Genomic DNA, 56463 nt, shown 5'->3' with positions numbered 1-56463 from the left:
TCGGCGCAGTCGGTCACGTCGGGCGGGCCGAAGAGCACGTGGATGTCGGCGATGTCGGGAATGTCGAAGAGCGGATCGACCATGACGTCGGTGTCGCCGAGACGCTCGATCGCGAGCTCGGGCCCGACCGTGGGCGGAACGGCGTCGATCGAGAAGATGAACCGGGCCGCGAGCGCCTCTTCGCCGGGGACGGTGGCGCACGCGAGCACGAACCCGTTCTCGACGGGCAGCGTGACGGGCACCACGACGGGGTCTTCGGCGCCCGCCGAGACCGCGTGACGCGCGGCGCCGGCATACGCCGACGCGTCCGTGCAGCGCGCCGCATCGCCGAGCGCGACGTCGGTGATGACGGCGACCTCGACATCGCTGTCGCTGCGCAGGGCGAGTTCCGGGGTCCGGCCCGCCCCGTCGGCGCCGTCGGGCGCGAAGATGCCGCCTCCCGCGATGTCCCACAGGGTCGACACTTCGAGGGGGCAGGCGCCGCCGAGTGCGAAGTCACCGTCGACGAAGCAGTCTCCGACACCGGCGACGTGCACGCCGTAGCTGGAATCGGGAACGAAGACGGCAGCGTCTCCGTCGATCTCGCACGGCTTGCCGAGGTAGCACGTGTCTCCGCGCTCGACCGGAATCCCCGTGTTCGTCGTGTTGATGAGCGAGACGATCTCGCCGTCGGCGATCAGCGGCGATCCCGACGAGCCGCCCCGCACACCGGGGCAGTCGGTGCGCTGTGCGGCCAGCCACAGCCAGGTGTGCTCGATGACGTCGACCGTGCTGCCCAGCGTGCAGGCACCGCGGCGCAGCACCCATTCGTCGTCGTCGACGTCGTCGGTCGGCGCGGCGATGTTGACGACGTCGCTGCCCACGTCACCTGGCGCGGACGCGATCGGCAGCGGCACGGCCCCTGCCTTCCGCAGATCGCCGAGGGTCGCGTCCAGGCGCACGATCGCGATGTCGGTGCCGCGCATCGAGGCGTATTCGACACGTTCGGCGGCGACGCGCAGCCGATCGGCGTCGGGGGTGTCGGCGGTCTGGAAGAAGGTCGCCTCGCCGAACGCCTCGTCGTCGATGACGGTGCGGTTCGCCGGGTCGCCGTCCAGGCCCGCGCAGTGTCCGTTGGTGATCAGGTATGCCGCGGCGTCGTCGACGCCCGTCTCGATGAGCGAGGCCGTGCACCGCGAGGCGAGCTCGATCGTCACGACGCCGCCGTAGTCGGCGAGCTCAGCCGACGTGACCGGCGCACCGAGAGCTCCGGTCGACGGGGTCGGCGCAGGGCTCTCCCCCGCCGCGCAGCCCGCCAGGAGCAACGCCGTGAGCGCGGTCGTCACCGCGAGAATCCGCTTCATCCCTGCCTCCTCGTCGCAGGCTAATGCATGCCGCGGTACGAGCCCGCGGCATGCATTGCGGGTGGCTCAGAGACGACGTCGCGCGGCAGGAATCGGCGCCCGTCGGCCTTCAGGCGCTCGCGCCGTCGCGGTGCGCGGCGTCCATCTCGGCCGACTGGAGCTGCAGGATCGCGAGCGCTTCGTGAACGGCGCCGATGCTCGTGTCGATGTCGCCGAAGTGGTGCAGGAAGCCGTTCGAGTCCCGGACGGAGACCGTCACGAGCGCACGCCCGTGGCGTGGCAGAGCCTTCGATTTCGTTGAGCGCGCGGGCATGTTCGCGATTCCCCTTCCGTGCTCTGCGAACCTATCGGCCGCGGCGCCGCGAAGCCCGGAAACACGCCGATCGGCGGGGGTCAGAGCTCGACGCCGATGAGCACGGGCTCGGGTTGGAGGATGAGTCCGAACTCGGACTGCACACGCCCCTGGATGAACCGGGCGAGCTGCGCGAGCTCGGCCGCTGTCGCGCCGCCGCGGTTCGTCAGGGCGAGCGCGTGCTTGCTCGACAGCGCGGCGCGGGACGGGCCGATGCGGAAGCCCTTGCCGAGCCCCGCATTCTCGATGAGCCAGGCGGCGCTGACCTTGACGGCGGACTCGTGCGCCGTCGGCGGCGGCACATACCCGTCGAACGAGGCGAGCGGGATGACCAGCACCGACTCCCGTTCGGGGGCGACCTCCCAGCGCGGGCATTCCGGGGGCAGGGTGCGCGCGAACGACGCCGACACGATCGCGTTCTGGAAGAACGAGCCGGCACTGCGGGTGTCGGGGTCCGCCTCGTCGAGCACCATTCCCTTGCGGGCACGAGTGGCCAGCACGTGGTCGCGGATCCAGGCCGACGACACCGCCTGCCCCTCGTCGAGCCCGAGCGCCGTGCGCAGCTGCGCACCCGCGATGGGGCGTTCCGTCGACCCCACCTCGGCGAGCTCCAGTGTCACCGCCAGGATGACGGCCGATCGGGCGGGCACGGAGCCGTAGTGCTGCTTCAGCACCGACGTGCGGAAGCCGAGTCCGAGCTCGGGCGCGGCGACCGTGCGCACCTCGCCGTCGGCCTCGTCGATCAGATCGACTTCGACGAGCGTCTGGACGATCTCCTGACCGTACGCGCCGATGTTCTGCACGGGGGCAGCGCCCACCGTGCCGGGAATCCCCGCCATCGCCTCGATGCCGGCGAGTCCGTGCGCGACGGCGTAGGCGACGAGGGCATCCCAATCGTGCCCGGCCTGCACCCGCAGCCGGACGTGCCCCGGTCGAGGCGACGGCAGCTGCTCGATGCCCTGCGTGAGCACGCGCACGACGGTGCCTTCGATGGGCTCGTCGCCGACGAACAGGTTCGACCCGCCGCCGAGCACGAGCCACGGCTCGTCGTTCGCCCACAGTCCGCGCAGGGCCGACACGAGCTCGTCGGTCGTGCGGGCGTCGATCATGCGTTCCGGCGCACCGCCGGTGCGCAGCGTCGTCAGCTGCGCCAGGGCGATGGGGGTGATGTCGGGCATCGTGTCAGGCCAGGCGCACGCGCACCTGCGCCTTGCCCAGGACGGTGGTCTCGCCGTGCGTCACGGTGAGGTCGATGCGTGCCGTCTCGTCGTCGACGGCGCCGACCTTCGCGACGATCGTGAGATCGGCGCCCGTGTCGGGGTCGACGACGACGGGGCGCGTGAAGCGCACGCCGTAGTCGAGGATGCGGCCGGGATCCCCGAGCCAGCCCGTGACCGTCTGCACCGCGACACCCATCGTGAGCATGCCGTGTGCGAGCACGCCCGGAAGACCCACCGAGGCAGCCACGTCGTCGCGGTAGTGGATGGGGTTGAAGTCGCCGGAGGCCCCCGCGTAGCGCACGAGCGACTCCCGCGTGAGATGTACGGAGCGCTCTGCGACGACGTCGCCCACGGACAGCGCGGTCATGCGTCCGCCCCCACCAGGAGCACGGACGTCGCCGTGACGACGTGGTCGCCGTCGGCATCCGTGATGGTCGCGTCGCTGGTGACCATCGCGTTCGCACCGAGTGTGCGGATGCCGGTGATCGCGAGCTGCGCCGTGAGCTCATCGCCCGCGACGATGGGGCGCGAGTAGGCGAATCGCTGCTCGGCGTGCAGGACGCGCGAGAGCTCGATGCCGGAGTCGGGCTCGGCGAGCAGCTGCTGCAGTGTGAGGTCCTGCACGACCATGGCGAACGTGGGGGGCGCGATGACGTCGGCGTAGCCGAGAGCCCGCGCGGCGGCCGGGTCGACGTAGGCTGCGTCGTCGGCGAAGACGGCACGAGCGAATTCGCGCACCTTCTCACGGCCCACGAGATACGGGGTGGTCGGCGGGAACTCTCGGCCGACGAGCTCGGGGTTCACTGGCACCGTCACATCCTATCGAGCGGCAGGCTCAGCGCCGGCGCCCGCGGATCGCCTTGAGCGCCATCTGCACGGCGATGACGATCAGGAAGGCGGCGAAGAGGATGTTGCCGACGAGCGGATCGATGACCGTCGCGAGCCAGGCGCCCAGTGCCGTCGTCGTGCACGCCGCGCCGCCCACCAGCAGCGCCGCGATGAGGTCGACGTTCGAGCGACGGATGTTGCCGATCGTGCCGGACAACGCCGTCGGGATCATCATGAGCAGCGACGTGCCCTTGGCGACGAGGTCGCTCGCCCCGAACAGCAGCATGAGCACCGGCACGACGACGACCCCGCCGCCGACACCCAGCAGGCCCGCGAGCACGCCCGTGATGAGGCCGAGCAGAATGAGGCCGAGCACGCTGACGACCGTGAGGGGCAGACCCGCATCGCGCGAGGGGATGACGAGGAAGAGCCCGACGACGACGATCGCGAGGAAGCCGACGAAGCCCCAGCGCAGCACCGTCACCGGCATCCGCGGCAGCAGCCACGTGCCGATCTGGGCCCCGACGACGGCTCCGGCGGCGAGGATGAGCGCGGGGATCCACGCGACCGAATCGGTCAGCGCGTACGACACGACGCCCACGGCCGCCGTGGGCACGATCGCGCCGAGCGACGTGCCCGCCGCGAGTCGCTGGTCGAACCCGAGGCCCAGCACGAGGAGCGGGACGATGACGGTGCCGCCGCCGACCCCGAACAGACCCGACAGAAGCCCCGCCGCCAGACCGATGCCGAGACAGGTCAGGACGTAGCGCAGGTCACGTGGCCGAGCCGCGGCATCCCGCGTCATCCGAACCGGAATCCGATCCCGGCACCGGCCGGAAGAGCCGTCGCGTTGCCCAGGAAGAGCAGCGGGATCGCGACCGCGAAGGCGATCACGACGGCCAGCAGAAGCACGCCCAGCACCGCCCACACGATCCACAGGCCCGAGCGGCGGGTTCCGGTCGCGGCGGTGAACGCGCCCGGGGTGTCGCCGTCGCGGTCGTCGACGAGCTCGGCGAGCTCGGGAGGCAGGTCGTCGGCGTCTGCGTCGGACCGCTCGGGCTCGGGAGTCGCCACGTGCGGGGTCCAGGTCGAGCCGTCCCACCAGCGCAGCGCGCCGTGTCCGTCGTCGTACCAGCCAGGAGGCCTCGAGGTCATCCGGCAACGATACCCTTGCGGCACTTCGCGTCCTCCGCAAGGGGCTGACGATCCCCGCGCCGAGTGCTTAGCGTGGCGGCATGAGAGACGTCACGATCTTCGCGCCGGTGCCGATCCTCACCGTCACGGTCGAGGGACAGTCCGACGGCCCCGAGGTGCACATCCACGCCGGCGGCCAGGGCGTCTGGCAGGCACGGATGCTGCGGCGTCTGGGCGTGGACGTCACGATGTGCTGCGTCCTGTCGGGCGAGACGGGCACCGTGCTGCGCCACCTGCTCGAAGACGAGGGCATCTCGGTCGCCGCCGTCGAGCGGTCGGGTCGCGGTGCGGCGTACCTGCACGACCGCAGAGACGGCGAGCGCACGGTCGTCGCGCAGGAGGACGGCGATCCGCTCGGACGCCACGAGCTCGACGAGCTCTACGGTGTCGTTCTGCGCGAGGCGCTCGGAGAGCGGTCGCGGCTGGTCATCCTGAGCGGGCCGGCCGGTGAAGAAGCACTGCCGCCCGAGACCTATCGCCGCCTCGCCGCCGACCTGCGCGCGGGCGGTGCGACCGTCGTCGTCGATCTCGCGGGTGATCGACTCGAGGCCGCGCTCGAGGGCGGCGTCGACGTGCTGAAGGTCAGTCACGAGGAGCTGCGCGACGACGGGCTCATCGACGAAGCGAGCCCGCACGAGATCATGGCGGCGATGCGGCGTCTGCGCGATACCGGGGCGGCGACGGTCATCGTGACTCGTGCCGAGGAACCCGCGCTGTTCCTCGACGCCGGCGGCTTCCTCGAGATCCGGCCGCCGCAGTTCGAGATCGCCGACACGCACGGCGCGGGCGACTCGCTGACGGCGGGAACCGTCGCGGGCATCGCGCGCGGCGAGGCACCCCGCGACGCGGTCATCCTCGGCGCCGCGGCCGGCGCGCTCAACGTGACGCGGCACGGTCTGGGAACGGGAGACCCCGACGCGATCATCGAACTGCGCCAGGACGTGGTCGTCACACCGCTCGCCGACGACGCGGCGGCGGGCATCGATCAGCCGGTGACGGGCCGGGTGAGCCCGGACGGTCTGGCGGCTCTCGCCGAACCGGCCGACGGCGACGCGGAGGAGGACTGATGCGCGCGCTCGTGACGAACGACGACGGGATCGACGCCCCGGGGCTGCACGTGCTCGCTGCGGCCGCCCGCGACGCCGGATTCGCGGTGACGATCGCGGCGCCGGCGGGCCAGTCCAGCGGCGCGAGCGCGTCGATCATGGCGGAGGAGGCCGACGGCAGGATCGCGGTGGAACGCCGGACGATTCCCGGCCTCGACGAGGTGCCGGCCTTCGCGGTGCACGGCGGGCCGGGGCTCATCGCCCTCATCGCGGCGCGCGGTGCCTTCGGAGACCCCTCCGATCTGGTTCTGTCGGGCGTCAACCACGGCGCGAACGTGGGGCGCGCGATCCTGCACTCCGGCACGGTCGGGGCCGCGCTGACCGGTGGCTTGAACGGTGCGTGGGGGGTTGCGGTGTCGCTGGACGTGGGCATGCGCCCGACCGAGTACCACTGGGACACGGCGGCACACGCCGCGCTCGCCATCGTCCCGCAGATCATCGAGCGGCCGCGCGGCACGGTCGTCAACCTCAACGCACCCAACACCGCCACCACGCGCGGCGTCATCGAGGCCAGTCTGGCCCCGTTCGGCATCGTGCAGACCACGATGTCCGAGCGGCACGAGCATCACGTGCGGCTCGCGGTGGAGGATCTGCCGTCGACGCCGGAAGCGGGCACGGATGCCGCGTTCCTCGCCGACGGCTGGGTCACGGTCACGGGGCTCGATCCCGTGTCCCACGTCCCCCTGGGGCTCGAGGTCGACGCGGGCCGTGGTTAGGCGACGTTGGGCCGCGCGTGGAACGGCCTGCGGTGCGGGATAGGCGCCGGTTTGGTCGAGGGGTGATGCTCCTCTGCGGTGAACAGCGCCGATGCGGCATCGATGATGGCCTCCGGGGAGTCGAACATCCGGATGCCGTGCGTTCCCGCGACCCACACCACCTCGTAGTGGCCCGACGCGACCCGCTCGACGTACGCGATGAGTTCGCCCGCCCGGCGGTTATGCAGTCGCCATGCTCCCGTCCCTGAGGGGACGAAGTCGAAGACCGGACCGGTGGCCATGATCGCGCTCCTGCTCTCCCGCCGACGCACGACGGGTCACCCTGAGCGTCGCCCGGCGAACCGGGTACGGCCAGGGGGTTGCGTGGAAGGGACTCCGGCGCTACCGGCCGGGAGCCGGCCCGCCGATAGCGCCGGCTCCCGCCTTCCGCAACCGGGTCGACGGTCCAGCCGAAGGCGGCGAGGCTGAGATCGGAAAGGAGCACGACATGAACAGCACTCCGGATGCACCCCAGGAGGACTTCCAGCCTCTCGGCGATCGCGACAGCTCGATCGAGGCGGATCCCGCGGAAGACCCCGCGCAGGCCGAATGGGACGGCACGACCGGCATCGACGCCGAACGCCCCGTCGATGACACCGAGATCCCGGCATCCGATCTTCCGGATGCCGCGGCGCAGCCCGAGACGCAGGGCACCGACCCCGTCGCCGCCGAGCTCGGCGAGGAGGGGCAGGGCGACCTCGCGCCCGAGGACCTGTGACTCAGGCGATGCGGGAGTCGCCGGGCGGTGACACCCGCATCCACCGGAAGCCGTAGGGCTCGAGGGCGAACTCGACCCGTCCCCGGTCATCGATCTCGAGCTGCTCGGGCCCGTGCAGGTCGAGCAGGACCGTCCCCTCGTCGACCTCGCCGACCTCGACCGTCACCCGCACGGGCACGGCGGTGAAGTTGTGCAGGGCGATCATGCGCCCGACCTCGGCCGTCACGGCGTGCACCATGACACCCTCGCCGTCATGGTCGAGGAACTCGAGCTCCCCCCAGCCCAGTTCGACGCACGCGCGGTACCGCGCGATGAGCTTCCGCACGAACATCAGCAGCGAGTCGTCGTCGTTGCGCTGCCGGCGCACGTTGACGTGCGCGGGCGCGTAGCCGTCGCCCGGCTGCGGGGAGGTGAGCCGGCTCGGCGCGGCATCCGAGAATCCACCGTTCTTGCCGTCGGTCCACTGCATGGGCGTGCGCACCGATCCGCGGCCCGGCACGTCGGGGTTCTCGCCCATGCCGATCTCTTCGCCGTAGAAGAGCACGGGGGTGCCCGGCAGCGAGAACATCAGGCTGTAGACCATCCGGATGCGGCGCGGATCCCCCGAGAGCATGGGCGGAAGCCGCCGCGTGATCCCGCGACCGTACACGCGCTGGGCCGGATCCGGCGCGAGCGCGTCGAACACCTCGTCACGCTCGGCCTCGGTGAGCTTGTCGAGGGTGAGCTCGTCGTGATTGCGCACGAAGTTGGCCCATCCCGTCTCGGTCGGGATCGCGGGGCGCGACGAGAGCGCCTCGATGAGCGGCGCGGGGTCGTCCCGCACGAGCGAGAGGTACAGCGCCTGCATCGAGACGAAGTCGAACTGCAGATCGAGTTCGCCGCCATGCTCGCCGCCGAAGAAGCGCACCTGTTCCTCGAATGGCAGATTCACCTCGCCGAGCAGTGCGGCATCGCCGGAACGGCGCTGCAGGAACCGTTTCAGGTCGCGCAGGAACCCGTGCGGATCGCCGAGGTCTGCGTCTGCCGGCACCTCGAGGAGGTGCGGGACGGCGTCCAGCCGGAAGCCCGAGACCCCCAGGGCCAGCCAGAATCCCATGGTCTTGGCGATTTCGTCCCGCACGCGCGGATTGGCGATGTTGAGGTCGGGCTGGTGCCGGTAGAACACGTGCTGGAAGTACTGCTCGGTGCGCTCGTCGTACTCCCAGACGCTCGCCTCTTCGCCGGGGAAGACCGTCTCCTGCTTCTGCGCGGGCGGTTCGTCGCGCCAGATGTAGAAGTCGCGATACGGCGAGGAGCGGCTGCGTCGCGCCGCGACGAACCAGGGATGGCGATCGGAAGTGTGGTTGACGACGAGATCGACGATGACGCGGATGCCGCGGTCGTGAGCCGTGCGCAGAACCTCGACGAAATCGCCGTGATTGCCCAGGCTCGGGTCGATGCCGTACAGGTCGCTGACGTCGTAGCCGTCGTCGCGGCCGGGCGTCGGATAGAACGGCATGAGCCACAGGCACGTGATGCCGAGGTCGGCGAGGTAGTCGATGCGCTGCGCGAGGCCCGCGAAGTCGCCCGTCCCGTCGCCGTTGCCGTCCATGAACGTCTCGACGTCGAGGCAGTAGACGACGGCGTGCTTCCACCACAGGTCGCTGGTGTCGGTGATCTTCATGCGAGCCTCCGCAGTGCCGGCAGCAGGTCGTTTTCGGCCCGGGAGAGAAAGCGCTCCTGGTCCTTTCCGACCCCGTGCAGATAGACGCGATCGAAGCCGAGTGCGGCCAGATGCGCGATGCGCGCCGCGAGTTCCGCCGCGTCGTCGGCGATCAGCACGCCCGCGTGCAGGTCGTCGTCGCTCGGGTCGGCCGCGAGCGCGTCGAAGTCCTCGGGCTGCTCGATGTCCCACAGCGAGGCGTCGATGACGCAATGGCGCCACTGGTCGCGCGCGACGGCGAGCGCTTCGGTCGTGGACTCCTCGAGCGAGACGTGCACCTGCAGGATGCGCGGGCCGGTGCCCCCGGCATCCGCGTACGCGGCGAGCACGCGCTCGAGCACCGCCGGCGCCTGTGCGACGGTCGCGAGGCCGTCGGCCCACCCCGCGACCCATCCGGCCGTCTCTGCGCTGACGGCGGCGCCGAGCAGGGGCGGGGGCACGGCGGGCCGTGACCACAGCCGAGCGCGATGCACGTCGATGACCCCCGTCCGCGTCACCTCTTCGCCCGTCAGCAGGCGCCGGATGACATCGACGGATGCCGCGAGCCGTTCTTCGCGCTGCGCCTTCGGCGGCCACGGGTCGCCCGTGACGTGCTCATTGACGGCTTCACCGCTGCCCAGAGCGGCCCAGAACCGGCCGGGGAACATCTCCTCGAGCGTCGCGATGGCTTGCGCTGCGATCACCGGGTGATATCGCTGGCCGGGTGCCGTCACGACGCCGAGCGAGAATCCCGTCGATGCCAGGGCGGCGCCGAGCCAGCTGAAGGCGTGTCCGGATTCACCCTGCGCGAGCCCCCACGGTGCCACGTGGTCCGAGCACATCGCGCCGTCGAAGCCCGCCGATTCGGCTCGGGCGACGGCGCGCAACAGCGCACTCGGCGCGAGCTGCTCGTGAGACGCGTGGTACCCGATGAAGGCCATGCGGAGAGTCTCGTCGGGGCGCAGGCACGCGACAAGGCCTTGCGCAGCATCCGTTCACCGGGTTACACCCGGCGCCGCACACGGCGCAAGGGCCCTCCGGCCGAGCACGAGCGGCGTCATGCTGAGCATGCGAACGGAGGGCGTGCGGTGCGCGGAAGGACCGGGACGGCGATCGCCATGTGCATCGGCGCGGTACTGGTGCTCGCCGGCTGCGGCCTGCACGTACCCGCAGACCCGAACGGCACGACGGCGCGTGTCGAAGGGTCGGTGCTGCGGGCCGGGGCGGTACCCGAACCGGGGCTCGTCGAGGTCGTGCGCGATGAGCCGGCGGGCCCGCTCGTAGACATGGTGGACGATTTTGCGCGGGAGCACGACGCATCCGTCGACTGGACGGTCGGAGGCGAGGAGATGCTCGTGACGCTGCTCGAAGAGGGTGAGCTGGATCTCGTGGTCGGCGGGATCACAGCGCAGACTCCCTGGGCCGACCGTGCGGCGGTCACCCGCGGATACCCGCAGCTCGACGGGGGCGACGGTCGCGAGATCGTCATGCTCGTCCCGCTCGGTGAGAACCGCTTCCTCTCCGAAGTGGAGATGTTCCTCGACGAAGAGGTGGCGGAGTGAGCCCGGTCGGCCGCACCGATCTTCCTGCCGAGCAGCGGGAGGCGCTGAAGAAGGCGATCACGTGGGAGTGGATCACGATCGCCTACACCGTCGGGACGATCACACTCGTGGCGTTCGTCGTCGGCAATTCCCAGGCGATGAAGACGGCGTGGATCGAGGACATGCTCTCGCTCATCCCGCAGATCGCGTTCCTCATCGCGCTGCTGTTCATCCGTCGGGACCCCTCCCCCTCGCATCCCTTCGGCTTCCACCGCGCCATGGTGATCGGCCATCTCGTCGCCGGGGTCGCCCTCTTCGCCGTCGGCGGCAACCTCGCCCTCGAATCGGTCACGGGGCTCGAGGCGGCGGCGCATCCCACGATCGGAACGGTCAACCTCTTCGGGTACACGATCTGGCAGGGCTGGCTCATGGTCGCGGTCATGGCGCTCATCGTGCCAGGCCCGTTCATCTACGGACGCGCGAAGCTGCGCATCGCGCCGACGCTGCACAGCAAGCTGCTCTATGCCGACGCCGACATGGCCAAGGCCGACTGGCACACCAACGCCGCATCCATCATCGGCGTGCTCGGCATCGGCGTCGGCCTGTGGTGGCTCGACGGTGTCGCCGCCCTGTTCATCTCGCTCGGCATCGTGCTCGACGGTTTCCGGAACACGCGTGCCGCCGTGCGCGATCTCGTCGACGAGAGCGCCCGCACCTTCGACAGCGGCCAGACGCATCCGCTCTTCGCGCAGATCCTCGCGACGATGCGCCGGCAGCCGTGGGTGCGTGACGCGGGAGTGCGGATGCGCGACCTCGGGCATGTCTTCCACGCCGAGGTCTTCTTCGTGCCGTCGGGGCGCCGCCCCGTCGGCACGGACGTCCTCCGCACCGCGGCTGAGCAGATCGCGCAGCTCGACTGGAAGCTGCAGGACGTCGTCGTGATCCCCGTCGATCGGATCCCCGATGAGGCGATGACGGAACGCGAAATCAGCGCAGCGGATTGAACGGCGCGATCGCCTGGTCGACCCGGCCCGTGACGATCTGCTCGGCGAGGAGCTTGCCGGTCGCCGGGCCCAGGACGATGCCCCACATGCCGTGACCACCGGCGACGTAGACGCCGGGTGCGCGGGTGGCGCCCACGAGCGGCAGCCCGTCGGGGGTGACCGGGCGAGAGCCGACCCATTCGTCGTGACGGTCGTCGAGATCCATGCCGGTGAACAGGGCGCGCGACTGGTTGACGATGGCCTGGATGCGGCGGGGCTGAGGAGCCTCGTCGGGGCGGCGGAACTCCATCGTGCCGGCGATGCGGAAGCGCCCCTGATACGGCGTGCAGGCGATGCGCTGGAATGGCATGTAGACGGGGTAATCGATCGGCTCGTCGGTGTCGACCGTGAACGAGTACCCGCGGCCGGCCTGCACGCGCACCTTGACGCCGAGCGGGCGAGCGAGCTGCGGCATCCATGCGCCGGTCGCGACGACCACGGAATCGGCCTCGAACTGTTCGCCGCCGGCGAGCGTGACCGAGGGGCGGCCCGTGGAGCCGACCGCCGTGACCGTCGCGTCGGTGCGGATCACGCCGCCGCGGGCGCGGACGGCCTCGGCGAGCGCTTCGACGTAGGGTCCGGGCTCGAGGAAGCGCTGCCCGTCGAGACGGTAGGCGACGGTGACGGCGTCGGAGAGCTGCGGCACGAGTGAGCGCGGATCGGTGAGCCGCTCGAACGGCACGTCCTGACCATGCCGGATGACACCCTCGACCTCGCGCAGGAAGCCCTTCGAGTGCGGTTCGTCGGTGAAGCCGATGACGAACGGCCCCTTCTTCGTCCAGGCGTCCACGCCGCCCTCGGCGAGTTCGTCGAAGCCGGCGAGGGCGATCTTGTCGATGGGCGTGAGCGCCGCCATCGTGCGGTTCCACGCGCGCATCGAGCCGTGCGAGGCGAAGCGGGCCAGGAAGGACCACAGGGCGACATCGGCGCGGAAGGGAACGTGCAGTGCCGCATCGGGGTCGAGCAGAGCTTTCGGTCCGTACGTCCACAGGCTCGGGTCGGCCAGCGGGATGGTCTTGCCGGGGGTCAGCCAGCCGGCATTGCCCCACGACGAACCCGCCGCGACGCCCGCGCGATCGAGCACCGTGACCTCGACGCCGTGCTCCTGCAGGTGCCACGCGGTCGCGAGACCGACCATTCCTGCACCGATGACGATCGAACGCGCCACAATACCTCCTCGGTCATGGGCTTCCTGCCGTCAAGTATGCAGAATCGGATGCTGCACCTCAGTGATCGTGCAGATTCTTTGCCTGGGAGGTGGCCATAAGGAAGAATCACTCTTGACAGAGGGGGTAGGCCGATGCGGACAGAGGAATCTTCGCGCGCATTCGAGGTCGACGACATCGACCTCGCGATCCTCCGCGAGCTCGAACGCAACGGCCGGGTCTCGAACAGCGAACTCGCGGCACGCGTCGGCATCGCCGAATCGACCTGCCACAAGCGCGTGCGCCGGCTCGTGGCATCCCGTGCGATCCGCGGCGTGCACGCCGATGTCGACCCCGCCGCCGCGGGTCTCGACCTCGAGGCGCTCATCGGCATCCGGCTGCACGCGCACGCGCGCGGCGACCTGCGGCGGTTCCAGACCTACCTCGAGCGGCTGCCCGCGACGCGGCACGTCTACTTCGTCGCGGGCGACCTCGACTTCCTGCTGCACGTCGCCGTGCGCGACGCCGCGGCGATGCGCGAGCTCGTGAGCGACACCCTGAGCCTGCGCGAAGAGGTGGCCGCGACGAACACGAGCCTCATCTTCGATCACGCCGGCGGACGGCGTTGACCCCGGCGCCAAGCGCGCCCGTGCGCGATATGGTCGGCGGGAGCCCCTCGCCTGAAGGAGTCCACATGCTCGATGTCGCCGCCGTCCGAGAGCAGTTCCCCTCGCTCGCCTCGGGCATCGCCCACTTCGACGGGCCCGGCGGAACGCAGACCCCGGCCGTCGTCGGCGAAGCCGTCGCGCGCACGCTGACGGGGCCCCTGTCGAACCGGGGCACCGGGATCCTGAGCGAGCAGAACGCCGAGGACGCCGTGACCGCGTTCCGGCACGCGCTCGCCGACCTGCTCGGTGCCGCTCCTGAAGGCATCGTCTACGGGCGCAGCGCGACGCAGCTCACCTACGACTTCTCCCGCCACCTCGCCAAGGCGTGGGAGCCGGGCCACGAGATCGTCGTGACCGAGCTGGACCACGACTCCAACGTGCGGCCGTGGATACAGGCCGCCGCGCGAGCGGGGGTGACGGTGAGGTGGCTCGAGCTCGATCCCGCGACGGGCGACCTGCGCCTCGACGACCTCGACGAGCTTGTGAACGAACGCACCCGCCTGGTCGCGGTCACGGCCGCGTCGAATCTGATCGGCACCAAGCCGCAGGTCGCGCGCATCGCGCAGCGGGCGCACGAGGTCGGCGCTCTCGTCTACGTCGACGGTGTGCACTACGCCGCGCACAGCCTCGTCGACGTGCAGGCGCTCGGAGCCGATCTCTTCGTCTGCTCGCCGTACAAGTTCTTCGGCCCGCACTGCGCCGCCCTCGCGGCATCCCCCGATCTGCTGGATCAGCTGAGCCCCGACAAGCTGCTGCCGTCGCCCGACACGGTGCCCGAGCGCTTCGAGTTCGGCACGCTGCCGTACGAACTCATGTCGGGCGCGACGGCGGCGGTCGACTTCATCGCCGGCCTGGCACCGGCGGGAGGGAGCCGGCGCGAGCGCCTCGTCGCGGCGGCGGACCTCACCCACGAGCACGAACTCCGGCTGCGCCATCGGATCGAAGACGCGCTCGCGGCGCACGGCGACCGCCTCGTCGTGCACTCGGTCGCCGAGGACCGCACACCGACGCTGTTCTTCACGTTCGCCGATCGGGATGCCGCCGCGGCCGGCCGGTTCCTGGCGGCGCGCGACATCGCGGCACCGGCCGGCACCTTCTATGCGCACGAGCCCTTCCGCGCGCTCGCGACGGGCACGGATGCGGGCGTGCGGGTCGGCTTGGCACCGTACAACGACGACGCCGAGATCGATCGGCTCATCGAGGCGCTCGACGACTTCCTGCGCTGATCGCACACGCGCTGCTCTGGAGGATCCGACGCGGACGCGCGAGGCTGAACTCATGGACCGGCTGACGCTCGACACGCTCCTGCCCCTGGAACATCGCGGATGGGATGCACTCTGCGCTTCTCGCGGAGGCACGTTCTACGGCGAGCAGATGACCGAGGATGCCGTCATGGTCCTGGTGAACGGGATGATCCTCGACCGCGCGACGGTGGCCGAGTCGTTGAACGAATCGCCGCCGTGGGCGGCCTACGTCCTCTCTGACGCGCGAGTCATTCCGACCGGCGTCGCATCAGCCGCCCTCGTCTATCGGGCACGCGCTGAGCGCGATGGCGAGTCGTTCACCGCCCTCATGACGAGCCACTACTACGTCATCGACGACGAGGTCAGGCTGGCGCTGTACCAGCAGACGACGATCACGCACGATGACCCGTCGCCGTCGACACCGTGAATCCGGTCCGCGTCATCGTGGCTAGCGTGGGAGCGTGACTTCGACGCCGCGCTACCCGAGCACGATCGCGACGCCGATCGAGCACGAGCTCATCGTCAAGAAGTCGCGCTTCCTCGCTCATGCCTTTCCTGTCCCCTCGCCCGGGGATGCCGAAGAGCTCATCGCCGCGACGCGCAAGCGGTATTGGGACGCGAACCACAACTGCCTCGCGCTCGTCACGGGGCTCTCCGGCGAGCACGCGCGTTCCTCGGACGATGGGGAGCCGTCGGGGACTGCCGGCGCACCGATGCTCGATGTTCTGCGCAGACGCGACCTCACCGATGTCCTGGTGATCGTCACCCGCTATTTCGGCGGCGTGAAGCTCGGCGCGGGCGGACTCGTACGCGCGTATTCCTCGGCGACCTCGGAGGCACTCGATCGAGTTCGGCTGGTGCGGCGCGAGGTCTTGACTCAGGCGACGCTCGCCGTCGGTCATGCGGACGCGGGCCGCATCGACCATCTGCTTCGCGAATGGGCGTCACGACATCGTGCGAGTCTCGGCGAATCGAGCTACGCCGAGCAGACGACGTTCGAGGTGTGGCTGGCGCCGCACCTCGTCGGCACCTTCACGGCCGATATCGCCGCCGCGACGGGCGGTGCACTCGTCCCGGTCTATGGGGCGCAGCGCATCGTCGACGTGGCGGCGTGAAGGGAACGGAGCCGGGTCGGCTAGCATCCGGGAATGACGAATCCGACCCCCATCGACGATGTCCCGATCGGCGGTGAGTCGATCCGCCTGGGGCAGTTCCTGAAGTTCGCCGGGCTCCTCGACTCCGGCGGAGATGTGAAAGAGGCCATCATCGACGGCTACGTGATGGTGAACGACGAGGTCGACCGCCGCCGCGGACGGCAGCTGCAGCTCGGCGACATCGTCAGCTTCGGAGGCCGCAGGGTCCGCGTCTGTCCGTGAGGATGCCGGGGATGATCATTCCCGCGTGTCGTCGGGGGTCAGCGCTTCGTCCCGTATCCGGTCATGCAAAAAGCCCCGGAACAAGCCGGGGCCTTCATTGCGTAGCGGGAGAGAGATTCGAACTCTCGACCTCACGATTATGAGGAACCTACGGGCAGAGCGGTTCGCGGAGGTTGACGGCAACTGTCCCGGAAAATCGCGGTTTCGCAACAACTTCGGCGCTTGTTGAGGGCCACTGGGAGCGCCGATAACGACTCAGGTGTGGGCAAAATGTGGGCACGCTTTCAAGTCCTCGGAAGGGGCCTCGTCGACGTGCGCGCGACGGAGGGATTTGAACTCCACCGATCGAACGGTGATGGGTGGTGGTTCAGGTAGATTTCCGCGGAATCACGCGGGTTCGAGAGCACGACGACGCATCCTCAACCTTCGCGCGCAGTCGTGGTTCTCGACGACGCACTCGAGATCACCACGGAACTCCCACACGGGCCTGGACACAGCAGCTCACTTCCAGGCTGACCCTACCGGGCAAACGTGATCAGATGTCGCCTACTCGTGCAGCAGTCCCTAGATCCCGTCGAGGGGGCATGCTTGCCATTCCTGCATATCGCCGATGACCTTGTCGGTCACCGCCGACACCAAGTCCCGCTACACCTCGCTGCCATAAAGGTCGGAGAGATGCTTGGCGATATCGCCGGTGGTCATGCCGCTCTCATACCACGAGATCACCGCGTCATCGAACCCGGCGATCCGGCGCTGATGCTTCGGCAGCACCACCGGGCTGAACGTCCCAGCCCAATCCCGCGGCACCTGGATGGTGACCTCGTCGATCTCGGTCCGCACCATTTTCGGCGTCGACCCGTTCCGCGAGTTCGGCGCCTGCTTCCCCGCACGGGTGGTGTTCGGTTTCGGTGGGGACCAGCAGATGTAGTGCGAGGGCGTTGCGCCGTGACCCCTATCAATCGCAAGAATCGGCTTTTGACCAACAGCGCTGCGCGAATCGAATGCGGACCTGTTGCGGTTCCTGCACCGGCGGATCGGGCGCGGGCGGATGATGCCGCCGGCCTCTTCGGTGAGACGCTACTGGTCGCGTGGCGGCGGGTCGAGGATCTGCCGGAAGATGCGTCCGAGGCCCGGATTTGGCTATGCGGTATGGCACAGGGGCGCTGCTGAATCACTCGCGGGGTCAGCGCCGGATCATGCTAGATCTCTCCGAGAGCCAGCCCGAGCTGCAGGTAAAGTTCGGTGACGATCGCGCTATTCACTCGGTACGCGGGGATATCTCCCCGTTTACGGATCCCCTTCGAGGGGTTGGCTAGCAGCACACCGGCGCTTTCGAATTCCGCGAGGTAGCTGCTGACCGTTGCCACAGTGATGCCGAGGCCGTCAGCGATGCGTTGTCTGGTGCTGTTGGGATTCGCGCGCAAGAACCGAATGATTCCGACCTTGGCTTCATTGCCGAGCAGCGACAGTGGCAGCACCGCAGTGTCGTCGTCTGTCGGGCGCGCGATCTTTGGCATGCACGCATTCTCGCAGGCCCGGCGCGAACACACGCGACGGGGTTTAGAATTTAACTAGACACTCATCTACTGGCGAGTTAAACTCTTCACCCATGGAGCATCGGAGCGTCACCTCGGCAACACCTGTCGACCGGACGCTCCGCGTGTCCCCCGAACGACCTACAGACAGCCTCCGCCACGCGCGAGTATCGTTCGAGCACCAAGCGAGCCGGGCCCCAATTGCCGCTCGCTCTTCGCTCGCGCACGCCGTTCGGAACGGTTCGATCGATCCTTTTCGAGCAGGTCGTTTCGTGTCTATGATGCACGGACGGCGAGGCATGTTCGTTGTCGGACTGGGTTTGCTCGTCGTCCTGAGTGTTCAGGAGGGGCAGCGATGATGGCATCCCAGCGATCGAGTCGGCGCGGCCTGGTGTGGGCTGTGGTGGGCGGCGGCGTCCTGCTGGTCGGCATCGTTGCGATCATCGTCGCGTCCTTGCTGTCTCGCCAGACCCCTGGACCGGCCCCGTCCCCCGATACGACGCCTGGCACATCACAGCCGTCCACCTCTTCGAGTTCGCCGCCCGATGTCGACGCCGTCGTGGATGCGAGCGTGGCGGAGTTCGGCTGGGTTCCCGAACCCATCACGTCAGACCCGAACGTGTACATCAGGGCAGCTCTCGCAGCCGCGTCGACCTTTGACACGACGAAAGCTGAACGCCCTGACTGGCTCTCCCACCTGGATTCTTGGTTCACCCCGGACACCCGTTATGCCACGGACGCCGACCGGCAGATCGAGCTTGACGCAGCCCGGCTGGAACTTCGCCAAGGTGTTGTCTTACCCGAGCAGGAGTGGGATCTCCTCGCGGCCAGCGATGGACGTGTGAAGGCCGATCCCGTCGGCGACATCGTGTTCGTCGACGTGTCGGACGACGATTCCGGGGATATGTCGATCGGGACGATGGATGTCCTGTTGACGTATACGCAGGACGATGGGACCGGCACGGAGGTTGAGTTCGAGGAGACCGTGCGGGTGAGTGTGCAGGTTCTCTGCGGTCCCGCCTCGGTTCCGACACCCAATACCGATCAACGGGCAGGGGACTGCAAGGTCGTCCGGTATTTCACGGAGCCGTTGGAGCCCTGACATGGGAGCCCCGGTCGCCGCGATCGCAGCCCTCGCCAAGACGAGGACTGGACAGCGAATCGCGATCGGAACGCTCATCCTCCTCCTGCTGGTGAGCGCGTTCTTCGCGACCCCGTGGATCGCGATCCCGTTCGCCCTCGCCGGGCAATCGATCGCGACCACTCCCCCACGGCCCGGTGGCGGCCCCGCCGTCGCCGGCGACTGGGCCTACCCCCTCGCCGGTTCCTACACGAAGGGCCGCGGGTACGGGCATAACCCGGTCCGCGGGTGCAGCTACTGCTCCGTGAACCATCAGGGGTATGACATGGCCCAAGGATGCGGGTCCACGATCTACGCCGCCGGCCCCGGAACCGTGATCACCGCCGGGGTCTACTTCGGGTACGGGAACACCGTCCGCATCGACCACGGCGACTCCCTCATCACCCTTTACGGCCACATGACCACCGGCTCCCTCCGCGTCACGACCGGACAATCCGTGACGGCGGGGACTGCGGTGGGTGCGGAGGGCAATACGGGGAAGTCGTTCGGCTGCCACTTGCATTTCGAGGTCACTCATCAGGGTCGTTCGATCGATCCGCAACCGTTCATGGCCGCGCGCGGTCTTCCCCTCGTCTAGTCCTAGCGAAGGAGCAAACCCATGTCCCTCTCCCACTCCTGGCCGTTGGGTGTTGATGTTCCCGATATCCAGCCCGATTTCAGCGCCCCCTTCTTCGGCGGCCTCCAAGTCCTCGTCTCCTACCTCCTCGCGGCGGCGCTGATTGTGGTGCTGGCAATGTTGATCATCGCCGGTGCCGCGTTGGCGTTCCGCGGGCTGGCATCTGACCGGGTGCGGACATGGGCGGGCGAGAACATCCTGTGGATCTTCATCGCCGCCGCCGTCCTGGGAGCCGCATCCGGCCTGTTCCAGTGGTTCGTGAACTTCGACTTCGGATTCTGATGCGCACCCCCGCCGCCCTCCTCGCCGGAACAGCCCTCGGACTGTTCCTCGCGCTCGGCGCGGCACTCCCCGCCACCGCTTCAGCAACCACGGCTTCGGCGAAAGTGGTCGCGGCGGCAAACCCCATCGAAGGCGAACCCTGGTCCGCTCCGGCTCAGCCCGTCACCTGCACCAACACGAGCGGGCAGATCTCCTGCACCCCCACGGATCCCGCGTCGGTCACGGCACTGCACTGCTTTGCGGGAGTTCTCGCGGCTGGTACGCGCAGCACCGTATGCACGACCTATTCCGGTCACGTCGAAGCGCTCCGCAACGACGGCGGGAAGCCGCTTCTTGTGGAATACGGCTGCAGTCTCGGCGACGTGGTCTGTGTGACGTTCGAGAACGCGGGCCGGGGGATGGCGCTGTCGGCGACGACGATGATGTTCGCTGTTGCCGACAACATGCGGTTCGACACCTCGTCACTGTTGTGGTCAGCGGCGGTTGAGGAATGGTCGTTCTGGCAGTGGGCGATCCTCGTGATCCTCATGGGGGCGATGGTGTGGGCGATCGCTGCCGCGATCGTCTCCGGCGACCGTGAGCAACTCGTCGGGGCGCTCGTGCGCACATTCATCGCGATCCCCGCCGTACCCCTGACCTTGTGGGTGACCGGGCACCTGTTGAACGCGATCGATGACCTGACCTGGTACATCCTCAACCGTGAAGGCCCCGGCAGTCTGTTCGCGACCCTGCAGGGGGTGATGTGGGCGGGCGGGCAGGCGAACTACTTCTTCGCATTCGTGATCCACGGGCTGCTAATGATCGGGATGCTGCTACTGATGCTCGTGTTCACCTTCCGCAACATCGTCCTGGCCGCCCTGATCGCCGTCGGCCCGATCGCCTGGATGGTGTTCCCCATCCGCGGCATCGGTCCCCAATGGGTGGTCCGATACGCATCCGCAGTCATTGTGCTTCTCCTCACGGGCCCGTTGACGATCGGGTTCGTCACGTTGATCATCAACGGGCTATCGACGGTGAAGACGATCTGGGACCCGCAGTCCTGGCCCCTCCTGTTCGGGCTCGTGCTCGTCGCGTTCGCCCCGTTCGCGATCTTCGGCCTCTTCTCCTTCGTCGGCGCAGCCGCCGCCGACGGCATCGGCTCGAGCGCCGCTTCTCACGCCGGGAGGATCACCACCAGCGGCGCCCGCACCGCCGTCAGCATCCCGACCCGGCTGGGTGCGTCGCCTGCGAGCACCCTCGGTTCCCGCGGCTCCGTCGCCCTCCCCACCAGCACCCGTGCCGGCACCGGCGGCCCCGTGAAAGGCCCCGGCGCCCCGAGCTCCCGCCCCGCGACATCCCGGACGGCCGGCCGCGGCTCCCCCGCTGCGGCGTCATCACCGACGACAACGTCCACCCCGCCGCCGGGCGCGAAGCCGACACCGCAGGCGTCGACCCCGTCGCCGCAGAACGGTGCGGGAGTTCCACGGCCGGCGGTGTCACCGAATGGAAGGACGTCGTGATGAGTGCGGCGATGGATCAGTCACGTCCGGTGCGGTTGCCGCGCCGATCCCGACAGGGGGTGGTGATGGGCATGGACGGGTGGCAGCTGGCCTTTGTCGCCGCCGCCGCCCTTATCCTCCTCATCGGCATCAACCGGTTCGGCCCACCCGGACTCCTCTACGCCGCCCCCCTCTACCTCGCGTTCGGGATCACCGCGCTGACGAGCATTCACGGGATCTCCACACCCCGGATGGCGGGCCTGTGGGTGATGAAGCAGGTCCGGCAGGCGGCCGGGGCAACGACACAGTCGTTCCGCCCCGAGCGTGTGCAGCTTTCGGGGACGTTGAATCTGCCGGGGGTGCGGGCGTCGATCCAGTTGTGGGAGGTGGAGGGGATGGCGTGCGTGTACAACCCGCACGACCGGACCGTGTCCGTCACCGCCGAACTGGAGGTGCAGGGGTTTTTGATGCACGACACCCCGGAACGGTTCGACCTCGCCCAACAGTGGTCCACCGTCCTCGCCTCGTTCACGCAACGCCCCGGGGTGAAACGCGTCACCCTGCAAGAACGCACCCTTCCCACCACGATCCGTCCCGCCCGTGACCATTACGACACGGTGCGGCTGCGCCGAAACCTGGACCAGGGGTCAGTGGTGGCGGTGAATTACCGGGAGGTGATGGACGGGTCGGAGCGGTTCGCAGTCTCGCACCGCAACTACCTCACCTTCACCCTGGACCTGGTCGCCCTCGGCGCCCAACTGAAATCCCTCGGCGGCGGCAAAACCGCCATCACCTCGCTTGCCTACATTGAAGCCGGAAACCTCGCTGACGCCCTGCACGCCGCCCGCGTCCGCGTCCGCAAATGGCTCACACCGCGGGATGTCGCAGCACTGGGACGGGTGGCGTTTGATCCGGAGTTCGCCGGCACAGTGCAAAACCGGGACGAGGCGCAGTCGGGGGTGGACCCGGTGGCAATCGGGCCAATGTTCCTAGATGAACCGAAGGGGAACAACGGGATCGTGGTCACCGATTCCGGAGTGCACTGCACGATGTGGATTCATGAGTGGCCCCGCTCGGACGCCCCCGTCGGGTTCGTGTCCCCGATCGTATTCGCCCGCCACCCGCACACCGGCGACGCGGTCACCCACATCCTCTCCCTCGTCCTCACCCCCGTCCCCGTCTCCAAAGCACTCCGCCGCATCCGGGATGAGAAGAAAGTGTGGCGGGGAAACGAGAAGCTGCGTGCGAAGCGCGGCGCGGACGGGTCGGCTGCGGACCTTGCCGACTGGGAAGCACTCGGCAAGCAGGAGCAGGAGATCGTCGCAGGTCACGGTGAGTACCGGTACGGGGCATACCTCACCGTCACCGCTCCCACGGAGGAGGAGTTGGATCAGGCGATCGCGGGGATGCGCAACGCGTTGTCGCGGGCGGGGATGGAAGCGCAGATCCTGTACTGCCAGCAAGCCGAAGCGCTCATGGTCAACGCGCTGCCTATCGGACTGGGCATGAAATGACTCGCCGCACCGTCACCTTCACCCCCGGCAACCTCACCCGCCGTGAACGTAAAACCCTGCGCCGCGAACTCGCCGCGCTCAGCAGGGAAGAGCAACCACCCCGGTCCACGCGCAGGGATCGGTCGCTGCCGGACCCGGCCGTTCGGGGTCCGTTCGGGCCGGGGTTGATCGAGGGCGGGTACTGGAATCTCGCCTCCCCGGCGTTGCCGCCGCATCAGGCAACGTCGCAGCATCTGGCGGGGATCTACCCGTTCGTCGCCGACGCCGGCCTCGGCCACCGCGGTCCCATCGTCGGGGTCGACCTCAACGCGGACGCCCTCTGGCATTTCTCCCCCTGGGAGGCCTACACCGATACCTCCGATCGGGGCACGTTTTCGACCAACATCCTCGCGCTCGGTGCGTACCGGTCCGGGAAATCCGCCACCATCAAGACCCTCACCACGAGGTCGATCGCGTTCGGCCACCAAGTCGTCGTCCCCTCTGATCCGAAAGGGGAGTGGGTGACCGTCGCCGAAGCCATCCCCGGAGGGAAGGTGATCCGCCTCGGCGGTGGCACCGGTGCCCGCCTGAACCCGCTGGATCGGGGGCCCAGGCGGACGGGTGCGTCGGATGAGCAGCACGAGCAGATGGTCACCCAGCGGCGCATCGGCACCCTCATCGCCCTGGTCGAGATGACCCTCGCAGGCCGGCTCACCGCTGTCGAGCATGCTGCCATCCACGACGCCCTCGCCCGTTGCGTCACCACCACGGGCGATCGCCCGACGCTGCGGGGTGTGTATGAGGAGCTCGGTCGGCCGCCGGTGGGGACGGAGTCGGAGCGGCGGGTGGCTGAGGGTGCGGTGCAGCCGAGGTTCGTGCTGCGCCGGTTCGTCGACGGGGACCTCTCCGGCCTGTTCGAAGACGAATCCACCGTCGAGTTCGATCAGGACGCACCCATCGTTGTCACCGACACCAGCGAGCTGTTCGCCCGGGGGGAGCTTGCCGCGCAGTTGACGCAGGTGTGCTCCACCGCGTGGATCCAGGCCGTCATCTCCGACCGGTCCGCCCGCCGCACCCGGTACGTGGTGCGGGAGGAAGGGTGGCGGGATATGACATCGTTGGCGTCGCTGCAGATGTTCCAACAGTGGCTGAAACTGTCCCGGCATTACGGGATCAGCAACATTGTCATCCTGCACAAGATCGGCGACCTCGACGCGGTCGGGGATGCGGACTCCACCGAACGGGCCCTGGCGTATTCGATCATCGGGGACATCGAGAACAAGTTCATCTTCCGCGTCAACCACCAAGAACAAACCGCGCTCCGCGACCGGCTGAACCTCCCCGCCCCGCACGTGGAGATGGCCAGGGAACTGCAGAAGGGCGAGTTCATCGCCTACATCGGCCAATACTCCTACCTCGTCAACTGCTTCCCCACCAGCACCCCGTGGGAATACGACCTGTTCAGCACCGACGACGCCGTCACCCCCGCCGACCGCGACGACCCGCACCTGCACTTGCTGGACCCGGACGAACTTGAACACCTCTGGCCGACGGCGCCCACCGCCGGCCCGGATGGGTGGGGTCGGGATGTGGAGGGCTGGTTGGCCCCGGTATCGAAGGAGCTGTCATGAGAGTCCGTGCCTATGCGACCGTCACCGGGCCCGCCGCAACTTACACCGGCCCCGACGGGCACACCGAACCCATCACCACCACCGCCGATGAAGACATCCGCCACGCCGTCGTCCGCCGCGCCGCCGACGAAGCCCGCCGCACCGGCACCCCCATCGAACTCGTCACCCGCGGTGACCGCGGCGACCACCACCTCGTCGTCCACACCGACGGAACCCTCGCACCCCTCCCCCACGACGCGCACGCGATCGACGAGGCCCCCGACACGGCGCCCGCGTCACCCCTCACGGAGGAGGAACTCGTGGCGGAGGAGCTCGAACTGTTTGGGAAGGAGGTGAGGGAAACGGCTCCGCACCCGGACGAGACCTCCACGGCCGCGCCCGCCACGGATGCGTCCATCACGGATGAGTCCGTCTCGGGCGCGGCCCCGGTCGCGGAGCCACCCACACCCCGCCAAACCTTCCTCACCACCCCCGCAGACCCTGATCACGGCGGGTCGGGATGGCAACGGTTCTGGGCGCGGCTCGGATTGACCCGCGGCGGGTCACACGCGCAGAAGGCCCGGGCCCGGGCAGTGCGGGCAGTGTCGTCGCAGTGGGCGGGGTGCCGAACCATCGCGGTGGTAAACGGAAAGGGCGGGGTGGGGAAGACGATGACCACCGCGATGCTCGCCGCGGTCCTCGCCCGGCACGGGGGCGGGAATGTGCTCGCCTGGGACAACAACGACACCCGCGGGACGCTGGGCTGGCGCACCGAACCTGGTCGGTACGACACCACCATCCGCGACCTCCTCCGCCACGCCCCGGGTTTGTTGGATCGGGCGGCGGCGGTGTCGGAGATCGCGCAGTTCGTGCACCATCAGCCCGACGACCGGTACGACGTGCTCCGCTCCAACCCCGAACTCCTCGCCACCGACCAACGCCTCACCACGTCCGAGTTCGATCTGCTGATGCAGGTCGCTGCCCGGTACTACCGGGTGGTGGTGTTCGATTCCGGCAACGACGAGTCCGCGGATCGGTGGCTTCGGATGATCGATTCGTCCTACCAGGTCGTCATCCCCACCCTCGCCTCCCCCGAGTCCGCCGAGTCCGCCGCGCTTCTCCTGGACGCGCTCCGCACCCGGGATGCGCACTCGCGTGTTCTCGCCGACAACGCCGTGGTCATCGTCACCCAGCAGGAGGCCGCGCACCCGAAAGACCTGGTCCGCATCGTCGACGGGTTCGCCGGCCTTGTCCGCGCCGTGGAGATTATCCCGTTTGACCCGGCCCTGAAATCCGGGCCGCTGCGGTGGGGCACGCTCCGCACCCGCACCCAAGACGCCTGGCTTCGCGCCACCGCCACCACCGTCATCACCCTCTGACCACGGTGACACGACGATGAGTGACGGGCTGCTTGTGAAGATCCTCGCCGGCGCAGCGGCCGCAGGGATCGTCCTCACCCTGGCCACCGCGTTCCTCGCTGAAGTAATCACCCAGGCCCTGTGCGGTGCCCGCCCGACCCCGACGGGCCTGTTCTCCGGCATTGGGCTTGCCCTGACCGGGGACCCCACCACTTATACGGCTCCGGCGGGGTGTGAGTTGCCGGTGTGGCAGATCCGGGTCGCCGACCTCACCGCCCTGCTCCTCATCATCGCCCTGGCGGTCGTGGTCATCACGGCGGTGCGCCGCTACCAGCACTCGGACCGGGCGTTCGTCTCGGATTTGCGCACCCGGCCGGGGTTCGCGGCCGGGTCGGAGATCCGCCAGCACCTCTCCGCGAAAGCCGTGCTCCGCAGGGCATCCCAGCTGCGGCCAGGGGCGGGGCGGGCGGTGCCCGCGGATGTCGGGTGGCGGGTCGGACGGTCGCGGGGGATGGACGTGTACGTGTCCATCGAAGACTCCGTCGCTCTGGAAGGCCCACCCCGCTCCGGAAAGGGATACCGGGTTCTGATCTCCGCGATCCTCGACTGGACCGGGCCGCTCATCACGACCTCGACTACGAACGACAACCTCACCGCCACCATGCGGCCCCGCCAGGCCCGCGGGGACGTGCACGTGTTCGACCCGCAAGGCCTCTCCGGCATCCGCCACCCCCTCCGGGTGTCCCCCATCACCGGGTGCGAAGACCCGCTGGTGGCGATGCAACGTGGCGCCGCGATCATCACCGGCACCGCCCTCGGATCCTCGTCCACGAACCAGGAATGGGCGCAAGCCTCCGGTGTCGTCCTCGGCCGCCTCCTTCACGCCGCCGCTGTCGGCGGCAGAACAATCGCCGACATCTACGACTGGGGATCCTCCTCTGCCCTTGCCCGCGGGGCGGTGGACATTCTCCGCGGTGATGGGGCACCGGGGTGGGGAGACAGCCTGGAGGCGACGATCAGTGGGGATGAGAAGCTCGTCTCCTCCATCTGGTTCGGTGTCCAAGGCGCCGTCGCCCCGCTCGCCGTCCCGCAGATCCGCGACTCCCTCATGCCCCGCTCCGGCGACCCGATCTTCCGCCCGGGCGAGTTCCTCACCGCCCCCAACACCCTCTACCTCATCGGGTCCTCCTCCGGTGCCGCCGCGATGGGCGGATGGTTATCGGCGCTGATGGATGACGTCGTGGAGGTCGCCCGCACCACCGCGCTCGCCTCCCCCGGGTCGCGGTTGCCGTTGCCGTTGGGGTTGATTCTGGATGAGATCGCCAACATGTTCCGGTGGGGAAACCTGCCCCGCACCATGGCCGACGGTGGTGGGCGCGGCATCTGCACCTTCGTCGTGTTGCAGGCCCTCTCCCAAGCAGAAACGTCCTGGTCCAAAGCAGAAGCGGACACCATCTGGGCTGCCGCCACCGCGAAAGTCCTCCTCGGCGGCGCATCGCACGTCGATCACCTGCGCGATGTCGAAGCGCTTCTCGGCACGAGAGACACCCGCCGCACACAGAGGTCGTGGACGACGAGGGAGAGCGGGCACTCCACCAGCGAACACAACGAACGCCTCCCCCTCATGTCGGTCGATGAGATCCGCCGCATGCCCCAAAACCTCGGCCTCCTCGCCTACCGGAACCGCCGCGGCGTACTCCTGGACCTCACCGGATGGGACGAACGCGCCGACGCCCGCACCATCCGCACCGGCAAAGCCGACACCGAACGCGAACAACAAGCCGTCTTCCACACCCACACCACCCCGACGACTCCCTCAGCCGAGAACAAGGCTTCTCCTGAGGAGCCGGCGGCTGAGGTCGAGGCGGTTGAGGTGGTGAGGGACGAATGAGCAATCGCCGCAAGCCCCGCGACGCCGGGTACCAACGCGATTACCTCCGCTCGAGGGCGTGGTTCGCCCGCCGGGACCGCTGGTTCACCGACCGGCTCCGCAGCACAGGGGAGCTCGCGTGCGCGGCGTGCGGGGGTGTCGCGTCGAAGCGTGAGCTCGAGCTGCACCACGTCGACTACGCCGGCGTCACCATCCAGAACGGCAGGTGGGTTGCCGCGGAGCGGGACGAGGATCTGGTGGCGTTGCATCGGGGATGCCACGAACTGCTGCACCGGCTCATCGACCGCGACCCCGTCCTGTCCCGCCACCGCACCCGCCGCGACGCCACCGCCCTCGCCCTCACCGCCCTGCGATCCAAGCTCCAGCGCTACGGGGAGGGGGTGGTGTCGTGAAGGGGTACAACCCGGACGTCGACTACGACGGGATGCTCGCCGACGACCTCGCCCTCGACGCCCGACAGCGTGGCGGGACGTCTGCTGCGATCGCGGCGCACGTGGTGAATTGGCGCACCCTCACCGATGAGGGAGCCCCGGTGGAGTGGGCGGCGCTTCGGGCGTGGGTGGAGTGGTTCACCGTCCGCTACCACGTCCCGCACAGCGTCATCCCGAACTGCTGGTGGCAACACGGGGCGCTCGTGGAAGAACTCTCCGCCCTGCACACCGCACACACCGTCTCCTTCGACAGTTCCGACACCGGGTACGGACCGGTTGGATTCCACGAACACCTCACCCTCGCCCACCCCCGCCTCACCCGCGCGTACGGCGGCGGGTGCAACAACGGCCACCAAGCCACCCGCCCCCGCTCCTGGACGAACGTCACCGACGAGAAGGAATGGGCTGCGTGGACCACCACCGGCCACGCCCACCGAGACACCGACACCGGTGCCTCACAACGGAAGGAAGAAGGATGACAACCAGAATCCCGGTCACCATCGAGGGAAACCTCACCGGCGACCCCGAACACGGCGCCAGCGACACCGGCAACGAATACGCGCGGTTCACCGTCGCCGTCAACGACCGACGCCTCAACGACACCACCGGACTGTGGGAAGACGCCGGCACCGTCTTTCACCGCATCGTCGTGTTCAACAAACAGTCCCGCAACGTCGCTGACTCGCTCCGCAAAGGCGACGCGGTCCTCGTCGCCGGGGACCTACGGTTCGGGACCTACGTCGACAAGGAAACTGGGCAGACCCGGGAGACCCGCGACATCGTCGCGGACAACGTCGGCGCGTCCCTGAAATTCCAGGGCGTCACCGTTCAGCGCAGCCCAAAAGCTGACGGCCCCGCCGCATACACGACGGGGCCGACCAGCACGCCGGTGAATCAGACCGGCGCCACACTTGCACGCTGACCCAACAACAGGAGCGGGCGAGAGTCACTGTACTCCCGCCCGCTCCGCATGTGTACGCCTCCTGCGCGAAGTCCCCGCCAGCGGTCGACCGCACCTCGAGGTACGCACATGTCGCTGTACGGCGCCCTGATCCCGCGTGGATGCGAGGTGCGCCTCGCCGCGACGCCCCTCTTGACCGGCCTCGGTTGAGGGTGGAAGATGCGGTCCAAGAATTCGGCGATCAGCTGAATCACTGGGGGCATCACATGACCGATAACTCTGCAGGCCCAAGTCTCGGCGAACGCATGACCCGAAACGGCGTGGAGTACGTCTTCCAAAACGGCATCTGGGTGCCCGTGGGTGATTTGCCAGGCTTTCCCCCGGACAACGCCCCGCACCGCAGAGTAGATGGTGACGAGCTCGGCGACTGGGCATGAGCACACTCGAAGGCAAGCCCAGTGTGGAGGTGCCCCCGGACCGCTGGCGGGAGGCGATCACAACATCTCGTGAGGCCGCGAAGTGGGGTGCGGGGGCGATCGGCGCCGTCGGCGTGGCCATCTTCGGCGGGATACCTGCGCTCAAAGGGCTGAACTTCGAGTGGGGCAACCTCGAAGACAACTCGCAAATGTGGTTTGCTCTCGCGTCGGCGCTGGTCGGAATAGGCGGGGTGACCCTCACCATCGTTCTCCTGATCCGCGCAACGCTGCCAATGTACACATCGTTGTCGCGCATCAGCCAGCAAACCCGGCGAGACCTGCGCAGAGCTGCCGTGGGCGAGTTCCTCCCCGCGGCATACCCGACCGTGGAACTACTCCAGCAGGAGATCGCTAGACGAGAGGAGGCCGTCGCGTTCACTGAGCAGCAGGCGCGCGACGCGGTCGGATCGAATAAGACAGCAGCCACCAAGGTTCACCAGGATGCTGTGGTCTTTCTTGAGCAACTGCGGGCGTGGGCCACGCGGCTTCTGAACTACGACGGGTTCAACCAAACGCAACGGCGATTGGTCGGGCCTGTCATGGTCATCGCGATCTCCGCAACCGCGCTCGGCGCCACCTGTTTCATGTTCGCGACCAGCAATCCTGCTGATAGCGCGGAGGACACGGTGCCGCCTCCCGAGGTTGGCCAGGTTGCCTACCTCACACCGCTCGACGCTGCCGCATGGGCGGAGATCACCAGCGTCGCACGCGTCGATGGGTGTCAGGACGATCAGGGGCGCTACCTCGTTCTGGTTACCGGCCACGCCGACGACCTGTACACCGTCCAGACATTGCCTCGCGCTGCCGGTATCTGCCAAGCATGGACGTTTGATGTTCGCGCGGAGGTGGCCAGTGTGAACGTGCTCGCCGAGCCACGCAAGGCCACCATCAGGTTCACGCCCGCACCGTCGCCCGCAGAACGCTAGATCGGCGGCGGTCCCGCGTGTACCTTCGACCGCGGCTTCGGCGTAAATTGTCTCTGTGGACGCCGCGCTCATGCTCTCGTTAGTGGTTCATGTCGCGTCCGCTGCGAATGCAATCGATGACGCTTTCGACAAAGTGCCGCGGCCATGGCCCGTAACGGCAGGGTCGTTCGTTGATTCGGCGCTGGAGCACGCTCATCATGCGCTCGATGACGCCATCTTCGCGGCGTTGGAATCTGGCGTCACTATCGAGCAGATCGAAACTGCCATCGGTCACGCCGTCGTCAAGCCGGAGTGGTTCGACGACCAATAGCCGCCAGCGGTCGCTCGAGAGGTGCCCACCGGGAGAGGCCCGGCCAGTGGGAGCTTCTCTCCTTCTCAGGCGGATGCGAGGGTCACCGCATTCGACCAGACCCAGCAGCGGTACCCGTTGCCTGCGACGGTGAACTGGACGCCGCACGCAACGTCGTTCCAGACAACGACAACGCCGTCCACCTGGACCGCGTGCGGACCGAACCGCACCCACGCGCGACACGCGCGAGGCTTCGGGTCTCGCGTGACCGGCAATCGATCTTCTTGACGTTCGTCGGCAGTGAGGGACTGCAGGGGGTGTTGTTCCGCGACGCGCTGCAGGATTCGGTCGTTCATCTGCGCGTCGACCCTGTCCGCATACCGATGATTCGTTCCCACCGAACCTGCCCTCCCTTCACGAACGACGACACTACCGAGTGTCGCACTTGTGTTCTAATCTTGGGGACCATGGAAACGCAGAAAATCGAACACGATCTGACGTTGTGGATGGCGAACGATATCCCTGAGCGGATGTTCTATGCCGGTCGGCGCTGGCGCGTCACGGATGTCCCGACCCGCCTGCGGAAGAGCGTATGGACGATGGACGTTCCGACGCACGGTCTGTACGGGTGGCGGTTCCAGGCGACAGCCGAGAACGGGGACACATTCGTATTCGACGTCTTCCGCACCGAGCACGACTGGCACGTCCACCGTCAGTACTCCTGACCTCCCGCACCCACGTCACCGCGACAGGCCATGGCTTTCGCTCGGCGCGGCGGGCGTATGAAGTGGCGCGCTGACGGCGACCGTCGCATACGCTGGCTCACGCGCGTGCAGCGGGGCCATCTCCTGGGCGATGCGGTCGCGTTGAACACGGCGCGCATGCAGCCGCTCAGCGAGTCGCGCCCGACGAGTCCCCACCGCCAGCGGCGCCGAAGGCCCGCGGGCGTGTCCGGCGGCGTCGGCCGAGGCCGCGCGAGCATCGAGATGCTGCAGCCCGCGGGTGGCCTCAGCGATCCATCGGTCGAGGCTGGCGAGGTGATTCAGCCCGTCGTTCTCAGATGAGTGGTCCGGCGCGTGCGGAGACGCGCCGGGCCCTTGCGGAGGGTGGGCTGCACGGTGCAGTTCACTGTGCGCAGCGCGGCGGGATTCATCGATTGTCACCTCGGGTGTGCCGCGGAGCATGGTCGAAGCCAGAGCGTCGAGTGCGGCGTCGCGGTGGTGGCTGATGAGGATGGCTTCGTTGACATAGCGGCCGCGGGTCATCCCGACGTAGAGGCCGGCGGCGTTCACGCCGGGTCCGACGATGGATACGTCGGCGGTCTCACCTTGAATGCCGTGCACGGTCGACGCGTACGCAAGGTGCACATGCTCGGCGGCGTAGGCGCGATCGACGGTGCGGGTCATACCTGAGTGGTGAACGCTGACGAGTTCGAGGTTGTCGCTGGTGATGCGGCTGATTCTCCACAGGGCCCGGTTTTCGACATCGGTGCGATGGTCGTTACGGCGGGTTTGCACGACGTCGCCTTCCAGCAAGCGCTGCTCGCCCTGCCCGACGGCGAGCCGCCGGGCAGAGAGGTCCCCGTCTGTGACGCGGCGTTCCTGGATCGCTTCATTGACCGCCGCGGCTTCGTCGTTGGTTCCCGTCACCAACGCCACCCGCTGCTTCTTGGCGCTGTGGCGGAAGTAGGCGTCCACCATCGCCTCACGGGCGGTCGCCTCATCGGGCGCCAGCCGCACATGACCTCCCCCGTGCAGGGCACATGCAATGTCGAGCGCGTCGTCGGCGGAAGTGGGGCGCCGCATACGAAGAGTAAGGGCGGCGTAGTCCTGGTCGTGGAAGCGGTGCACAGCACTCAGCTCGACGGTCGCGGTGGCGCAGCGGGTGGCGATGGCCATCGCGCCGGCGTGACCGACAGGGGTCGCTTGGAGGTCGTCGCCAACCATCACGATCCCAGCCCCCGTGGAGGCTACGACGTCGGCGAGGGCGTTCGCGGTCTGCAGGTCGACCATCCCCGCTTCGTCCACAACGATCCGATCCCCCGCCCGCAACAGGTAACGCCGGGGCCCCTCATAGATGACGCCGGGCCGTGCGGGGTCGGGGTCACCTCGTTCTAATCGGGTCCAGGATTGTGCGCCGGCAGGGTCGGTGCCCCATCGCCAACCGTGGTCGGCGAGGAGGGCGTGCAGGCTCGACGCGGTCGCCCCGATCTCGGTCCCGGCGACCGTCGCAGCCTTCTTCGTCGGCGCGACCACCACCATCCGCCGCCCCTGATCCATCAGCGCGGCCATCGCCACCCGCAGCATCGTCGTCTTCCCCGTCCCCGCAGGTCCGGTGATCGTTACCAGCCGGTCCGTCCCAGCGATCTCCCCCGCCGCCTCGGCTTGCTCCGCGTTCAGTGACACGGCGTCGGGGAGGACCGTGTCCGCGATACGAGCGATTTCCTGGTGCGTGCAGCGGGTGCCCGAGCGGGTGATTCGCTCGAGGCGAGCGGCGAGGTCAACCTTGAGTACTGCGGTCGCGGTGGCCATCAGCGCTTTGACGTGATCAGGCGCAGCGGCGCCGTCGAGGAGATCGATCGTGTGGGTGAGAGCAAGGTCCACGATCCGGTCAGCGACCGGGTCCAGCTCGTCCCGGTCCGCGATGACACCGGATGCGGCGAGGGCACGGAGGGCGCCGGCTCGAACGTCCAGGAGGCTGAACCGGCCGCCCGTGGCCGTGGAGCGGTCGTCGGCTTCCACGATCGCCGTCGCTGCGAGCAGTTCCAGGTTGAGTTCCTTGATCCGCGTCGCCCGCATCCGGACAGGCGGGCGGGGGATCAGGATGCGGCGGTCGATCGCGGTGAGTTCGTCCCGGATGAGGCGTTCCCATTCGGCTTCGTCGATGTCGTGTGGTTTCTGCGGGCGACCCATCGCCCACGCAAGGCGATCCACCTGCTGGATGACATCCACGCTCGGGTTCTCACCCGGGTGCTCCTCCCGCCACTGGGACAGCAGCATGGCCCGGTTTGCTTCGATCTGTGTCGACCTGCGCGAGAGTGGACGAACCGCATGCGACAACTCGGCGATCTCCCCAGCACCATCGAGGGTGAACCCGTGGCGGGCGAGAGCAGCAAGCCATGTCGGGTCTGTGCGGGCGGCGAGTTCTCCCTCTGCGTTGATCAGCGTGTGCAGCTTCATCGCCACCCGGGAGTCGACGTTCGACCATTGCCCATCCCGACCCTGGACCTTCACATTCAGCCACAAGTGCCGGTGGATGTGCGGGTCCAGCGCACGGGAACGGCGGTGCTGCAGCTCGACTACTTCCACGCGCGCGAGATCCTCACGGATCCGGCCGCCGGCACCGCGACGCGCGTTCAATTCCCGCTGCCAGGTCAGAATGATCCGATCACGCAGCCGATCCTGGAGCGCTTCGAACTCCACCGCGAGATCCGCATCCAACACAGCGGCGACGCTGAACGACTTCGGTGCGTTGATCGTCCCATCCAGCAGCAGATCCGCGGACGGCAGCTGCAGATCACGACCCCGCCGCTCCCCCAACACTGGATCACACCCGTCCACCCACCGCCGCAACGCCGACTCGTCCAGCAGGTCCATCGAGATGGCACCGTCCTCGACGACGAACCGCGAGACCCCGACGGCGCCGGCATCACCATACGCGGTGAGCGCGTCGGCGCCCGTTGTGGCTCGCAGGTGGGAATCGCAGGTGCCCTTCAGCGCGTAAGAGATCGCCTGCCGAACCCCGTGAGATTCGACACCCCTCTTCCACCGCTCGAGGCCGCCGCGCACACCGTCAGACTACGCGCTTATGCTGATCACGTCACGGGTTACACAGAAAGTGCCTGCGTGCATCACTTTCTTCTATCGCCTGATTGGTTCGGCAAGAGGGTGATCGCCAGCGCGCGGATAGCGGAGGGCGAGCGAGCATTCTGTCGAGCGGGTCTCGCGAGCATCCTCGGCGAATTCACGAATCTCAGCTGTCAGCGCTGTTCTAGAACTGGGGCGCCGCCTTGGGCCTCCACCTGGCCTTCACATCCCATCGCTGCTGCTCGGTGAACGACCGGCTTTCGGGCGCCGCCCGATCGCTGCCGCGGGTGGGACGCGCACAGGGAAACTCGACCTCGCTACGCGGACGGGTGGCGAGCCTGCCGGCTTGGATGGCGATGCCGCACTCCGTGTCCGCGATTTAGAGGGAGGCGCTCCGATGCTGAGTGGCTAGTCGGCGATGCACCCGAGTTGGGCCCCGCTCACCAGTCCCATTCGTGCGGCCGCCGCGGGAGCGAGGCGCTCAGGATCGTGGGCTTCTGGATCCCGACCTGATTCAGCGCGGCGGTTGCGAGGTCGACGGCGGCAAGAATAAAAGTGCTGTCGTCTGTTGAGGGGTCGACAGTGGTGTGCACAGGGCGGAACTGCCCGCTGAGGGTGCGGTGGACTCCGTGCGGGGGCGCCGCTCCTCGTTCGTGAAACTCAGGCGAGGTGCTGGTCGCGTTCTCGAACTCGACGCCGAGGAGGATCTCGTAGTCGCCAGCGGGTGTATCGGCAGCGACGGCATGTACGAGCGCAAGCAGTGCGGCAGTGAATCCTTCGATCGCGATCGTCGGTACCTCGTGGGGCTCGTATGGCTTACCAGTCTTCTCGTGCTCATGGCCGCCTGCACGCCACGACATCCCGACTGAACCATCGTCGAAGATCGCAGCGTGCGCCTCCCGGTTGTCGTCGGGGCGTTCCGGAGGGAGGTACTGCCCCGACAGCGTCGGTCGCGGGCGATAGATGTCCACGTCCTCGAGAGGACCGTACTTGGTGAGCCCGCTTAGCCACCACCGGGTCACTAGGGTGGCCCGATTGGCTGTGTTGGTTACCCGATCTCGGGGTTCGGTGCGGGGTCGCAAAGTGCGGGGTCGTGCCGCGCCCACAAGCACAGCGCGATCTCCGGTTCCGACGGCGGTCGCCATATCGTCGTAGATCTGTTGCAGCGCTTGCTCGCCCCGCCGTGCCCCCTCGAAGCGTGCTCGGTACGCCGCCTCGATCTGCGGCTCTTTCATCCAGTGGGTATCGGCCCCGGTGCGGAGTGGTGCTCCGAAAGTGTCACCGCGGTATACCAGGTGCGGCCCATCGGGACTCGCCGGAATCACGAGCGCAACGGCACGATTGCCGTTCGAGGATGGAACTGCAATCGCTTGGACCCCAAAGACCGGCGGGGTAATCGCGGTCATGCATACCTGCCGGATGGTGCGCTCGTAGTTCTCTGTAAGCTCTCCGGCATCGTGCCGCCCATCAGCGGCCTTGTTGGTCTCAGTTAAGCCAAAGACCAAGACTCCGCCGCCGGCGTTTGCGAACGCGGCGATGTCCTTGACGTAATCGGAATCGCGGAACTCCTTCTGCGGAGGGAGCGCCTTCTTCCAATCGAGCGCGTCGCTTTCTTCGATTCCTTGAGCGACCACGGCATCGATCATCTGTTCGGTGAGCGGTCCAGGGGGCTCCCCGAGCGCATAGTGCAAGGGCGTGTGCAGCATAGGTCTCAGCATAGGAAAGGGTTGAGGATCGGGTCCCTCCCGAAACATGGCATGAAGACTGACCGGATATCGCGAGACCACCTCTCGAAGAATGATCCCGATGACTCCCACGGTGTCGCTCGTGCTCGAAGTTGAGGCTCGTGGAGTTCGCGGAGCGATGAGCGATAGAGGGTGGGTGGGCCCCGATAGAGTCGAGTTCTGCCGCAGGGGAGGCGTGGTTGACTGAGCCAGAGCTGTTCACACTGGGTCGCGTGATCTCAGTGGATGTTGACGCTGACGAAGCATGGGTAGAACTCGTGAGCGGCGGCATGGTCCACTATTCGGTAGACGACCTGCCAGGCGATGAGGGCTCGCTTGTCAGCGTCGGAATGCGCTCGGGCAATCTCCTTGGTGCACCGCCCGATACAGTGTGGCCGCGGACAGCTCGGAACGTCGGGACTCTCAAGCACATCGGTGACGAACGAATCTTGATGGAGTTTGCTGGGGCGATCCGGGCACTCGGGGTCGAGGACGTCGTCGAACCCCGCGTCGATGCTGGATACGTCTTCGACGACACACAACAACGTTGGTGTCCGCTCACTGATGAGGAGTCGGCAGTGATCATCCAGATCGACGAGGTCATTTCGCCGTTCAACGTGGAGTCGTACACCGCAGAGCCACAGGCCGCTGCCGAATACGGGGGCATGCGCGAGACAGTCGACGAACTGATCCGGCTGCTTGAAGCCAACTTCAGGTCTCGAGCTGAGATGGTTGGCCGCAGTGATCGACCCAAGCCCCCAGCTGGCGCGGTGTTCTTCGGACCTCCGGGGACAGGAAAGACCCACCTTGCGCGGACAGTCGCGAAATCACTCGGCTCTGATCTGATCACTGTCAATGGACCGGAACTGATGGATAAGTACCTTGGCTCTACCGAACGTGCGTTCCGGTCACTGTTCAGCCTTGCGCGCGAGAAGCCGCGGTCGATTATCTTCATCGATGAATTCGACACCATCGGCTCGCGCAGAGGTCCTGACGTGCACGAGGCCATCAATCGACAGGTCGGACAACTGCTGTCCCTCATGGACGGCGCCGCCTATGCGACCAAGCCCTTCGTGATCGCTGCCACGAATCGATTGGAGGACGTAGATCCAGCGTTCCTGCGGCCGGGGCGGTTCGATTTTCCCGTCGAGTTCAGGCTTCCCACCCTTCAGGGGCGGCTCGAGATCCTCCACGCGCAGGCTGTGACGGTGCAGATAGGTGATCCTGCCTGTCTACCGTGGCTCGCGGCCTCGAGCAATGGGTGGTCGCCCGCCGAGTTGGCGCTGATCTGGACTGAAGCTGACGGGTGGCGCACGGCCGAGGGCAGATCGGACCTCACCCTGGAAGACATTGTGCGCGGCTATGAGCGAGCACGGGATCAGCATTCCGTTGTGCTGCGGGCCAACGATTCGGTCAAGACGAGGGGTATGTAATTGGGCTGGCTCTGGTGGCGTCGGGCGATTCAGCCCGCAATTCGTGAGTTTGTTTATCTCGACGAAGTCAGTGTTGAGAGCCTCCTGGCGTCCGTCGACGGAGAAATTCTCGTTGAGAGCACTCGCACTAGTTCGCGTTCGACCGAGGTTGGAGTGTCAGCGACGACTGCCGACGGCCTTTTCGAGCAGGCCAGCTTTTCTCCGAGTCTGAAGAGCGTGCGCGGCAGGCAGGTGCAGGAGCTCCGCAAGTCCGTCGCTCAATCGGCGTTCGCAAGATTTCGCCAGCGCAACATGAGTCGCTTTGCGATTCATGGACTCGATCCCGCGGAGCTGAGTCAACGACAGCGTGAGGCGATCGCCCGGCGGGAGAGCAAGGCGCTCCGGCGATGGAAGCAGGGTATTCCCGTAGCTGATGTCCGGCGCGGAGATCTTTTCGAGATCGAGTCGGACGTGTCCGCTGCCGACATCTTCCGCGTACGGACGGCGATGGTCGCCGTAACGGACGTCATGGAGGCGTATCCGACGTTCTTGTCGCTGGAGCAACGAGAGATCTTCAAGACCACGCGGCCGCTAACTGACCTAATTGACAAGCTGAACGGGGATGCAATCCCGGTTGTGGGCCATCGACCGAACCTAACCATTGAAGAGATCGAGGGCGTCCAGTGGCTTGTGGCCGCACCGCCGCGCGACGGGATCGTAATTGAGAGTGTTGTCCAGCCACAGTGGTTCTGGGGTGATCCGGGCCGGACTCTGTTCCAGGATCACCGGTTCAGGATCCTTTGCCGGGTAGTATCGCCCTCTCTCTCCGCGCGACCTGCGAGCTCGTATGTCGGGACGATCCTGCGAACGATCAATGATGAACTCGCTGCCACGGTTGATGCGCTTGGGCCGATGTTTCTCGGCGCGCTTCGCACGGGGCACCAGCGCGGCAAGCAGAATCGGCCACCGTCTTACGAGCTGTTTGACTGGTATGTGACCGCGATGTCCGCACACGTGGATCCCACGGTTGACGCGAACAGCATCGCCACAGTGCGAGATTCCTTCGACGTCGCCGTCGAGCGCTTATCCCTTGTTGAACAGACACAGCTGTTCAGATCAATCGACCAGGCGATTTTCTCCGGCGCCGCAAACGTCCTTGACGACGTCAAGGCTTCGCTTCGCGATAGCGCGCGGACGCGGTTCGCATTGTGGCCGTGGTCGTCAGGTTCCACTTCGGTGACCGAGCCATTGGAGGAGTCGGGCAAGTCGCAGTTCTTGGAGGTCGAGATCATCGCTGCGTATTGGTAGAGCATGCGGGTTCCTGGTCCACCGCCAACGGTGTTCAGCGCCACCAACCCATCTGATCGGCTCCACCGCTTGCCTGCGGTGAGCTCCGCGACGGACGCTGCTCAGCCGTTCCCGATCTCGCTTGCGCGTCTCTCATTGGTGCGGGCAATCATCTCGTCGGTAACGGAGCTCCTCGCGGGGTCGTCGGCGAGATGCATGAGCCGAAGCTCAATAGCCGGTTGCTCGCTGGTTCCGCCGGATGCGTGAGCATTCAGCAGTGGGAGGGCACCGATGTCCATCGCCGACTTGACTAACTCGTGGAGTGTCGCCGACTGGGAGTCCGGGAGGTAACCGGCGATCGTCCGCTCCCGCCCCGCCACGAGGTCGACTCGTACCGCGTGCACGATGCGTGGGTGGAGGGGCTCGGCGACGAGCATCGCCATCAGCGGGCCGTCTTCTTCGTCCTGCCACCTGAGAAGAGCGTCCCGCACGTTGGCCCGGTAGTCGTCGGTCCGGGCGACATGCATGTCATCGCCGCCTGTGAGCCCCATCGCTTGGGTAGGGACGATAGGTGCGTAGGCCCACTCGCCGAGAGGTGCCATCGGTTTGCCTTGAAACTCAAACTCGTCTACGCGGACATCTGTCGCTCTCGCGCGCACGAGAGGGACGTCTGGGGTGTGCGCGACTGCGTATGCGTCCCAAATCTCGGCGGAGATACGACCCCGGACACCGACTGCGTACCCGTTAGCGAGCGCCCAAGTGCGCACGACGCTGGGAGACGCATCGTTGGTCGGCTCGTTCCCCGCCACGGCCTCCCGACGCGGCGCCTGTGCAGGCTGGGTTGGTCGGTTGGCAACTCGAGGGCGCTCTTCGGCCGGAGCGGCAGGTTGGAGGTGTGCGAGGAGGGTTTCGAAGGTGTTGGGGTGCACGATTCGGGTTCCGACTTCGCGGGCCTTGGCGAGCTTGATGCCGTCCATGGACCCGTCGGTCACGAGCATCGAGGTGAGTCGGGACACGTTGTTCATCACGCGGACGCCGAGCTCAATGGCGCGGCGTTCGAGCCGGTCGCGCTGACGATCGTCGCAGCCGGTGAATGCGACCTTGTCGCCCACTCGCAGGGGAATCCCGAGGTCCCAGTCGTCGGGCAGAGGGAGAAGGTCGGCGCTCATTCGCGCGGCGCGTGCAGCCGCCGCGTGCGCGATCAACTCATTGACGGCTGCGCGGGGCACGTCGAGCGCATCGCACAAGGTGTGCAGCTCTTCCCGCTCGTCGTGCGAGACGTGGCCATCGTCGACGGCCTTGTGCGCGAGTGCGAGGACGAACGCTCGATGGGCTGCGTGGAGGTCAGTGTCAGTGAGCCCATAGACCCCGATCAGCTCGCCAAGTTCGCCGGCTTCCTCGTCGCTAATCTCACCGTCCTCAAGTGCGTCGAGGAGCGTCTCGAGGTACGCGAGGGTTCCCTCAGGTGCCCCCTCTTCAACTACCTTGAGGAGGCTGACGTCGGTGAGTTGTCGAAGCAGCGGTGGCTGCTGAGGCCCGGCTGGGGTGATTCGCTTCGTGCGACCACCCGTCTCTGCGGCGAGGCTGGCAAACGGGGTTGCAGGGGTGCGGGACGGACTCGGCGGCCAGCTGACGGAGCGGGCCTCGTCGCGGAGGGCGCTCAGAACCTGACTTTGGCGCCGGCCCGCCCGGGCGAGGTAGAAGCGAAGCAGTCCTGCCGTCGCACGTGCATCGCCCAGCGCCGAGTGGGCATTCTCAAGCGGGACTCCGGCCGCCCAGCAGCAGTCGGCCAGTCGCCGGCGATCCAAGTCGGGCAGATACTCGCGGCTGCCGTCGAGGGTGCAGAAAGTTGGTATCCACGGCGTATCCCAGCCCGCGCGCTGGAACTCCGCTCGCAGGAACGCGAGGTCGAAGTTTGCGTTGTGCGCCGCGATCGGCACGCCCGAGATGTACGGGATCAGGCGAGCTGCAACATCACGAAAGAGTGGTGCACCCGCCACGTCCGCCTGCGTGATCCCGTGTATGTGAGTCGCACCGACGAGGCCCTCCGGATTGAACCGTGTAGACCATTCATCGACCACGTTCCCTTCGCCGTCGACGCGAATCACCGCGAGCTCGACAATGCGATTCTGACGTGGGGAGAGCCCGGTCGTCTCCACATCGACAATCGCGAAATGAGGCACGGCGCTCGTGGACGCAGCGATCGGCCGTGTGGCTGCAATCGTGGGTGCGGCGGTTGCGTTCCGTCTGCCGAACAGCCAGTCGAACATCCCCATGTGTCTTGATCCGATCCCTATCGCGTTCCGCCCCAGACGGAAGCCCCGAGACATTCCGGGCGCTGCTCACATCCTGCCGGATGCCGACGACACGCCACACGCTTGGGCCGTTGGCGTCGCGGCAGGCTCGATTAGGAATTGCGCGTAGGCGCCCCGCTCGCGGGCAATGCCCGGATAGGGATCCTGAGGACGGCCGAGAGTATCGGCGAGAAGGTAGCGCCAACTTCGACGAGCGCGTCGATGTAGCCCGTCGCTTCCACTTGAACCCGCTCGAACTCCCTCAGCAGTTCGGCAGGGCTCGTACGACTGATATGTAGTGCCTTCTTGTCAAGAGGGCGTAGCGAGGCGCCGTCCGGGAATCCCGGGCGGCGCCTCTTGCGTCGTGGTCTGGTGGGCCGGTGAGCGTGTCGTTGCGACGCGCGGTCAGTCTGATATTCGCGGGTTGGATACCGCAGGACGGTTCTTCGGCAGGAGCGGGTCCGCGTGTCTAGGAACGAGCGTCGCCCGGTTGCGCGGACTGCTCATAGTTGTTTCGCGGGTCGCTCCTCGCGCTGCCGCCGACCGCCGGGATCACGAAGCAGCTCAAGGGCGGTTCAGTCGTCCATCACCGCCAGCGACCAGCACCAGCCGGCGAGTTCTCTCGCGACGGCGACGTTCGCGATCGTTGACCGTTTGCGGCGTTCGATGAACCGCACCCACCGGTCGTGGAGCCGCCTGTTGCCGAGGTCACCGCGGGCGCGGGCGGCGACGGGTGCTTGTTCCCAGCGACCCTGCATGACTGCACCGACACGGTAGGAGGGCCGGTGATGCCAGGCCGACTCGACGAGCAGTCGGCGGGCGTGGCCGTTTCCGGTCTTGGTGATCGGCCCCTGCATTCGGGATTGACCGGAGGAGAACTCGCTGGGCACCAGCCCGACGAACGAGCCGATGCTGTTTCCGGTGAATCGGTCCCAGTCGCCGATCTCCACCGCCAACGCGAACCCGGTCAGCGTGCTCACCCCGCGCAGGCAGCCGAGCCTACGCACGACCGGGGTGAACTCACTATCGCCCGCGAGGACTCCGATGGCGCGATCGAGCCGATCACGACGTGCCTTGATCTGCAATACCGTCTCGTACTCCGCGTCGAATGCGGCCTGCGACGCCGCGCCAGTGAGGTGCTGAGCGGCCAGCCACCGGTCGTGCTTGGCCGTCCATGCGGCACCGTCGTCGTAAACGATCCCGTGCCGAAGCAACAGTTTGCTGAGCCGGTGCCTCGCGCGCATCAGATCACCCCGGCAGTCCTCGCGGGCGCGGACCAGGTCACGGGCGGCTTCTTGATCGGCTGTCGGGACGGCGACCGGCGTGATCTCGTCCAACCGCAGCAGCCTGGCCAGATGCACCGCGTCCCTCGCATCGGTCTTCACCCGATCTCCCGACGGTCGTTGCAGCTTCGACGGCGCAGCAACCACGCACCTGACCCCCGCACTCGTCAGCGCCCGATACAACCCGAACCCCGTAGGACCGGCCTCGTAGGCGACCGCGACCGGACCGGGCACCCCACGCACCCACTCGAGAATTCGGTCATCGCCCGGCGGCAGCTTCGCTTGGAACAGCTCGCCGGTCACGCCATCGATCGCCGCTGCTGCGACGGAACGGGCGTGCACGTCGAGCCCAACACTCGTACGCTCAGTGAACACGGGGCCTCCCACAACTGTTGGATAGGCCGGACGGACCACCTCCGCCCGGTAACCCACGAGTTTTGTGAGTGAGGCCCCGTCCCGCGACCCCCTCACCAGAAGAGGGCCACTACATACCGTCTAGGCCTGCTCAACCTCGGTATGCCAGTCCACTAGCTTTGCTTGCCACTTGCGCTGCTGCGCAGTCCAGATGTCGCGGATCACCTTGCGCTCTGACTTCGGCAAGTACCGACCGCTCATGATCTCGCGCACCCAGGACTTGCCCGAGGCGTCGATGAACTGGAGGTAGAACTCTTTGCCGCTCGGACTATCTGGGAAGCCCCCGACGTCTTTGCTGAACGACTCACCTGGCGCGATGGCCATGTCCCCGCTGTCGCTGATGTGCATGGTCTGGTGGACGTGGTAGTCGATACCGAGGCGGGGGTCACTGCGGAGGTTCGTGTAGACGATCGGCTGGTTGCTGGTGTTGTGGACGTAGAGACGGATGACCCAGTGGTAAAGCTGACCGCCCTCTTCCTCTTCGATCTTGCGCATCTTGCGCGCGGACAGGCCGTCGAGTGCGACCTTGGGTGTCCACCTGACGGATGTGTGAGTCACGAAGGCGTCGGCCTGCGCTCTGCGTCTCCGGATGCGCTCGGACTGGATGATCAGGATGGTGGCTGCGAAGGCGCCGACCGTCCCGATGGCGGCGAACCACTCTGGCACTGTCCCCCACGCTTGAGAGTTCCACCAGTCGGCGAAATCACCCCCGAATTGGTCCACTCGATCAAGCTAGCGCAAGGACGTAGTCGACCAGTCGTTTGCCCTAGCCGTTCGCGAGCCCTGCACTACGAAATGGGCAGGGCCGTGGAAGGCGAGCGGGGGGCTCGCTGCACGGTAGGTAACAACCGACAGCCTGGGCAAACTATGCCAGGGGCCACAATCGTGCGCCTCCTAGCCCGCCCGCAACCATCGGCTTTCGGGCGGTGCCCGGATAGGGATCCGTTATGCCCGTGTGCGCATAGTCCCACGACACGTCGGGCGGGCTGGTAGCGTGTAGCGCATGGCCGCCGCGCAGCGCATGCCTCTGACGCCGTTCGTCGACGTTCTGCCGTTGCCCGAGCGCCTGCTCGCGCGCGATCACAACGGCCGTCTGACGGTGCGGATCCGTACCGGCTCACACAGCTTCCATCGCGATCTGCCCCGGTCGCGTGTGTGGGGCTACGACGGCACGCTCCCAGGCCCGACGATCGAGGCTGAGCGCGGCCACCCGGTCCGCGTCGAGTGGCGCAACGAGCTTGACGGCGGGCTGCCCGTCATCGTAACGATGGCCGGCGACGAGGTCGACGCCGACGGTGTGCCTGTGCAGTGCAGTCCCGGTCTGAGCGGCGGCACGCCGGACCCGCACGCCGCGGCGCTGACGGGACACTCGGTCGTGCACCTGCACGGTGGCCTGACACCGGCCGTGTACGACGGCTGGACCGAGAACCTCTTCGCACCCGGCCAGCTCGCCGTATTTGACTACCCGATGGACCAACGCGCGACGCTGCTCTGGTACCACGACCACGTGATGGGCGTCACTCGGTTCGACGTATACGCCGGGCTGGCGGGACTGTGGATCATCCGCGACCAGCGCGAACGTGACCTCGGGCTGCCCGAGGGACCACCGTACGAGGTGCCGCTGCTGCTGCAGGACCGTAACTTCGGACTCGACGAGGGCGGTCGGCTGACCGGCCAGCTGGTGCACAAGACCGACCCTGGGGTGATGGAGGCCTTCGCGCCGTTCACGGTCGTCAACGGCAAAGTCTGGCCTATCCTCGACGTCCAGCCCGCCACGTACCGCTTCCGCGTGCTCAACGGCTCCAACGCCCGCACCTTCCGGCTCGTGCTGCTGCGAGACGGCGTGCCCGAATTCGATCGCATCACTCAGATCGGCACCGACTCGGGCCTACTCCGCGAGCCCGTCGCGCTGCCACCCGACGGGCTGGTCCTCGCCTCAGCCGAGCGCGCCGACCTGCTCGTCGACTTCTCGGACCTCCAACCGGGCACCGAGCTCACGCTCTACAACACCGCCGGCGCTCCGTTCGATGGCGCGCCCTTTCCCGCCGCTGATGCCGCCGATGCCGCGGATCTCGACGCGCTGCTGCCGTACCCCCAGGTCATGCGTTTCCGTGTCGTCCCGGGCCCGGTCGCGCACCGTCCGGTGCCCCGCGAACTGGCGACCGACTTCGCCCTGCCAAAACCCGAGGAGCTGGACGCGGCGCCGCGGCGTGCCATCGCGCTTGTCGAGCGCGAGTTCGAGGACGTACCCAACATGCTGACCATGCGTGAGCTCGCCGTTGTCGACGACGAGGACGAGACGACCGGTCCGCTGATCACCCTCACCGACGGCGACCACACGACGCGCTACCGCGCGGTTGCCGCCCACTTCGAGGACACCGCCACGTTCTTCCCGATGCTCGGCCAGTACGAGATCTGGCAGCTCATCAACCTCACCGATGACACGCACCCCATCCACATCCACCTCGATCCCTTCCAGGTCCTCGCGCGCCGGCCCATCGGCTGGGAGATCCCCGACGACGGCATCGGCGATCTCGACCTCAGCGCGCGGATCACTCTCGGTCGCGACCCCGACGACGAGCTCGACCACGTCATCGACGCCAACGAGCGCGGGCTCAAAGACACAGTCCGCGTCAACCCCCACGAAATCGTCGAGATCGCCGTCCGGTTCCACGCCTACAGCGGCCGCTACATGTACCACTGCCACATCCTCGAGCACGAGGATCGCGATATGATGCGGCCCTTTGTGACCATGCCTCCCGAACTCATGCCGTTCATGGCGTGACCCTGGCACGTCAGGAGCGCCAGGGAATACAAATCGATTCGCCATGTTGAAGTGGGAGACGGGCAGCCACTTCTGCTGGCCCTGCACTGTACGACGCGCCAGGCCCGCGAACATCCAATCTGCTGGGCGTCCGTTCGCATCTGAAAAGGAGTACGAGAATGGCTATTCAGGGCAAGGTTGCACTGGTCACCGGAGCCGGGCAGGGGATCGGGCGCGGCATCGCGCTTCGTCTCGCCGCCGACGGTTTTGACATCGCCGTCGCGGACATCGAGCCGCAGCGCGAGAAGGGTGATTCGGTCGTCGCCGAGATCGAGCAGCTGGGCCGAAAAGCGGTCTTCGTCGCTGCGGACGTGTCGAAGCGCGACCAGGTCGTTGCCGCTGTCGACGCAGCCGCCGAACAGCTCGGCGGGTTCGATGTGATCGTCAACAACGCCGGCATCGCCCAGATCAAGCCCGTACTCGAGATCACCGCCGAAGAGCTCGATCAGATCTTCCGGATCAACGTCGACAGCGTGGTCTGGGGCATCCAGGCGGCCGCAGCGAAGTTCGAACAGCTCGGTCACGGTGGAAAGATCATCTCCGCGGCATCCATCGCGTCGATCCAGGGGTTCCCCATCCTCAGCGCGTATTCGGCCTCGAAGTTCGCCGTTCGCGGCTTCACCCAGGCGGCCGCGCAGGAGCTCGCTCCGAAGGGCATCACGGTGAACGCTTACGCGCCCGGCATCGTCGGCACCGGCATGTGGGAACTCATCGACGCCGAGCTCAGCAAGATCAACGGCAAGCCACTCGGCCAGAACCTCAAGGAGAACGTGGAGGGCATCGCGCTCGGCCGCATCGAGACCCCCGAGGACGTCGCGAAGGTCGTGTCGTTCTTCGCCGGCCCCGACTCGGACTACGTCACCGGCCAGGTGCTTCTCGTCGACGGCGGCATGCTTTACAACTGAGTCATCACTGACCGTCTCACCACCCGCCGCGCGTCGGCGTGTGACCCTCCCGGGCGCCCTCCGGTATCGGCAGCTCAGCCCGCAGACCGAGCAGTCGGAAAGGCCTCGTGAAGATCAGACGAAGTCACGACCGGATCGTACTCACCTGCCCCTCGACGCGACCTGCGTCGGGGGGCTTTTTCGCGCCCACAAATCGGCGCCCAGTGGTGCAGCCACCTCGATACGCCTGTACTGAATTACGTATCGAACGCGTCAGCCGCAACCTCCGCGAGCTCGAGGTCAGGGCGCGCACGCACGTCCGGCGGGTTCTGCCTGCCGGGACGCTCACCGCGCGTCGAGGGCTCCCGGCGAATGTGGTGTTCGCAGCCGCCTTGTCCATGGCGTTCTTCACCGCAGACCTGTTCATTCCGCTCGCCCTTACCAGCGTGCGAGGGATCAGCGCTACACTCGCCGGGATCGTCCTGACCGCAGGCATCATCGGGTGGACCGCCGGCGCCTATGCCCCCGCCCGGCTCCTGAAGTGGGGCATGACCAAGGGGGGGCATCGCGCGCCTCGGAGCGATTCTCGTCATCGCGGGTTTGACGGTGATCGGTGCCGTGATCCTCACCACCGTCCCCGTCCCCGTCGCCGCCGTGGGCTGGATCATCGCCGGGCTCGGCGCCGGTCTCGGTTTCACGATCAACTCCATCGCCGTCCTCGATGATGCCGCTGGCACGGTCGGGCGCGCCTCATCGCAGATGGAGCTCGGCAACCAGGCCGGCATCGCCATCGGCACCGGGCTCGCCGGTGCCCTGGTCGCCACCATGGGCGCCACTGCAGCCGGACTAAGCGGCGTCCTCGTCGTCGCTGGGGCCGGCGTCGTACTCGCTCTCCTCGCCTCCACGAGGTTCGCCGAAACCCACCCACCCTTGACTCCCCCCGAAAGATGATGCTGACTTGGACTCGAAGTCCGAGCACGAAAGGAGAACACAATGACCATCAACGACATCGGGCCCCGCCCGAACGCGTTCGACATCGAAGAGGCCACCCGGCGGAACGAGAACTACCGCAGCGTGGCGTGGACCGGGAAGTATTTGCAGGTCACGCTGATGTCTATCCCGGTCGGGGAGTCCATCGGCCTGGAGGTCCACCAGAACACCGATCAGTTCCTGCGCCTCGATGCCGGACAGGGCAGGGCCGTCATGGGCCCGGCCAAGGACCGGCTCGACTTCGAGCAAAACGTCTCGGATGGGTGGTCTGTCCAGGTCCCCGCCGGCACCTGGCATGACGTGATCAACACTGGCGACGAACCGCTGCGCCTCTACGCGATTTATGCCCCGGTGCACCACGCACCTGGCATCACCCAGGGAACCAGCGACAAGGCAGAACAAGACGAAGCGACCGGTAAGGACGAGCCTCCCGCATGGACCGTCCAGCCCGAGGACAGCGCGCCGGACGAGCACGCCAACTGACGTCTACTTGTGTCACCGCTCCGTAAGGATGTTGCGGACGAGGATCGTCTTGGTCCACCCCGGGCAGCGCGCCCCGCCGCCGCGTGAAGACATCGGCCGGTCTCGACCGGCCGATGTCTTCACGCTCCCGCCCCTCACGCTGGTAGGTCTGACGATCACGGATGTCGAGGACCTCGACTGGGCCTCGTGTCAGAGTGTCGGCAAGGCCGCATGGTTCCTCGGGCAGGCCAACACTGTGCCCTGTCTGCGACACCGTGCGATCATAGAACGCCGCCACAAAGCGTCAAACTCCACACACCTCGTCGTCGACGCCGACCGATCCACCGAAAACGATGGCGGTCTCAACCCACCAACGCACCACGAGGGTAGATGATGCGTTGTCGTGGAGGCTGGGATGAGTGTGGTGACGTCGCTGCCAGCGGCAGTACAGGACGTCGTGTGGCAGGCATGGGGCGAGGGCGAGTCACTGCGGCGGATCGCCGATCGGGCCGGCGTCCCGTCGCATCACGTGCGCCGGTACTTGCTGCGTCATGGTGGGGTGCGACCCGCGTTGCCGAGACGCTCCCCACGGCATCTGAGTCCAGGTGAGCGGGAAGAGATCTCGCGTGGGATCGCTGCTGGTCTTTCTGCCCGGGCGATCGCCGAAGGGTTGGGGCGGTCGGCGTCGACGGTCTCGCGCGAGATCGCCCGCAACGGCGGCCGTGACGCCTACCGTGCGACGGTCGCCGATGAGCGTGCCCGCGTCGAAGCCCGGCGGTCGCGGGTGCCGCGTCTCGCGAGCGACGAGCGGCTACGGGCGGTGGTGCTCTCGCGGCTCGAGCTGGACTGGTCCCCGCAGCAGATCGCGGCGTGGCTGCGCCGCGAACATCCCCACGAGCCGGGCATGTGGGTCTCGCACGAGACGATCTACTGCGCTGTCTATCTGCCGGCATCGCGGAACCTGCCGAAGAGCACGTACCAGCGGCTGCGGTCCGGTCGCACGATGCGCCGGCCCCGGCTCGTGAAGCGATCGCACGGGCGAGGGCATCTGCGCGACATGGTCTCCATCCACCACCGCCCCGCCACCGTGACCGACCGGCTCGAGCCGGGTCATTGGGAAGGTGACCTCGTCATGGGCAAGCGCCCGAGCGCGGTCGCGACCCTCGTCGAGCGCACCACCCGCTACCTGAAGATCGTGCCGCTGCCCGACGGGATCAAGGCCAAGGACGTCAGCATCGCGGTCGCCCGCGCCCTGTTCAACGTCCCACCCGGCATGTGCAAGTCCCTGACCTGGGACCGCGGCCGCGAGATGGCCGACCACGCCTTCCTCAGCGCACTCATCGACGCCCCGGTCTACTTCTGCGACCCCCGCAGCCCGTGGCAGCGCGGCACCAACGAGAACACTAACCGCCTCCTGCGCCAGTACCTCCCGCGGCGCACGAACATGAACGCGACGAGTAACGACGAGCTCGAACGCATCGAGAGGCTCCTCAACGAACGGCCTCGGCAGGTCCTTGAATGGGCGGCGCCGACGGAGAGGTTTCTTGAGACCGCAGCGGCGGCTCGAGAATTGCGCCGGTCGATGAGCAGATCCGACGCAGGCGTGCGAGCTGTAGCTGAGGAATGAAGCCGGGGCAGGCAATGAGAATCGGCGACTGTGATGTGTCTCTGCGAGACCGCCCACCGGGGATACCCCTTCGAGTCAGGAGGGCGACCAGCGTGGGCGTGGCGCCGGTCTGGGCGCAGCCACGATCACATCGGGCTTGTCACGTGGACGATCCTGAGTGGGCCTTCTTCAGGTGTGGGCGTCTCGAACCCGTCGATGTACGCGATCGCTCGCTCGCGCGACACAGCGATGTCGTCCGGGCCGGAGTTCTCGCGCTGGGCCAACCTGTCCAGGAGGATCGACCGCCTGGTGTCCAGGTAGTAGACGACCGGGACGACGCCGAGGGGGGCGCAGAGCCGCCTGAACTCATCGCGCGAGGCACGGGACCAGAACGAGGAGTCCACGACGACGCCCTTCCCCTGCTTCACACAGTCGACGAGCTTGTCCTGGAGCGTTCCGTGGACGACCTGGCGCGCGTCGTCGCCGATCGGGTGGGTCCGGTGCCCGAGGGCCCACGCCTCGCCGTCGAACGAGACCCTGACATAGCCCCGGGCCTCCAGGCCACGCGCGTAGGTCGACTTCCCCGATCCAGCCGGACCGCACATGAGGATGACCTGGTCCACGTAGCCAACCCTATGCGGGCTCAACGCAGGTGAGGGACAAAGGCGGTGACGCCCGGGTAGGAGTCGAGGGCTGCATGACCACCTACGGCCGGCATCACCCGGAAATCCGCTTGACCATACCGCCGTGCCGTAAGCCGATCCCTGAGCGGTCTTGGGTGGGTCATCGGCTCGATAGGCGGCCTGCCACGGCCGGAGCGCGGGAGATGTCAATGTGGAGCACGCGCAGCGAAGCGAGCATGAACGACATTGACATCTCCAAGCGCAGGCTGAGGATGGCCGTCGAGGCGATGGCCTGTCGTGATCGATGCCAACACCGCTAACGATGCGACCATGATCGAGAGGGGCAGGCTCCGGCGACCTGCGGTCGCGCCGCTAGTGCTCTCCAACCACGCGACGGCACGAAAAGCTCCATGATCCTTTTCGAACAGGTGGGTAGACTCGCGTGAGGAAGGGGATCATGGCCCGACAGATTCCAGCCTGGCACGACGGGGATACCGCCGCCTACGAGAGACTCCGCGCACTTTTGAGAACGTTCGCAGCACAACTCTCACAGCCCGCTTCATCAACGATTGCGCCGGACGCTGCCGCAGTCGTCGCTCTACGGCGGGCGGTACTCGCTGTTGATGGGTTCGACCGCGCGGCTGTGGACGAGGTGACCCGATCGCTCGAGTTGCGCCTTGAAGTGGAGAAGGAATCCTCTCCGTGAACGCCGCGGTCGGCTCAAGTAAGGCACTGCGGGACGAGTTCGTTGATCGGGTCGCGCCGCTCCTGTTCGACGGGGTGGAAGAAGCTGAGCGCCCTACTATGACGCTTCTCGTTGATCCCCCCGGCGCCGGTGCAGGGCGTGTGCTGAGCAGGCTCATCAGCGAGCAGCGTGCGGCAGTTGTGAGCGCCGCGGATCTGGCCTCGTTCGATGAATCTGCGAGCGAAGCTTCGGCGGCCGCCTGGTTGCGTATGTGCCTGGCTCATGCGCGAGATCATCACCTGCCGCTGGTCGTGCAGGGTGGGTTCAGCAACCCGCAGGCCGCGTTCGGTACTGCGCAGGGATTCGCGGAGGCGGGCTTCCAGACGCGAGTGGCGACGGTGGTGTCTCCTCGCCCAGTCAGTCTGCTCGCCGTCGCGTCGACCTACCTCTCGGCGGCACGGGTCCGGATGACCGCGCCACTCATCACGGTGGACGACCACGATGCGGGATGGTCGGCCGCCCGGACACTCATTCGGTCACTCGAGCCTGGCGACGTGGACAGTCTCGTCCTCGTCGATGACACCGGAGCGTCCATTTCCGAATCGGACGGTGACGATGGCGTTGACCAGGTGGGTGCGGCGTTTGATCGCGCACGTGCACGAGCCTTGACTGCGTTGGAGGCGACGCACTGGCTGAGCGAGTTGCGGCGTCTGTCCGAGTTCGCGCAGGCGCGGCCGACGTTACCTGCCGAGGGTCTGGAGACGCTGGTGGCTGCGCACCAGATGGCGTTGAGCGAGGTGATCCCACAGCTTCCCGTCCCGGCCGGTTCGCGGGTGTCCGCGGAACTGGAGCGCCGCGTCGCCAGCCGCCTGGTGGCCTTCCGAGGCAGCGTGCCCGTGCCCACTCCCGTGGTGCCCGCCCCGGTGGTCCGGACACCTGTGCCGGAGTCGACGGGGCCGTCACGATGACACGACTCGTCGGGTACACACGCGCTCTACCCGCCACTTCAAGCGTCGAAATAGACGCCGCGGCCTTGCGCAGCCTGGGTGCGGAGGTCGTCTTTACCGACTCCGCGGGTGCGGGAGCGCGCACGTCGGGTCGGTCCGGCTTGAAGGACTGCTTACGATCCCTATTGGCCGGTGATGTATTGATCGTCTCGGAGGCGGCGCGCCTGTCGCCGTCGCTGCCGCATTTCGTCGCCACCATTGCAGACCTGGATGCTCGGGGGGCCGCCGTGCGGAGTGTTGCTGAGCCCGTACTCTCGACCGACGAGAAGCGACCTGCGTCGTCGGCAGAGATGTTCCGCGAGCTGGAGGCGTTGCGGCGTCGGCTTCGTGGGCTCCGCACCCGTGAGGGGATGGAAGCTGCGACCGCGGAGGGACGCAGACTCGGACGGCCGTCCGTGATGACGGATGAGCGAGTCGCGATCGCCCGGGAGCTGCGAGCGCACGGTCGGTCGATGTCGCATGTGGCTCGCGTCCTGGGTGTCAGTAGAGGCGCCGTCGAGCGCGCACTCTCTCCCGCTGACAAACGCACGAACGCTGATCGCGATCGCGCGTCAGTGTCTTCCTAGACCCTCCCCACTCCGCACTCGTTTGGAGGACGCTCCCGCCTCACCTACTGCGCTCGCCAATAGCCCGCGGGGCGGCGGCCGTGGTCGGGAACGGACTTGAGCGGTCAGCCCATGCGCGGGTGACGGGCCCGCCGGGGCGGACGGGGGCGCGTCCTGCGATGATGTGTCGGATTGGAAGGCCGTACTGTTGGTGGCTGCCGCGGCGGAGGAGTTCTGCAAGGTGGGCACGTTCGGCGGGGTTGCCGGCGCCGAGGGTGTGAGCGAGGTGCCAGAGTTCGGTGATGTCGTGCCGGGTAGCGGTGTGCCACCACTCGGCCCGCTGCACGGCGCTCATCGCGTCGACGAGAGCCTGGCGAGCCGCACGTGCGTCTGCCCGGTGATGGCGATGAATGACACCAGCGGCGGCGAGCCGGACACGCCGGGCGGTTTCTGTGGGGATGTCGATCGGGGGGCCTCGGCGTCCGTTTCGGGCGATGGCATCAAGGCGTACCTCTTCGCGGATCTGCGCACCGCGGACCGCCTCGACCTGCGCGATCGCCGCTTGGAGTTCGTCGTCCATGTGGGCGCGAAGCCGGTGGGCGGCGGACATCCGGTGGAATTGCTCGAGAAGCTTGCGCGGAGTGGGCTCATCGGGACGTTCCTTCAGGTTCCGCCATGCACGCCACCGAGTCCCCGCGGCCTGTTCTGGGGACTCGGCGGTCAGCCGTGCCGCGAGGTCGGGGTTGGTGGCGGTGGTGCGGGAGAAGAATTCGTCTGCCGCACGATCGTTGGCGCGCTTGTCGCTGGCGTAGGTGCGTCGCACGTGCCGGGGTGGGAGGCCGAGTGCTTTCAGCCGGCTGCGCAGACGCGCGGCGTTCCGGCTACGCTCGCGCTGGTGTTCGAGGTTGCGCTGGTAGTAGTCGCGGTGCATGTTCGGGTTGGCGGCGAGGCGGCGTGCCGCGGCCCGCCGCTCTCGCTCCCGGAACGCTTCCCCGCCGGCGTCCCGGTACCGCATAGTCGCCTCTCTGCCCTGCAGGGCGACCCGTTCCGGGTGTCGCTGTTTGTACCGGGCCTGGTACTCCCGCACCCGGTCGGGGTGTTCCTCACGGAATCGACGCAGACGCTCCCGTTCGCGATCTCGGTTGTCCTCTCGGTACCGGCGGCCGCGTTCCAGGTCAGCCTGGTGCTTCGCTTCTGCTGCGCGCTTGCGACGCATCCGAGCAGCCTGCTGCGCGTTCAGCTTCTCCCGATTGGCCGCATCCCACCTCCGCCGCTGCTCTTTGTGTGCGACGTTGTACGCGCGTTTCGCGGCCAGAGCACGCTCCCTGGCGTCGGCGTCCTGCGGCGCGCGTTCGTCCGGAGCCACCGTTTCCCCGCTCACCGTTCTCAGCCGGCCGTGTCGAGGATGTAGAGCGCGGCGCAGAAGGGGCGGCGGTGTCCGGTGGGGTCGAGGATCGCCCGCCCGCACAGTTCCCGCAGCCGGGCGAGTTCGGCCGGGTCTTCGCCTGTGAGGCTTTCCAGGCACCAGTCGATCTCGGACGGGAGGTCGAAGTCGGGATCGAATGCCTGCATGTCCGCTTCGTACATCACCATCAACGCCCCCACCCGCGTGAGGACCTGACCTGCTTGTTCTTCCGTCATGACAACGTCCTTCCGCTAAGCGCGTGCGGGATGATGGGTGAGCCCGCCCAGCCGGCGAGAGCATCGATCAGATCGGGGCGGAACCCGCTCCAGTGATGCTGCGGGTGATCCCCGACCACCACGACCGGCGCCTGGAAGTACCCGAGCTCCTCGGTCACGTACTCCCGCAGCGCCGCCGGGGTGGACTCGTCCGAGAGGTCGACGAGGACGAACGGAACATGCCGCTCCGCAAGCCGCCGGCACGTGAACGCGCACTGCCGACACCCGGGACCTGCCGAGTACACCGTCACCACGACCTGTGCCGGCGAACCTGTGTGGGTCTCGTCGACGTGGGGTGGGGCTGCGGTGGGGTGGTTGATCATGGCCGGCGCCGGCCGCGGTCGCTGGTGGAGTGTCGGACGGTGGCCGCGATCCACTCATCGACCTCCTCTCTGCAGTAGAGGACGGTGCGACCGAACTTGTGGAAGTTCGGCCCGCGGCCGTCTTTGCGCCACTGCGAGAGCCTGCCCAGCGTAATCCCGGGAAGAGCCGCGGCGAGCTCGTCCGCGGTCAGCCACTTGGAGTCCAGATCTGCCACGAACTCCACCGAACTGCCAGTACTCATCTCAAACCCCGATCTACGTATCTCAACTGATGATTGACATGAGTGTCTATCTTAACTAGACACTAGTCAAGAGGTTACGTGGAACGGCAACGCGGTAAGACATGATGAGGAGGTGAAGGTCGACGTGAAGACTCTCGACGGGCAACCCATGGCCCAACAGGAAGCGACCGTGGTCGTCGGGGCCGCGTTGCGCATAGCGCCAGGATTCGTCGCCACCACCCTGGATGACCCCGGCGGCATCGAAACCACCATCGAAGCGGTCTACTCCCGCACCCAGGGCCGGTACATCATCCGCGCCGTCATCACCCGCGCGGTAGACCCCGAACGCGAGCTCACCCCCGGGAACCTCCGGCAGCTCGTCGTGCAGCAGATCCTGCAAGCCGCGACTCCGCGCTGCATCGCTCTCACCCTCGACGATCTCGGGGACCCGGCAGCACGATGGCTGACCCTTGCGGATCTCACCCGCACGGAGGGGAAGATCATCCCGGCCTGGATGGCCACCGAAGTCACCCGACGCGGGTGGAGCGAAGAACGCCTCCTCGTCGTGCAACTCCTCTACGGCGCCGCAGCCCTCTCCGGCCAACCGCCCCTGCAGCTCATGACGATCGAGCTCGGCATCCCCCACCGCACCGCCGGCGACTGGGTCAAACGCACCCGCGACAAGGGATACCTCGAAGGACTCACGTACTTCACCGGCCGACAGGCGGATGGGTAGCGTCAACAGCTACTCATCTGCGAGCGGCAAGCGCTACCGTGTCCGGTACCGCACTCCCGAGGGCAAGCAGACCGACAAGCGCGGCTTCGCCACCAAACGCGAAGCCGTCGAGTTCCTCGCATCCGTCGAGACGCGCAAGAGCACCGGCGACTACATCGCGAACCGTGACTCACGCATCCTCGTCCGCGACTGGTCCGAGGTCTGGCTGGACTCCCTCATCAATCTGAAACCCACCACGAAATCGGGATACCAGTACTCGTTGAGCAAGCACATCCTGCCACGCTGGGGCGACAGTCAGATCGGCGACATCTCCCACGCGGATATCCAACGCTGGGTCGGAGAACTCACCCGGACACTCGCCCCCTCCTCCGTGCGGCAGGTCTACCAGGTCCTGCGGAGCATGTTGCGCTTCGCGGTCCGCGACCGGCGCATCGTCCGCAACCCCGCCGACGACGTCAACCTCCCCCGCATCAAGAAGACCCAACGCGGATACCTCAGCCACCAGCAAGTGCACCAGCTCGCCGCCGAAGCCGGCCCCTGGGGCGACCTGCTCATCGTGCTCTCCTACACAGGCCTCCGCTGGGGCGAACTTGCCGGCCTCCGCGTACGGAACCTTGACCTCGCCCATCGGCGGATCACCGTCGTCGAAAGCGTCAGCGAAGTGGGCGGCACCCTCGTCTGGGGCAGCCCAAAGAACGATCAGCCCCGCGTCGTGAAGTATCCGAAGTTTCTCTCCGCGTCGCTCGCGACCCGCGCCGCCGGCAAACAACCCGACCAGCTCGTCTTCACGTCATGGCTGGGAGCGCCACTGCGGAACAACAACTTCCGACGACGCGTGTTCAACCCCGCCCTCGCGCGCACCATCGAAGCGGATCCCACGTTCCCGGTCGTCACCCCTCACGACCTGCGCCACACCGCCGCGAGCCTGTCCGTCTCCGCAGGCGCGAACGTCAAAGCCATCCAACGGATGCTGGGACATGCCTCCGCAGCAATGACCCTCGACGTGTACGCCGATC

General features: G+C 67.4%; 58 protein-coding genes (2 of these 58 cut by a window edge). 35 read left to right on the top strand and 23 right to left on the bottom strand.

Annotated elements, in window-relative coordinates:
• The 7 genes from ACFC3F_RS00560 to ACFC3F_RS00530 all read right to left on the bottom strand — a co-directional run.
• Positions 1-1343: the 5' portion of a trypsin-like peptidase domain-containing protein gene (locus ACFC3F_RS00560; RefSeq protein WP_376125225.1), read on the bottom strand. Its footprint begins 133 nt before the window's first position; 1343 of the gene's 1476 nt are visible here — the first part of the coding sequence; it begins with the start codon at positions 1341-1343; its stop codon lies beyond the left edge, outside the window.
• A gap of 109 nt (positions 1344-1452) precedes the next feature.
• Positions 1453-1602, bottom strand: a complete 150-nt coding sequence (locus ACFC3F_RS00555) for a hypothetical protein (RefSeq protein WP_376125223.1) — start codon at positions 1600-1602, stop codon at positions 1453-1455.
• 134 nt (positions 1603-1736) lie between these two features.
• Positions 1737-2873 (bottom strand): UDP-N-acetylmuramate dehydrogenase, encoded by a 1137-nt coding sequence (locus ACFC3F_RS00550; protein ID WP_376125220.1) that lies wholly within the window; start codon positions 2871-2873, stop codon positions 1737-1739.
• Between the two features lie 4 nt (positions 2874-2877).
• Positions 2878-3282, bottom strand: a complete 405-nt coding sequence (locus ACFC3F_RS00545; RefSeq protein WP_376125218.1) for a MaoC family dehydratase — start codon at positions 3280-3282, stop codon at positions 2878-2880.
• The gene (locus ACFC3F_RS00540; RefSeq protein ID WP_376125216.1) at positions 3279-3725 is read right to left on the bottom strand and encodes a MaoC family dehydratase N-terminal domain-containing protein; all 447 of its coding nucleotides are present in this window, start codon (positions 3723-3725) and stop codon (positions 3279-3281) included. The genes ACFC3F_RS00545 and ACFC3F_RS00540 overlap by 4 nt, the downstream gene beginning before the upstream one ends.
• A 25-nt stretch (positions 3726-3750) precedes the next feature.
• Positions 3751-4548 (bottom strand): sulfite exporter TauE/SafE family protein, encoded by a 798-nt coding sequence (locus ACFC3F_RS00535; RefSeq protein WP_376125214.1) that lies wholly within the window; start codon positions 4546-4548, stop codon positions 3751-3753.
• The gene (locus ACFC3F_RS00530; RefSeq protein ID WP_376125211.1) at positions 4545-4898 is read right to left on the bottom strand and encodes a DUF2510 domain-containing protein; all 354 of its coding nucleotides are present in this window, start codon (positions 4896-4898) and stop codon (positions 4545-4547) included. The genes ACFC3F_RS00535 and ACFC3F_RS00530 overlap by 4 nt, the downstream gene beginning before the upstream one ends.
• A gap of 80 nt (positions 4899-4978) precedes the next feature.
• Between ACFC3F_RS00530 and ACFC3F_RS00525 the strand changes: the two genes are divergently transcribed.
• Positions 4979-6004, top strand: coding sequence for a 1-phosphofructokinase family hexose kinase (locus ACFC3F_RS00525; RefSeq protein WP_376125209.1), 1026 nt, complete (start codon positions 4979-4981; stop codon positions 6002-6004).
• Positions 6004-6759, top strand: a complete 756-nt coding sequence (gene surE, locus ACFC3F_RS00520; protein ID WP_376125207.1) for a 5'/3'-nucleotidase SurE — start codon at positions 6004-6006, stop codon at positions 6757-6759. The genes ACFC3F_RS00525 and surE overlap by 1 nt, the downstream gene beginning before the upstream one ends.
• Here surE and ACFC3F_RS00515 read toward each other — a convergent pair.
• Positions 6756-7040, bottom strand: coding sequence for a hypothetical protein (locus tag ACFC3F_RS00515; RefSeq protein WP_376125204.1), 285 nt, complete (start codon positions 7038-7040; stop codon positions 6756-6758). The genes surE and ACFC3F_RS00515 overlap by 4 nt on opposite strands.
• Positions 7041-7246: 206 nt before the next feature.
• On the opposite strand from ACFC3F_RS00515, the gene ACFC3F_RS00510 reads away from it, so the two are divergent.
• Positions 7247-7516 (top strand): sugar ABC transporter ATPase, encoded by a 270-nt coding sequence (locus ACFC3F_RS00510; RefSeq protein WP_376125203.1) that lies wholly within the window; start codon positions 7247-7249, stop codon positions 7514-7516.
• A 1-nt stretch (position 7517) separates the two neighbouring features.
• Here ACFC3F_RS00510 and ACFC3F_RS00505 read toward each other — a convergent pair whose 3' ends face one another.
• Together ACFC3F_RS00505 and ACFC3F_RS00500 are read right to left on the bottom strand one after the other, a co-directional pair.
• Complete coding sequence (locus ACFC3F_RS00505) at positions 7518-9179, bottom strand: alpha-amylase family protein (RefSeq protein WP_376125201.1); 1662 nt, start codon at positions 9177-9179, stop codon at positions 7518-7520.
• A complete protein-coding gene (locus tag ACFC3F_RS00500) occupies positions 9176-10138 on the bottom strand; it encodes a TIGR03885 family FMN-dependent LLM class oxidoreductase (protein WP_376125198.1) in 963 nt (320 codons plus the stop codon). The genes ACFC3F_RS00505 and ACFC3F_RS00500 overlap by 4 nt, the downstream gene beginning before the upstream one ends.
• A 147-nt stretch (positions 10139-10285) precedes the next feature.
• Between ACFC3F_RS00500 and ACFC3F_RS00495 the strand changes: the two genes are divergently transcribed.
• A complete protein-coding gene (locus tag ACFC3F_RS00495) occupies positions 10286-10759 on the top strand; it encodes a hypothetical protein (protein ID WP_376125197.1) in 474 nt (157 codons plus the stop codon).
• Positions 10756-11742 carry a cation diffusion facilitator family transporter gene (locus ACFC3F_RS00490; protein WP_376125194.1) on the top strand — a complete coding sequence of 329 codons (987 nt, stop codon included), beginning with the start codon at positions 10756-10758 and terminating at the stop codon, positions 11740-11742. Before ACFC3F_RS00495 ends, ACFC3F_RS00490 begins: the two co-directional genes overlap by 4 nt.
• Here the strand turns inward: ACFC3F_RS00490 and ACFC3F_RS00485 are convergent.
• On the bottom strand, positions 11726-12949 hold the full coding sequence (locus ACFC3F_RS00485; RefSeq protein WP_376125191.1) for an NAD(P)/FAD-dependent oxidoreductase: 1224 nt from the start codon (positions 12947-12949) through the stop codon (positions 11726-11728). The two genes, ACFC3F_RS00490 and ACFC3F_RS00485, sit on opposite strands and share 17 nt — an antisense overlap.
• 132 nt (positions 12950-13081) lie before the next feature.
• Here ACFC3F_RS00485 and ACFC3F_RS00480 point away from each other — a divergent pair, with 132 nt between their 5' ends.
• From ACFC3F_RS00480 to ACFC3F_RS00460, 5 genes are all read left to right on the top strand, one after another.
• Complete coding sequence (locus tag ACFC3F_RS00480; protein WP_376125189.1) at positions 13082-13555, top strand: Lrp/AsnC family transcriptional regulator; 474 nt, start codon at positions 13082-13084, stop codon at positions 13553-13555.
• Between the two features lie 65 nt (positions 13556-13620).
• Positions 13621-14820, top strand: coding sequence for a cysteine desulfurase-like protein (locus ACFC3F_RS00475; RefSeq protein ID WP_376125186.1), 1200 nt, complete (start codon positions 13621-13623; stop codon positions 14818-14820).
• A gap of 52 nt (positions 14821-14872) precedes the next feature.
• Positions 14873-15265, top strand: coding sequence for a nuclear transport factor 2 family protein (locus ACFC3F_RS00470; RefSeq protein ID WP_376125184.1), 393 nt, complete (start codon positions 14873-14875; stop codon positions 15263-15265).
• A 34-nt stretch (positions 15266-15299) separates the two neighbouring features.
• On the top strand, positions 15300-15953 hold the full coding sequence (locus ACFC3F_RS00465; protein WP_376125182.1) for an IMPACT family protein: 654 nt from the start codon (positions 15300-15302) through the stop codon (positions 15951-15953).
• 33 nt (positions 15954-15986) lie between these two features.
• On the top strand, positions 15987-16214 hold the full coding sequence (locus ACFC3F_RS00460; protein ID WP_376125179.1) for an RNA-binding S4 domain-containing protein: 228 nt from the start codon (positions 15987-15989) through the stop codon (positions 16212-16214).
• Positions 16215-16859: 645 nt separating this feature from the next.
• Here ACFC3F_RS00460 and ACFC3F_RS00455 read toward each other — a convergent pair.
• Both ACFC3F_RS00455 and ACFC3F_RS00450 read right to left on the bottom strand, forming a co-directional pair.
• Positions 16860-17138, bottom strand: a complete 279-nt coding sequence (locus ACFC3F_RS00455; RefSeq protein WP_376125614.1) for a transposase — start codon at positions 17136-17138, stop codon at positions 16860-16862.
• A 275-nt stretch (positions 17139-17413) separates the two neighbouring features.
• On the bottom strand, positions 17414-17731 hold the full coding sequence (locus ACFC3F_RS00450) for a winged helix-turn-helix transcriptional regulator (RefSeq protein WP_376125176.1): 318 nt from the start codon (positions 17729-17731) through the stop codon (positions 17414-17416).
• A gap of 373 nt (positions 17732-18104) precedes the next feature.
• Here ACFC3F_RS00450 and ACFC3F_RS00445 point away from each other — a divergent pair, with 373 nt between their 5' ends.
• From ACFC3F_RS00445 to ACFC3F_RS00380, 14 genes are all read left to right on the top strand, one after another.
• Positions 18105-18851, top strand: a complete 747-nt coding sequence (locus ACFC3F_RS00445; protein WP_376125174.1) for a hypothetical protein — start codon at positions 18105-18107, stop codon at positions 18849-18851.
• 1 nt (position 18852) lies between these two features.
• Positions 18853-19467 carry a M23 family metallopeptidase gene (locus ACFC3F_RS00440; protein ID WP_376125172.1) on the top strand — a complete coding sequence of 205 codons (615 nt, stop codon included), beginning with the start codon at positions 18853-18855 and terminating at the stop codon, positions 19465-19467.
• A 21-nt stretch (positions 19468-19488) separates the two neighbouring features.
• Positions 19489-19788 carry a hypothetical protein gene (locus ACFC3F_RS00435; protein WP_376125169.1) on the top strand — a complete coding sequence of 100 codons (300 nt, stop codon included), beginning with the start codon at positions 19489-19491 and terminating at the stop codon, positions 19786-19788.
• Complete coding sequence (locus ACFC3F_RS00430) at positions 19788-21287, top strand: hypothetical protein (protein WP_376125166.1); 1500 nt, start codon at positions 19788-19790, stop codon at positions 21285-21287. Before ACFC3F_RS00435 ends, ACFC3F_RS00430 begins: the two co-directional genes overlap by 1 nt.
• The gene (locus tag ACFC3F_RS00425) at positions 21287-22780 is read left to right on the top strand and encodes an SCO6880 family protein (protein WP_376125163.1); all 1494 of its coding nucleotides are present in this window, start codon (positions 21287-21289) and stop codon (positions 22778-22780) included. Before ACFC3F_RS00430 ends, ACFC3F_RS00425 begins: the two co-directional genes overlap by 1 nt.
• Positions 22777-24390, top strand: coding sequence for a hypothetical protein (locus ACFC3F_RS00420; RefSeq protein WP_376125161.1), 1614 nt, complete (start codon positions 22777-22779; stop codon positions 24388-24390). The genes ACFC3F_RS00425 and ACFC3F_RS00420 overlap by 4 nt, the downstream gene beginning before the upstream one ends.
• Positions 24336-25748 (top strand): ParA family protein, encoded by a 1413-nt coding sequence (locus ACFC3F_RS00415; protein ID WP_376125158.1) that lies wholly within the window; start codon positions 24336-24338, stop codon positions 25746-25748. Before ACFC3F_RS00420 ends, ACFC3F_RS00415 begins: the two co-directional genes overlap by 55 nt.
• Before the next feature lie 16 nt (positions 25749-25764).
• Positions 25765-27618: a type IV secretory system conjugative DNA transfer family protein gene (locus ACFC3F_RS00410; protein ID WP_376125155.1), complete on the top strand. Its 1854-nt coding sequence runs from the start codon at positions 25765-25767 to the stop codon at positions 27616-27618.
• A complete protein-coding gene (locus tag ACFC3F_RS00405; RefSeq protein ID WP_376125152.1) occupies positions 27615-28010 on the top strand; it encodes a hypothetical protein in 396 nt (131 codons plus the stop codon). The genes ACFC3F_RS00410 and ACFC3F_RS00405 overlap by 4 nt, the downstream gene beginning before the upstream one ends.
• Positions 28007-28528, top strand: coding sequence for a hypothetical protein (locus ACFC3F_RS00400; RefSeq protein ID WP_376125149.1), 522 nt, complete (start codon positions 28007-28009; stop codon positions 28526-28528). Before ACFC3F_RS00405 ends, ACFC3F_RS00400 begins: the two co-directional genes overlap by 4 nt.
• Positions 28525-28971, top strand: coding sequence for a single-stranded DNA-binding protein (locus ACFC3F_RS00395; RefSeq protein ID WP_376125147.1), 447 nt, complete (start codon positions 28525-28527; stop codon positions 28969-28971). The genes ACFC3F_RS00400 and ACFC3F_RS00395 overlap by 4 nt, the downstream gene beginning before the upstream one ends.
• A 412-nt stretch (positions 28972-29383) precedes the next feature.
• A complete protein-coding gene (locus ACFC3F_RS00390; RefSeq protein WP_376125144.1) occupies positions 29384-30352 on the top strand; it encodes a hypothetical protein in 969 nt (322 codons plus the stop codon).
• A 55-nt stretch (positions 30353-30407) separates the two neighbouring features.
• Positions 30408-30662 (top strand): hypothetical protein, encoded by a 255-nt coding sequence (locus tag ACFC3F_RS00385; protein ID WP_376125142.1) that lies wholly within the window; start codon positions 30408-30410, stop codon positions 30660-30662.
• Positions 30663-31108: 446 nt separating this feature from the next.
• Entirely contained in the window at positions 31109-31366 is a 258-nt protein-coding gene (locus ACFC3F_RS00380; protein WP_376125139.1) for a hypothetical protein, read from the top strand.
• Positions 31367-31381: 15 nt separating this feature from the next.
• On the opposite strand, the gene ACFC3F_RS00375 is transcribed toward ACFC3F_RS00380, so the two are convergent.
• Both ACFC3F_RS00375 and ACFC3F_RS00370 read right to left on the bottom strand, forming a co-directional pair.
• Positions 31382-34429: an AAA family ATPase gene (locus ACFC3F_RS00375; RefSeq protein ID WP_376125137.1), complete on the bottom strand. Its 3048-nt coding sequence runs from the start codon at positions 34427-34429 to the stop codon at positions 31382-31384.
• A 458-nt stretch (positions 34430-34887) separates the two neighbouring features.
• Positions 34888-36153, bottom strand: a complete 1266-nt coding sequence (locus ACFC3F_RS00370) for a helix-turn-helix domain-containing protein (RefSeq protein WP_376125134.1) — start codon at positions 36151-36153, stop codon at positions 34888-34890.
• Positions 36154-36404: 251 nt separating this feature from the next.
• Between ACFC3F_RS00370 and ACFC3F_RS00365 the strand changes: the two genes are divergently transcribed.
• Both ACFC3F_RS00365 and ACFC3F_RS00360 read left to right on the top strand, forming a co-directional pair.
• Positions 36405-37604, top strand: a complete 1200-nt coding sequence (locus ACFC3F_RS00365; RefSeq protein WP_376125132.1) for an ATP-binding protein — start codon at positions 36405-36407, stop codon at positions 37602-37604.
• A complete protein-coding gene (locus ACFC3F_RS00360) occupies positions 37605-38891 on the top strand; it encodes a hypothetical protein (protein ID WP_376125129.1) in 1287 nt (428 codons plus the stop codon).
• A 101-nt stretch (positions 38892-38992) separates the two neighbouring features.
• Here ACFC3F_RS00360 and ACFC3F_RS00355 read toward each other — a convergent pair whose 3' ends face one another.
• The 3 genes from ACFC3F_RS00355 to ACFC3F_RS00345 all read right to left on the bottom strand — a co-directional run bounded on the left by ACFC3F_RS00355 (position 38993) and on the right by ACFC3F_RS00345 (position 43584).
• Positions 38993-41146: a histone-like nucleoid-structuring protein Lsr2 gene (locus ACFC3F_RS00355; protein ID WP_376125126.1), complete on the bottom strand. Its 2154-nt coding sequence runs from the start codon at positions 41144-41146 to the stop codon at positions 38993-38995.
• Positions 41147-41739: 593 nt separating this feature from the next.
• On the bottom strand, positions 41740-42822 hold the full coding sequence (locus tag ACFC3F_RS00350; protein WP_376125123.1) for an IS110 family transposase: 1083 nt from the start codon (positions 42820-42822) through the stop codon (positions 41740-41742).
• A gap of 120 nt (positions 42823-42942) precedes the next feature.
• Positions 42943-43584: a hypothetical protein gene (locus ACFC3F_RS00345; RefSeq protein WP_376125120.1), complete on the bottom strand. Its 642-nt coding sequence runs from the start codon at positions 43582-43584 to the stop codon at positions 42943-42945.
• A 280-nt stretch (positions 43585-43864) separates the two neighbouring features.
• Between ACFC3F_RS00345 and ACFC3F_RS00340 the strand changes: the two genes are divergently transcribed.
• From ACFC3F_RS00340 to ACFC3F_RS00320, 5 genes are all read left to right on the top strand, one after another.
• Positions 43865-45646: a multicopper oxidase family protein gene (locus tag ACFC3F_RS00340; RefSeq protein ID WP_054682937.1), complete on the top strand. Its 1782-nt coding sequence runs from the start codon at positions 43865-43867 to the stop codon at positions 45644-45646.
• Between the two features lie 158 nt (positions 45647-45804).
• On the top strand, positions 45805-46590 hold the full coding sequence (locus tag ACFC3F_RS00335) for an acetoin reductase (RefSeq protein ID WP_376125116.1): 786 nt from the start codon (positions 45805-45807) through the stop codon (positions 46588-46590).
• Between the two features lie 597 nt (positions 46591-47187).
• A complete protein-coding gene (locus ACFC3F_RS00330) occupies positions 47188-47520 on the top strand; it encodes a hypothetical protein (RefSeq protein ID WP_140403531.1) in 333 nt (110 codons plus the stop codon).
• A gap of 42 nt (positions 47521-47562) precedes the next feature.
• Complete coding sequence (locus ACFC3F_RS00325; RefSeq protein ID WP_079113303.1) at positions 47563-48042, top strand: cupin domain-containing protein; 480 nt, start codon at positions 47563-47565, stop codon at positions 48040-48042.
• 394 nt (positions 48043-48436) lie between these two features.
• A complete protein-coding gene (locus ACFC3F_RS00320; RefSeq protein WP_376125113.1) occupies positions 48437-49648 on the top strand; it encodes an IS30 family transposase in 1212 nt (403 codons plus the stop codon).
• 125 nt (positions 49649-49773) lie between these two features.
• Here ACFC3F_RS00320 and ACFC3F_RS00315 read toward each other — a convergent pair whose 3' ends face one another.
• Positions 49774-50250 (bottom strand): AAA family ATPase, encoded by a 477-nt coding sequence (locus ACFC3F_RS00315; protein WP_376125112.1) that lies wholly within the window; start codon positions 50248-50250, stop codon positions 49774-49776.
• Between the two features lie 702 nt (positions 50251-50952).
• Between ACFC3F_RS00315 and ACFC3F_RS00310 the strand changes: the two genes are divergently transcribed.
• Positions 50953-51903: a zeta toxin family protein gene (locus ACFC3F_RS00310; RefSeq protein WP_376125110.1), complete on the top strand. Its 951-nt coding sequence runs from the start codon at positions 50953-50955 to the stop codon at positions 51901-51903.
• Positions 51900-52508, top strand: coding sequence for a recombinase family protein (locus ACFC3F_RS00305; protein WP_376125106.1), 609 nt, complete (start codon positions 51900-51902; stop codon positions 52506-52508). The genes ACFC3F_RS00310 and ACFC3F_RS00305 overlap by 4 nt, the downstream gene beginning before the upstream one ends.
• Before the next feature lie 40 nt (positions 52509-52548).
• Here the strand turns inward: ACFC3F_RS00305 and ACFC3F_RS00300 are convergent, their stop codons facing one another.
• The 4 genes from ACFC3F_RS00300 to ACFC3F_RS00285 are packed head-to-tail and all read right to left on the bottom strand — an operon-like array spanning position 52549 to position 54732.
• The gene (locus ACFC3F_RS00300) at positions 52549-53853 is read right to left on the bottom strand and encodes a hypothetical protein (protein WP_376125103.1); all 1305 of its coding nucleotides are present in this window, start codon (positions 53851-53853) and stop codon (positions 52549-52551) included.
• 20 nt (positions 53854-53873) lie between these two features.
• Complete coding sequence (locus ACFC3F_RS00295) at positions 53874-54128, bottom strand: hypothetical protein (RefSeq protein ID WP_376125100.1); 255 nt, start codon at positions 54126-54128, stop codon at positions 53874-53876.
• Complete coding sequence (locus ACFC3F_RS00290) at positions 54125-54490, bottom strand: glutaredoxin family protein (RefSeq protein ID WP_376125097.1); 366 nt, start codon at positions 54488-54490, stop codon at positions 54125-54127. Before ACFC3F_RS00290 ends, ACFC3F_RS00295 begins: the two co-directional genes overlap by 4 nt.
• Positions 54487-54732 carry a helix-turn-helix transcriptional regulator gene (locus ACFC3F_RS00285; protein WP_376125094.1) on the bottom strand — a complete coding sequence of 82 codons (246 nt, stop codon included), beginning with the start codon at positions 54730-54732 and terminating at the stop codon, positions 54487-54489. The genes ACFC3F_RS00290 and ACFC3F_RS00285 overlap by 4 nt, the downstream gene beginning before the upstream one ends.
• Positions 54733-54844: 112 nt before the next feature.
• Between ACFC3F_RS00285 and ACFC3F_RS00280 the strand changes: the two genes are divergently transcribed.
• A complete protein-coding gene (locus ACFC3F_RS00280) occupies positions 54845-55447 on the top strand; it encodes a hypothetical protein (protein WP_376125091.1) in 603 nt (200 codons plus the stop codon).
• Positions 55440-56463, top strand: the 5' portion of a protein-coding gene (locus ACFC3F_RS00275; RefSeq protein ID WP_376125089.1) for a tyrosine-type recombinase/integrase. Its footprint extends 137 nt past the window's final position; the window shows 1024 of its 1161 coding nt (coding positions 1-1024); the start codon lies at positions 55440-55442; its stop codon lies off the right edge, out of view. The genes ACFC3F_RS00280 and ACFC3F_RS00275 overlap by 8 nt, the downstream gene beginning before the upstream one ends.

This window comes from Microbacterium sp. NPDC055910 (assembly GCF_042271185.1).
In the GTDB taxonomy this organism is placed as follows: domain Bacteria; phylum Actinomycetota; class Actinomycetes; order Actinomycetales; family Microbacteriaceae; genus Microbacterium.
The sequence above is the reverse complement of the archived record's forward strand: the minus strand, read 5'-3'. Positions and strand labels throughout refer to the sequence as shown.

Bases quoted from the DNA above. Each gene is read 5' to 3' on its own strand.
- ACFC3F_RS00505 (WP_376125201.1), bottom strand. From the start codon at position 9,179: ATGAAGATCACCGACACCAGCGACCTGTGGTGGAAGCACGCCGTCGTC.
- ACFC3F_RS00545 (WP_376125218.1), bottom strand. From the start codon at position 3,282: ATGACCGCGCTGTCCGTGGGCGACGTCGTCGCAGAGCGCTCCGTACAT.
- ACFC3F_RS00425 (WP_376125163.1), top strand. From the start codon at position 21,287: ATGAGTGCGGCGATGGATCAGTCACGTCCGGTGCGGTTGCCGCGCCGA.
- ACFC3F_RS00440 (WP_376125172.1), top strand. From the start codon at position 18,853: ATGGGAGCCCCGGTCGCCGCGATCGCAGCCCTCGCCAAGACGAGGACT.
- ACFC3F_RS00290 (WP_376125097.1), bottom strand. From the start codon at position 54,490: ATGATCAACCACCCCACCGCAGCCCCACCCCACGTCGACGAGACCCAC.
- ACFC3F_RS00435 (WP_376125169.1), top strand. From the start codon at position 19,489: ATGTCCCTCTCCCACTCCTGGCCGTTGGGTGTTGATGTTCCCGATATC.
- ACFC3F_RS00500 (WP_376125198.1), bottom strand. From the start codon at position 10,138: ATGGCCTTCATCGGGTACCACGCGTCTCACGAGCAGCTCGCGCCGAGT.
- ACFC3F_RS00340 (WP_054682937.1), top strand. From the start codon at position 43,865: ATGGCCGCCGCGCAGCGCATGCCTCTGACGCCGTTCGTCGACGTTCTG.
- ACFC3F_RS00370 (WP_376125134.1), bottom strand. From the start codon at position 36,153: ATGCTGCACACGCCCTTGCACTATGCGCTCGGGGAGCCCCCTGGACCG.
- ACFC3F_RS00395 (WP_376125147.1), top strand. From the start codon at position 28,525: ATGACAACCAGAATCCCGGTCACCATCGAGGGAAACCTCACCGGCGAC.
- ACFC3F_RS00390 (WP_376125144.1), top strand. From the start codon at position 29,384: ATGAGCACACTCGAAGGCAAGCCCAGTGTGGAGGTGCCCCCGGACCGC.
- ACFC3F_RS00430 (WP_376125166.1), top strand. From the start codon at position 19,788: ATGCGCACCCCCGCCGCCCTCCTCGCCGGAACAGCCCTCGGACTGTTC.
- ACFC3F_RS00335 (WP_376125116.1), top strand. From the start codon at position 45,805: ATGGCTATTCAGGGCAAGGTTGCACTGGTCACCGGAGCCGGGCAGGGG.
- ACFC3F_RS00480 (WP_376125189.1), top strand. From the start codon at position 13,082: ATGCGGACAGAGGAATCTTCGCGCGCATTCGAGGTCGACGACATCGAC.
- surE (WP_376125207.1), top strand. From the start codon at position 6,004: ATGCGCGCGCTCGTGACGAACGACGACGGGATCGACGCCCCGGGGCTG.
- ACFC3F_RS00380 (WP_376125139.1), top strand. From the start codon at position 31,109: ATGGAAACGCAGAAAATCGAACACGATCTGACGTTGTGGATGGCGAAC.
- ACFC3F_RS00445 (WP_376125174.1), top strand. From the start codon at position 18,105: ATGATGGCATCCCAGCGATCGAGTCGGCGCGGCCTGGTGTGGGCTGTG.
- ACFC3F_RS00450 (WP_376125176.1), bottom strand. From the start codon at position 17,731: ATGCCAAAGATCGCGCGCCCGACAGACGACGACACTGCGGTGCTGCCA.
- ACFC3F_RS00535 (WP_376125214.1), bottom strand. From the start codon at position 4,548: ATGACGCGGGATGCCGCGGCTCGGCCACGTGACCTGCGCTACGTCCTG.
- ACFC3F_RS00285 (WP_376125094.1), bottom strand. From the start codon at position 54,732: ATGAGTACTGGCAGTTCGGTGGAGTTCGTGGCAGATCTGGACTCCAAG.
- ACFC3F_RS00410 (WP_376125155.1), top strand. From the start codon at position 25,765: ATGAGTGACGGGCTGCTTGTGAAGATCCTCGCCGGCGCAGCGGCCGCA.
- ACFC3F_RS00405 (WP_376125152.1), top strand. From the start codon at position 27,615: ATGAGCAATCGCCGCAAGCCCCGCGACGCCGGGTACCAACGCGATTAC.
- ACFC3F_RS00530 (WP_376125211.1), bottom strand. From the start codon at position 4,898: ATGACCTCGAGGCCTCCTGGCTGGTACGACGACGGACACGGCGCGCTG.
- ACFC3F_RS00525 (WP_376125209.1), top strand. From the start codon at position 4,979: ATGAGAGACGTCACGATCTTCGCGCCGGTGCCGATCCTCACCGTCACG.
- ACFC3F_RS00510 (WP_376125203.1), top strand. From the start codon at position 7,247: ATGAACAGCACTCCGGATGCACCCCAGGAGGACTTCCAGCCTCTCGGC.
- ACFC3F_RS00550 (WP_376125220.1), bottom strand. From the start codon at position 2,873: ATGCCCGACATCACCCCCATCGCCCTGGCGCAGCTGACGACGCTGCGC.
- ACFC3F_RS00470 (WP_376125184.1), top strand. From the start codon at position 14,873: ATGGACCGGCTGACGCTCGACACGCTCCTGCCCCTGGAACATCGCGGA.
- ACFC3F_RS00460 (WP_376125179.1), top strand. From the start codon at position 15,987: ATGACGAATCCGACCCCCATCGACGATGTCCCGATCGGCGGTGAGTCG.
- ACFC3F_RS00355 (WP_376125126.1), bottom strand. From the start codon at position 41,146: ATGGGGATGTTCGACTGGCTGTTCGGCAGACGGAACGCAACCGCCGCA.
- ACFC3F_RS00320 (WP_376125113.1), top strand. From the start codon at position 48,437: ATGAGTGTGGTGACGTCGCTGCCAGCGGCAGTACAGGACGTCGTGTGG.
- ACFC3F_RS00515 (WP_376125204.1), bottom strand. From the start codon at position 7,040: ATGGCCACCGGTCCGGTCTTCGACTTCGTCCCCTCAGGGACGGGAGCA.
- ACFC3F_RS00475 (WP_376125186.1), top strand. From the start codon at position 13,621: ATGCTCGATGTCGCCGCCGTCCGAGAGCAGTTCCCCTCGCTCGCCTCG.
- ACFC3F_RS00305 (WP_376125106.1), top strand. From the start codon at position 51,900: ATGACACGACTCGTCGGGTACACACGCGCTCTACCCGCCACTTCAAGC.
- ACFC3F_RS00295 (WP_376125100.1), bottom strand. From the start codon at position 54,128: ATGACGGAAGAACAAGCAGGTCAGGTCCTCACGCGGGTGGGGGCGTTG.
- ACFC3F_RS00325 (WP_079113303.1), top strand. From the start codon at position 47,563: ATGACCATCAACGACATCGGGCCCCGCCCGAACGCGTTCGACATCGAA.
- ACFC3F_RS00420 (WP_376125161.1), top strand. From the start codon at position 22,777: ATGACTCGCCGCACCGTCACCTTCACCCCCGGCAACCTCACCCGCCGT.